Genomic DNA, 57,671 nt, shown 5'->3' on the forward strand with positions numbered 1-57,671 from the left:
CTCCTTTCGCTTTACAATTAGCTTGAACACCTTTATTGTATCGCGTTCGGAGTTTTTTTGGTATAACCTTCGACGCGCACCCGCATAGCGGGTGGTTTTTTGTCTCACACCTAACGGAGCGAGACGGACTAATAGTCACATAATAAAATAATCCCATCTAGCATGAGCTGGATGGGATTATGAGAAATTATGGGAGTAATCTCCTAAATCAACTGTTTTTGATTTACTTCTTTAACTACTTGATAAAAGTTATAGAAGTAGACCAAACTTGAGATGATGGTTACGACTAGGAATATTGGAAATTTCCATTGGATGGAGTTTCTTGATGGTCTTGATTTAAGACTGAAAAATCGTATAGTGTAGTCATTGATTGCTTTTCTCCTTCTGTTTGGTATTTTTAGGAGTCTTCTCCTCTTGTAGTGATAGAAATCCGTAGGTCAGGGTTCCAAAAATGCTGCCGATAATCAGGCCATACATCAGGAAAGGAACACTTTTGTCGAATTGCGTGAGTAACTTCACAAAATCTGAAAAGGACATCTGCTGAACGAAGACCTTATGAAAGAGGAGTAGGGTAAAGAGGACAATCTGAAGACCGATAAACACAACCCAGCTTCGAAATTTGATTTGGCCTTTGCTGTAGGTTTTGAGGATGATTTCTGACTTGTCATCTTTTTCCAGATGGAGTTCTTTGACGGCTCTTTGAGTTTTTAAAGTAATGAAAAAAATGAGTCCAGAGTAAACGTAGGGCATGGCATAGCGAACGGCCTCTATGAAGCGTCCAAATAACAGATAAAACAAGAAGAGGAAGAAGGAAGAATAAACGATTTGGACCATGGAACGGGCACAGGCTTTGTAGATAATTTCTTGCCGGCATTCATCAAAAGGGCCTTGGATATGAAAGAGATTTCGAAGTAGGCGAGTGGTTAAGTCATCTTTTTTCATACTAGTAACCTCCTAAATGAGCAGTTTTACTGATTTTCTTTTACGAATTGATAGAGATAATAAAGATAAGTGATAGAAGAAAGGATAGCGATAGTGAACAGTAAATAATATTTCCAACCGCTTGAGGCGAGCATCAGTTGTGGAAAAGATAGAATTATAAAGTATAGTGCTAAGTTAAGTGTGCGCGTTTTTGGGGAGTTAATCTTTAGATAAGTTAGTACTTTATTAAGTGCTGGAAAAAAGACTAGCACGAGGAATATCTCTCTGATTGGTAAGTCCCCTGAAATGATGATGAAGATGAGCAGAGAACTGAACAAAAGATGATAGGTCAGTAAAGTTAGTAATGATTTCATAAGGCACCTCCTAATCCTGGTCTTTTTTAGCTCTTGCAATACGAAGTGAGTCGACAATATGTATCATCACTCCGAAAAAGAAAGCTCCCAGTATAGTTTTAAAAATATGTTTTGTATTTAGAAGAGAACTGATAAAATTTGGATTTTCACTTGTTAGTGGAATTATAAAAAATATCACTGTTCCATAAATCGAACCTGCTTTCAGACCAGGATAACGTGACTGTTTCTTTTCTTTTTTCATGAGTTTTCTCCTAATCATTATCCTGATCTTTCTTGGCTTTTGCAATGCGACGGGAGATGATAATTTGTATAATCACTCCGAAGAAGAAAGACTGGAGAATACTTGAAAAAATATTTTCAAAAGCGAGAAGTGACTGAAGATAATCCTGACTCTCACCTAGCAGTATATGGAGAAGAGGGGTTGAAAAAAAACTCATTAATCCATAGAGTAGACCTGCTTTCATACCAGGGTAGTGTAGTTGCTTACTTTCTTTCTCGCTCAGCATATCTGGATCAATAGCTGTAATCCCTGTTTTTTTGGTTTGGGAGAGCACATAGAGAGCAGAAATCATCGAAATGCCGAATACCACAAGAGGATAGCCGATAGCGACAATTTGTGGGTATTTATAAGCGAGGACGACGGGGATGAGATTTCCAAATGTCATCAGATAAAAGAGGATGATAAAGACTTGATTACCAATACGATCAGCCTCGCGTCGTTTGTGTTCGTCAAGTGGTCCTGAAATGCCATAAATGCGTTTGATCAGTTTTTCCGTGAAGGTTTCTTTTTTCATAAGTTTGCTCCTTTTTTAAAAATTATCCTCCCAAAAGAGACTGTTGAGGTCAGTTTGGAGGCTGCGGGCGAGATTGAGACAGAGTTCCAGGGTTGGATTGTACTTGTCGTTCTCAATCATATTGATGGTCTGTCTCGAGACACCGATATCCTTGGCGAGTTCGAGCTGGGAAATACCCAATTCCTTGCGAAATTCTTTCACACGATTCATCTGGTCTCCTTTCTGATTTGTGTCGTATATATTTGACTATATTATATTCTTTTAAACATAAAGTGTCAAGTATTTTTGACATATTTTTTGAAGAAATAGTAGTCCTCTTGTATGATTTGTCTGACTAGTGCAAGCTTGTCGGATTTGTGGTAAAATAGATAAGATATGACAAAAGAATTTCATCATGTAACGGTCTTACTCCACGAAACGATTGATATGCTTGACGTAAAGCCCGACGGTATCTACGTTGATGCGACTTTGGGTGGAGCAGGCCATAGCGAGTATTTATTAAGTAAATTAAGTGAAAAAGGTCATCTCTATGCCTTTGACCAGGACCAGAATGCCATTGACAATGCGCAAAAACGCTTGGCACCTTACATTGAAAAGGGAATGGTGACCTTTATCAAGGATAATTTCCGTCATTTACAGGCACGTTTGCGCGAAGCTGGTGTTCAGGAAATTGATGGAATTTGTTATGACTTGGGAGTGTCTAGTCCTCAATTGGACCAGCGTGAGCGTGGTTTTTCTTATAAAAAGGATGCGCCACTGGACATGCGCATGAATCAGGATGCTAGTCTGACAGCCTATGAAGTGGTTAACAGTTATGACTATCATGACTTGGTTCGTATTTTCTTCAAGTATGGAGAGGACAAATTCTCTAAACAGATTGCGCGTAAGATTGAACAAACTCGGGAAGTCAAGCCAATCGAGACAACGACTGAGCTGGCAGAAATTATCAAGTCGGCCAAACCTGCCAAGGAGCTCAAGAAGAAGGGCCATCCTGCCAAGCAGATTTTCCAGGCTATTCGAATTGAAGTCAATGATGAACTGGGAGCGGCAGATGAGTCCGTCCAGCAGGCTATGGATATGTTGGCTCTGGATGGTAGAATTTCAGTGATTACCTTTCATTCCTTAGAAGACCGCTTGACCAAGCAATTGTTCAAGGAAGCTTCAACGGTTGAAGTTCCCAAAGGTTTGCCCTTCATCCCAGATGATCTCAAGCCTAAGATGGAATTGGTGTCCCGTAAGCCAATCTTGCCAAGTGCAGAAGAATTAGAAGCCAATAACCGCTCGCACTCAGCCAAGTTGCGCGTGGCCAGAAAAATTCACAAGTAAGAGGAAAAAAGATGGCAGAAAGAATGGAAAAAACAGGTCAAATACTACAGATGCAACTTAAACGGTTTTCGCGTGTGGAAAAAGCTTTTTACTTTTCCATTGCTGTAACCACTCTTATTGTAGCCATTAGTATTATTTTTATGCAGACCAAGCTCTTGCAAGTGCAGAATGATTTGACAAAAATCAATGCGCAGATAGAGGAAAAGAAGACCGAATTGGACGATGCCAAGCAAGAGGTCAATGAACTATTACGTGCAGAACGTTTGAAAGAGATTGCCAATTCACACGATTTGCAATTAAACAATGAAAATATTCGAATAGCGGAGTAAGATATGAAGTGGACAAAAAGAGTAATCCGTTATGCGACGAAAAATCGGAAATCGCCGGCTGAAAACAGACGCAGAGTTGGAAAAAGTCTGAGTTTATTATCTGTCTTTGTTTTTGCCGTTTTTTTAGTCAATTTTGCGGTCATTATTGGGACGGGCACTCGCTTTGGAACAGATTTAGCGAAGGAAGCTAAGAAGGTTCATCAAACCACCCGTACAGTTCCTGCCAAACGTGGGACTATTTATGACCGAAATGGAGTCCCAATTGCTGAGGATGCAACCTCCTATAATGTCTATGCGGTTATTGATGAGAACTATAAGTCAGCAACGGGTAAGATTCTTTACGTAGAAAAAACACAATTTAACAAAGTTGCAGAGGTCTTTCATAAGTATCTGGACATGGAAGAATCCTATGTAAGAGAGCAACTCTCGCAACCTAATCTCAAGCAAGTTTCCTTTGGTTCGAAGGGCAATGGAATTACCTATGCCAATATGATGTCTATCAAAAAAGAGTTGGAAACTGCAGAGGTCAAGGGGATTGATTTTACAACCAGTCCTAATCGTAGTTACCCAAACGGACAATTTGCTTCTAGTTTTATCGGTCTAGCTCAGCTCCATGAAAATGAAGATGGCAGCAAGAGCTTGCTGGGAACTTCTGGAATGGAGAGTTCCTTGAACAGTATTCTTGCAGGGACAGACGGCATTATTACCTATGAAAAGGATCGTCTGGGCAATATTGTACCCGGAACAGAACTGGTATCGCAACAAACTGTGGATGGCAAGGATGTTTATACAACATTGTCTAGTCCGCTACAATCTTTCATGGAAACTCAGATGGATGCCTTTCTAGAAAAAGTAAAAGGTAAGTATATGACCGCGACCTTGGTCAGTGCAAAGACCGGTGAAATTCTCGCTACCACCCAACGACCTACCTTTAATGCGGATACTAAAGAAGGAATCACTGAGGACTTTGTTTGGCGTGATATTCTTTATCAAAGTAACTATGAACCAGGATCAACCATGAAGGTTATGACGTTAGCTTCTTCTATTGATAATAATACCTTCCCAAGTGGAGAATACTTCAATAGCAGTGAATTAAAAATAGCGGATGTGACGATTCGAGATTGGGATGTTAATGATGGTTTGACTACTGGTAGGATGATGACTTTCTTACAAGGTTTCGCTCTCTCCAGTAATGTTGGAATGAGTCTTCTTGAACAAAAAATGGGAGATACTACTTGGTTGGATTATCTAAACCGCTTTAAATTTGGGGTTCCAACTCGTTTTGGTTTGACAGATGAATATGCAGGCCAACTTCCAGCTGACAATATTGTTAATATTGCTCAGAGTTCATTTGGACAAGGGATTTCAGTAACTCAGACGCAAATGATTCGTGCCTTTACGGCTATTGCCAACGATGGAGTCATGTTAGAACCTAAATTTATCAGTGCCTTGTATGACCCAAATGACCAATCTGTTCGGAAATCTCAAAAAGAGATTGTAGGAAATCCTGTTTCTAAAGATGCAGCGAGCTTGACGCGAACGCATATGGTTTTAGTCGGTACCGATCCAGTATATGGAACTATGTATAATCATAAGACAGGGAAACCAACTGTAACTGTTCCTGGGCAAAATGTAGCCCTCAAGTCTGGTACGGCTGAGATTGCTGACGAGAAAAATGGTGGTTATCTAGTCGGGTTAACCAACTATATTTTCTCAGCTGTATCGATGAATCCAGCTGAAAATCCTGATTTTATCTTGTATGTGACGGTCCAACAACCTGAACATTATTCAGGTATTCAGTTGGGAGAATTTGCCAATCCTATCTTGGAGCGGGCTTCAGCTATGAAAGACTCTCTCAATCTTCAAACAGCAGCTAAAGCTTTGGAGCAAGTAAGTCAACAAAGTCCTTATCCTATGCCTAGTGTCAAGGATATTTCACCTGGTGATTTAGCAGAAGAATTGCGTCGCAATCTTGTACAACCTATTGTTGTGGGAACAGGAACGAAGATTAAAAACAGTTCTGCTGAAGAAGGGAAGAATCTTTCTCCGAACCAGCAAGTCCTGATCTTATCTGATAAAGCAGAGGAAGTTCCAGATATGTATGGTTGGACAAAAGAGACTGCTGAGACCTTTGCTAAGTGGCTCAATATAGAACTTGAATTTGAAGGTTCGGGCTCTACTGTGCAGAAGCAAGATGTTCGTGCTAACACAGCTATCAAGGACATTAAAAAAATTACATTAACTTTAGGAGACTAATATGTTTATTTCCATCAGTGCTGGAATTGTGACATTTTTACTAACTTTAGTAGGAATTCCGGCCTTTATCAAATTTTATAGAAAGGCGCAAATTACAGGCCAGCAGATGCATGAGGATGTCAAACAGCATCAGGCAAAAGCTGGGACTCCTACAATGGGAGGTTTGGTTTTCTTAATTGCTTCTGTCTTGGTTGCTTTCTTTTTTGCCCTATTTAGTAGCCAATTCAGCAATAATGTGGGAATGATTTTGTTCATCTTGGTCCTTTATGGACTTGTCGGATTTTTAGATGACTTTCTCAAGGTCTTCCGTAAGATCAATGAGGGGCTTAATCCCAAGCAAAAATTAGCTCTTCAGCTTCTAGGTGGAGTTATCTTCTATCTTTTCTATGAGCGTGGAGGGGATATCCTGTCTGTATTTGGTTATCCAGTTCATTTGGGATTTTTCTATATTTTCTTTGCTCTTTTCTGGCTAGTCGGTTTTTCAAATGCAGTCAACTTGACAGACGGTATTGACGGTCTGGCTAGTATTTCAGTGGCGATTAGTTTGTCTGCCTATGGAGTTATTGCCTATGTGCAAGGCCAGATGGATATTCTCCTGGTGATTTTTGCCATGATTGGTGGTTTACTCGGTTTCTTCGTCTTTAACCATAAGCCTGCCAAGGTCTTTATGGGAGATGTGGGAAGTTTGGCCCTAGGTGGAATGTTGGCAGCTATTTCTATGGCCCTCCACCAAGAATGGACTCTCTTGATTATCGGAATTGTGTATGTTTTTGAAACAACTTCTGTTATGATGCAAGTAACTTATTTCAAACTGACAGGTGGTAAACGTATTTTCCGTATGACGCCTGTGCATCACCATTTTGAGCTTGGAGGATTGTCTGGTAAAGGAAATCCTTGGAGCGAGTGGAAGGTTGACTTCTTCTTTTGGGGAGTTGGGCTTCTAGCAAGTCTCCTGACCCTAGCAATTTTATATTTGATGTAAGAATGGCACCCTGACGTTTCAGGGTGTTTTTGCATTCTAAAAAACATTGGTCAGTCAAAGTCAAAGTTATTGACCTTTTCTGACCAATGTGGTATATTATAAACGTAAGGTAAATAAAAGCCTTACTAGAACATTTATGCTCAATGAAAATCAAGAGCAAACTAGGAAGCTAGCTTTAGTCAGCTCAAAACACGATTTTGAGGTTGTAGATAAGGCGAAGTTGATGTGGTTTGCAGAGATTTTAGAAGAGTGTAAAAAATATTGGTCAATTAAAGTCAAATCTCTTGACCTTTTCTGACCAATGTAGTATATTATGAACGTAAGGTAAATGAAAGCCTTACTAGAACGCTTATGCTCAATGAAAATCAAGAGCAAACTAGGAAGCTAGCTTTAGGCTGCTCAAACACGGTTTCGAGGTTGTAGATAAGGCGAAGCTGATGTAGTTTGAAGAGGTTTCCGAAGAGTTTAAAAAAATATTGGTCAGTCAAAGTCAAATCTCTTGACCTTTTCTGACTAATGTAGTATATTATGAACGTAAGGTAAATGAAAACCTTACTCGAACACTTATTTAAAGTAAAGTAGAAAGAGGTGTGTCTATGTTTAATCTAGAAATCTTCAGAAGTAAAGATAGTCTACTCCTGCTTGACAAAGAAAAACCTGAAATTATACGTAGAGTAGTAAATAGCTAGTCTAAATTTTTTGAAACAAAGGTCAGAGAAAGTCAAATTATTTTGACTAAGTAAATTTGAAAACAAACGAGGTATGAAATATGAATAACAACTTTAATAACTTTAACAACATGGATGATTTATTTAACCAATTGATGGGTGGTATGCGTGGATATAGTTCAGAAAACCGTCGTTACTTGATTAACGGCCGTGAAGTCACACCTGAGGAATTTGCTCACTATCGTGCAACGGGTCAATTGCCAGGAAATGTAGAAGTTGATGGCCAAATGCCACAACAGGCATCAGGTATGAAACAAGACGGTGTCCTTGCTAAACTAGGTCGAAACTTGACAGCAGAAGCTCGTGAAGGCAAGTTGGATCCTGTTATCGGCCGAAACAAGGAAATTCAAGAAGCATCTGAAATCCTCTCACGCCGTACTAAAAACAATCCTGTACTTGTCGGAGATGCAGGTGTTGGTAAGACAGCCGTTGTCGAAGGTTTAGCACAAGCTATTGTGAATGGTGATGTTCCTGCTGCTATCAAGAACAAGGAAATTATTTCCATTGACATCTCAGGTCTTGAGGCTGGGACTCAATATCGTGGTAGCTTTGAAGAAAATGTCCAAAACCTAGTCAATGAAGTGAAAGAAGCAGGGAATATCATTCTCTTCTTTGATGAAATTCACCAAATCCTCGGTGCAGGTAGTACGGGTGGAGACAGTGGTTCTAAAGGGCTTGCGGATATTCTCAAGCCAGCCCTCTCTCGTGGAGAATTGACAGTGATTGGGGCAACGACTCAAGATGAATACCGTAACACCATCTTGAAGAATGCAGCTCTTGCTCGTCGTTTCAACGAAGTCAAGGTTAATGCTCCTTCTGCAGAGGATACCTTTAAAATTCTTCAAGGAATTCGTGACCTCTATCAACAACACCACAATGTCATCTTGCCAGACGAAGTCTTGAAAGCAGCGGTGGATTATTCTGTTCAGTATATTCCTCAACGTAGCTTGCCAGATAAGGCTATCGACCTTGTCGATGTAACGGCGGCTCACTTGGCAGCTCAGCATCCTGTAACAGATGTGCATGCTGTTGAACGTGAAATTGAGGTAGAAAAAGACAAGCAAGAAAAAGCTGTTGAGTCAGAAGATTTTGAAGCAGCTCTAAACTATAAAACACGCATCGCAGAATTGGAAAAGAAAATCGAAAACCACACAGAAGATATGAAAGTGACTGCAAGTGTCAACGATGTGGCTGAATCTGTAGAACGAATGACCGGTATTCCAGTATCTCAAATGGGGGCTACGGACATCGAACGTTTGAAAGATATGGGTCATCGTTTGCAGACGAAAGTTATTGGTCAAGATAAGGCGGTAGAAGCAGTAGCAAAAGCCATCCGTCGTAACCGTGCTGGTTTTGATGAAGGCAATCGCCCAATCGGTAGCTTCCTATTTGTAGGTCCAACTGGAGTTGGTAAGACGGAGCTTGCTAAGCAATTGGCGCTCGATATGTTTGGAACGAAAGATGCTATCATCCGTTTGGACATGTCAGAATACAGCGACCGCACAGCCGTATCTAAATTGATTGGTACAACTGCAGGTTATGTTGGTTACGATGACAACAACAATACCTTGACAGAACGCGTCCGTCGCAATCCATACTCAATCGTCCTTCTCGACGAAATTGAAAAGGCTGACTCTCAAGTCATCACCCTTCTCCTTCAAGTTTTGGATGATGGTCGTTTGACAGATGGTCAAGGAAATACAGTAAACTTCAAGAACACTGTCATTATTGCGACATCAAATGCTGGATTTGGCTATGAAGCCAACTTGACAGAAGATGCGGACAAACCAGAATTGATGGACCGTTTGAAACCATTCTTCCGTCCAGAATTCCTCAACCGCTTTAACGCAGTCATCGAGTTCTCGCACTTGACTAAGGAAGACCTTTCTAAGATTGTAGACCTTATGTTGGTTGAAGTTAACAAGACGCTTTCTAAGAAAGACATTGACTTGGCAGTGAGCGAAGCTGCTAAAGAATACATGACTGAGGAAGGCTACGATGAAGTCATGGGTGTTCGTCCACTCCGTCGTGTGGTTGAACAACAAATCCGTGACAAAGTCACAGACTTCCACTTGGATAACCTTGATGCTAAACATCTGGAAGCAGATATGGAAGATGGTGGTTTGGTTATTCGTGAAAAAGCCTAATACTCTTCGAAAATCAAATTCAAACCACGTCAACGTCGCCTTGCCGTACTCAAGTACAGCCTGCGGCTAGTTTCCTAGTTTTCTCTTTGATTTTCATTGAGTATAAGACAAAATTTTGAGAATAAAAAAAGAAGGAGCCAGCTGAAAAAAACTGGTTCCTTTTATGTTTAAATCACATGACGCTCAAAGGCATCATCTGAAATCCCTTGTTCTAGGATGAGTTTTGCCCATTCTTTAGCAGAGAAGAGGCTGTGATCCTTGTAGTTTCCGCAAGATTCGATGGTTGTTCCAGGGACGTCTTCCCAAGTAGTAGTTTCAGCGATTTCCTTGAGCGAATCCTTGATAACAGCTGCGATTTCAGCACTGGTGTGACGCCCCCACATAATCATGTGGAAACCTGTGCGGCAACCAAATGGTGAACAGTCAATCATACCGTCAATGCGAGTACGTATGAGTTTAGCTAAGAGGTGCTCGATAGTGTGCAGACCAGCGGTAGGGATAGAGTCTTCATTTGGTTGCACCAAGCGAATATCATAATTGGAGATGACATCTCCCTTTGGCCCTGTTTCTTCCCCAATCAAGCGAACATAGGGTGCTTTAACAATGGTGTGGTCAAGTTCAAAACTTTCAACAATAACTTCTTTTGACATGGTAAATCCTTTCAGTTTTCTTCTTTCATTATAACATAAAGCCGGCTCCTGAGACAGAGAGAAAACCTCTCCGAGGCTGGAGAGGTTGAAATCTTTATTTACGATACAAGCGGTCGTATTGGTAGTAAGGGTCAAAGGTTACATTGATACCTAGTTTGCGAAGGACGTTCTTGTCTTCATCTGTCAAGATGATGGTTGAGTGAGCTTCACTTCCTTTGAGATTGCCAAGCTCTTCCATAGCACGAGCGGCATCAGGATTTTCTGTAGCTGTGATGGCAAGAGCAATCAGGATTTCATTTGAATGAAGGCGTGGATTGCGACTACCGAGATGATCAATTTTAAGACCTTGGATTGGCTTAACAACTTCAGGTTCGATTAGTTTCACTTCTTTAGCGATGTCAGCTGATTTCTTGATAGCGTTGATAAGAGCAGCGGCTGTAGGACCAAAGAGTTCTGAGTTCTTACCTGTGACAATTTCCCCAGTTGGCAATTCAAGGGCTAGGGCTGGTCCGCCAGTTTCTTCTGCCTTTTGACGGGCAACGACAGCAACCTTACGGTCTGCAGGTGTGATACTAAGGTCGTTCATAAGCAACTCAATTTTCTTGACAGCAGATTCGCCAACTTTTTCGGCTTTGAAATCAAGAACAGTCTGATAGTAGCGACGAATGATTTCTTGTTTAGAAGCTTCGACAGCAGCCTCATTGTCTGTAATAGCAAAACCAACCATGTTGACACCCATATCTGTTGGAGAAGCATATGGAGATTCACCAAGGATACGTTCCAACATGCGTTTGAGCACTGGGAAAATTTCAATATCACGGTTGTAGTTGACAGTGGTTTCTCCGTAGGTTTGGAGATGGAAGGGGTCAATCATGTTGACATCATCAAGGTCTGCTGTGGCAGCCTCGTAGGCCAAATTGACTGGGTGATGAAGGGGAAGATTCCAAACTGGGAAGGTTTCAAATTTAGCGTAGCCAGACTTGATACCATTGATTTGGTCGTGATACATATTGGACATACAGGTTGCCAATTTTCCAGAACCAGGTCCAGGAGCGGTTACGACGATTAAGTTGCGACTGGTTTTGATGTAGTCATTTTTCCCCATACCTTCTGGAGAAATGATGTGATCCATATCCGTCGGATATCCTTTGATTGGATAATGAAGATAAGAGTCAATTCCGTTTTTCTCAAGTTGGTTGCGGAAGGCATCTGCAGCGGGTTGGCCAGCGTATTGTGTAATGACCACTGAGCCAACAAAAATTCCTAATTCATTGAATTTGTCAATCAAACGAAGAACTTCTTGGTCATAAGAAATGCCCAAGTCACCACGTGCTTTGGAATGTTCGATGTTGCTAGCGTTAATGGCGATCACAACCTCAACTTGCTCTTTCAATTCTTGCAAGAGCTTGATTTTGTTGTCTGGCTCATAGCCAGGAAGAACACGAGCGGCGTGGAAATCTTCTAACATTTTGCCACCAAACTCCAAGTAGAGCTTGCCGTCAAATTGGTTAATGCGCTCCAAAATGTGGTCGCGCTGTAGATTCAAATATTGTTCAGAACTAAAAGCTTGTTTTTTCATTTTTTTACCTCTGACCTCTATTATAATAAAAAATTGGAAGTTAGGAAACTATGGAGTCAAAAAAGAAATTAAAAAGATTAGGCAAACGCTTGCACAAAATTCTAAAAAGCGCTATCATAGACTATAGATTATGAAAATAATGAGGTAAGAAGATGCAAGAAAAATGGTGGCACAATGCCGTAGTCTATCAAGTTTATCCAAAGAGTTTCATGGATAGCAACGGAGATGGAATTGGCGATTTGCCAGGAATTACTAGTAAGTTAGACTATCTAGCCAAGCTGGGGATTACAGCGATTTGGCTTTCTCCTGTTTATGACAGCCCCATGGATGATAATGGCTATGATATTGCCGATTATCAAGCGATTGCAGCTATTTTCGGAACCATGGAGGATATGGATGAGCTGATTGCGGAAGCCAAGAAGCGTGATATTCGTATTATCATGGACTTGGTGGTCAATCATACCTCAGATGAACATGCTTGGTTTGTCGAGGCCTGTGAAAATCCTGATAGCCCTGAGAGAGATTACTATATCTGGCGCGATGAGCCCAACGACCTAGACTCTATCTTTAGCGGATCTGCTTGGGAATACGATGAAAAGTCAGGTCAATACTATCTCCACTTTTTCAGTAAGAAACAGCCGGATCTCAACTGGGAAAATGAAAAACTTCGCCAGAAAATTTATGAGATGATGAATTTCTGGATTGATAAAGGGATTGGCGGTTTCCGTATGGATGTTATTGATATGATTGGGAAAATCCCTGACGAGAAGGTAGTCAATAATGGTCCTATGCTCCACCCCTATCTCAAGGAGATGAATCAGGCTACCTTTGGCGATAAGAATCTCTTAACAGTAGGGGAGACTTGGGGAGCAACGCCAGAGATTGCCAAGCTCTACTCTGATCCAAAGGGTCAAGAATTGTCTATGGTCTTCCAGTTTGAACATATCGGTCTTCAGTATCAGGAAGGGCAACCTAAATGGCATTATCAAAAAGAGCTGAATATCGCTAAGTTAAAAGAAATTTTTAACAAATGGCAGACAGAGTTAGGAGTTGAGGACGGTTGGAATTCCCTCTTCTGGAACAACCATGACCTTCCTCGCATCGTCTCAATCTGGGGAAATGACCAAGAATACCGCGAAAAATCTGCCAAAGCCTTTGCAATCTTGCTTCATCTTATGAGAGGAACTCCTTATATCTACCAAGGTGAGGAGATTGGGATGACCAACTATCCCTTTGAAACACTGGATCAAGTAGAAGATATTGAATCCCTTAACTATGCGCGTGAGGCTCTTGAAAAAGGTGTTCCGCTGGAAGAAATTATGGACAGTATCCGTGTCATTGGACGTGATAATGCCCGTACCCCTATGCAATGGGACGAAAGCAAAAACGCCGGTTTCTCAACAGGTCAACCTTGGTTGGCAGTCAATCCAAACTATCAAGCAATTAATGTTCAAGAAGCGCTGGCAAATCCAGATTCTATTTTCTATACTTATCAGAAGTTGGTCCAAATCCGTAAGGAGAACAGCTGGCTGATTCGAGCTGACTTTGAATTGCTTGATACGGCTGATAAGATCTTTGCCTACATCCGTAAAGATGGCGACCGTCGTTTCCTAGTTGTGGCTAACTTGTCCAATGAAGAACAAGACTTGGCAGTAGAAGGAAAAGTCAAATCGGTCTTGATTGAAAACACCCTAGCTCAAGAAGTCTTTGAAAAACAAATCTTGGCTCCATGGGATGCTTTCTGTGTGGAATTGACTGACTAAAATGAGAGAGATTGGGCAAAAACTCGACTTCAGGAGAAAATGAAGTAAATCTTTCCACAATAAAATGCATAGTACCAAGTTTTTTCAAGACCTGATATTATGCGTTTTTTGTTTTAAAGACTTTTTTCCCAGCCTCTTTTTGCTAAAAGTTGTGTAAAAACTCTTTTAAAAACATTTGTTAGAATTTTCTAACAAATTCTACAAGAAGTCTTGCATTTATAAAAAAATAGGGTATAATAGTGAAAATACTATTTTGAAGGAGATTATTTATGCAATCGAAAAAGTGGCTCTTAGGAGCAGGAGTGACCTTGAGCACAGCCATTCTTTTAACAGCTTGTGGGAAAAGTGAAAAGAATGCAGATGCTCCCAAAACATTCTCTTATGTTTATGCAGTTGATCCATCATCCTTGGATTATAGCCTTACAAGTAAAAGTTCAACTTCTGACGTAATAGGTAATGTCGTCGACGGTCTTTTAGAGAATGATAAATATGGGAATCTCATTCCTTCTCTAGCAGAGGATTGGTCAGTTTCTAAAGATGGCTTGACTTATACCTACAAACTTCGTAAAGGTGTGAAGTGGTATACTTCAGAAGGAGAAGAGTATGCGGAAGTTAAAGCTCAGGATTTTGTTACAGGTCTGAAACATGCAGCAGATGGAAAGTCTGATGGTCTTTCTTTGGTCGAGAAATCTATCAAAGGATTGGAGGCTTATGTTAGTGGTGAGACAAACGATTTCTCAACTGTAGGTGTGAAGGCTCTTGATGATTATACGGTAGAATATACCCTTAATCAACCAGAAAGTTTTTGGAACTCTAAAGTAACAACAGCAACCATGCTTCCTGTAAATGAAGAATTTTTGAATGCAACAGGCAAGGAGTACGGAGCGCCAACTCCATCAAGTATTCTTTACAATGGTCCATATTTTTTGAAATCTTTGATTTCTAAATCTGTGATTGAATATGAAAAAAATCCTAACTATTGGGATAAGGACAATGTCAAAATTGATAATGTTAAATTGACATTCTATGATGGTTCAGATCAAGAATCCTTAATTCGTAGCTTTACACAAGGTGCCTATACCACTGCACGTCTTTTTCCAGCAAGCTCAAACTTTGAGTCAACTAAGAAAGAGTACGGAGATAAGATTGTCTATAGTCCACAAGAGGCAACAAGCTACTACCTCACTGTGAACGTAAACCGCCAGTCTTACAATAAAACAGCTAAAACAGATGAGTCACAAAAAACATCAACAAAAGAAGCTCTTCTCAATAAGAACTTCCGTCAGGCTCTTAATTTTGCATTTAATCGCCACGCCTATACGGCCCAATTAAACGGTGAAGAGGGTGCAGATAAGATTATTCGTAATAGTCTAGTGCCAGATAATTACGTTCAAGTAGCTGGGAAGACCTTCGGACAGCTGGCTCAGGATGAACTACTGAAATATGGAGAACAGTGGAAAGATGTGACTCTCACAGATGGTAAGGATACAATTTACAATCCAACAAAGGCCAAGTCTGCATTTGAAAAAGCGAAGTCAGAATTGCAAGCTAAGGGAGTGAGTTTCCCGATTCATCTGGATGTGCCAGTAGAACAGACAGATGTAGTTGCGGTTCAACAAACCAATTCGCTAAAACAATCAATTGAAGAAACGCTTGGAACGGAGAATGTCATTGTAGATGTTCTTCAAATGACAGATAATGAGAAGGAAAGTATTACTTCTCAAGCTAAAGTTCCAACCCAAAAAGATTATGATTTGAACGGAACAGGTTGGGGACCAGATTACCAAGATCCAGCAACCTATCTCAATATTTTAGATGCTAAGAAGGGTTCTGCCTTGAAACATCTAGGTATAATAAAGGGCAAGGATCCTGAAGTTGTGGCGAAAGTTGGCTTGGATGAATACAAGAAGCTCTTGGATGATGCGGCTTCTGAGACAAGTAATCTTGATAAACGATACGAAAAGTATGCCAAAGCACAGGCTTGGGTTACTGATAGTTCACTTCTTATTCCAGTTGCTTCTTCAGGGGGCTCTCCTATGGTTAGTCGTACTGTTCCATTTACCAAAGCTTATTCACAGGTTGGTATTAAGGGGGATCCATTTATTTTTAAAGGAATGGAACTTCAAAATGATATTGTAACAACTAAAGAGTATGATGCGGCCTTCAAAAAGTGGCAAAAGGAAAAACTGGAATCGAATGCTCAGTATCAAAAGGATTTAGAAAAGAACATAAAATAATGTGAATGAGAATCTTGCTTTCGTTAGGTTATCAGTTAATTTATTGATATTTAAATGATAAATCGTATAAAAACAAGGGAGGACTGTATGAAAGACAGAAATCCTTTGTTTTTTTATGGCTAAGATTTATAAACTTTCATTCTCAAAATTCAATTAACTTTACAAATTCCCACTATTTTGGTAAAATAAACTTATGTTATAAAAACTAACATAAAGGAGAAAGAAGATGACTACAAAAAAGCGTGTCCTTAGTGCAGGCCTGACTGTTGCGGCTGCTTTGCTTTTAGCTGCTTGCGGACAATCAGGTTCAGATACAAAAACTTACTCATCAACCTTTAGTGGAAATCCAACTACATTTAACTATCTATTAGACTACTACGCTGATAATACGGCTATCATTACCAACCTAGTTGATGGTTTGCTTGAAAATGACAACCATGGAAACCTAGTTCCATCTTTGGCAGAAGACTGGTCTGTTTCGAGCGACGGTCTGACTTATACCTACAAATTGAGAAAAGATGCCAAATGGTTCACAGCTGACGGTGAAGAGTATGCCCCAGTCAAGGCACAAGATTTTGTGACAGGTATTAAGTATGCAGTGGATAATAAATCACAGGCCATTGACTTGGTTCAAAACTCGATCAAGGGCTTGAATGATTATATTACAGGAGCAGATTCTGACTTTTCTAAGGTTGGGGTGAAGGTCATTGACGACCAGACTGTTGAGTATACTTTGGCACGCCCAGAACCTTACTGGAACTCAAAAACAACCAATAGTATTCTTTTCCCAGTAAACGAAGAGTTTCTAAACTCAAAAGGCAAAGATTTTGGGACCCTATCTCCAGATAGCATTCTCTACAGCGGACCTTATTTGTTAAAAGATTTCACATCAAAATCATCGATCGAGTATGTGAAGAACCCGCATTACTATGATCATGACAAAGTATCAATTGAACATGTGAAATTGGCTTATTTTGATGGCTCAGACCAAGAATTGACCATCCGTAACTTTGAAAGTGGCGCTTATTCAATCGCTGGGGTTTATCCAAATAGTTCTAACTTCGCCAAGACCAAGGAGAAATATAAGGATAATATCGTCTATAGCTTGCAGGACAAGACTTCTTGGTATTTCAATTTCAACGTCAACCGTAAGGCCTACAATCACACTGCTAAAACGACAGATGAGCAGAAGAAGTCAACTGAGACAGCTGTCTTGAACAAGAAGTTCCGCCAAGCAGTGAACTTCGCCTTGGACCGCACAGCCTATTCTGCCCAGTCAAATGGGGAAGAGGCGGCTAGCAAGACCCTTCGTAACACCTTGGTTCCTCCTACATTTGTCCAAGTTGGAGACAAGACCTTTGGAGAAGTAGTCGCTTCTAAATTGGTCAACTATGGTACAGAATGGTCAGGTATTAACTTGGCAGATGCTCAGGATGCCTATTTCAACAAAGAAAAAGCCCAAGCAAAATTTGCGGAAGCTAAAAAAGAATTGACAAGTCAAGGTGTGGCCTTCCCAATTCACTTGGATGTGGCGGTTGATCAGACAAGTAAAAATGCCGTGACAGGTATGAACTCAGTTAAGCAGACCCTTGAGTCAGTTTTAGGTGCTGATAACATTGTCATTGATGTTCAGCAACTTTCAACAGATGATTTTAATAATATAGCCTTCTTAGCACCGACAGCAGCTGATCGTGACTACGATTTGAACTTTGATGGTTGGGTGGGTGACTATCAGGATCCATCAACTTATCTCAATCCTTTCAATGCAGAGGATGGATTCTACCTTAAGATTTTTGGACTAGATGCCAAGGAAGATAAGGAAAAAATCACTAGTCTAGGTCTTGATACCTACACTAAGATGCTCAAAGATGCAGATAGTGAAAATAAAGATGTAGCCAAACGCTATGAAAAATATGCTGAAGCACAGGCTTGGATGATTGACAATTCTCTGATTATGTCAGCTATGTCAAGTGGTGGAACAGCATCTGTAACCAAAGTAACGCCATTTACAAGAGGCTATTCATTGGTTGGTATCAAGGGTGATGGCAATAACTACAAGTACATGAAACTGCAAAAAGACACTGTGACGACCAAACAGTTTGAAGAAGCTAAGACTAAATGGGAGCAAGAAAGCAAAAAAGCTATCGAAAAAGCCCAAAAAGAAGCAGAAAATCATGTTAAATAATGGGAAATAGCTTTTTAAGGAGAATTATAAAGACAAACATCAGTTTTGGTGCTTGTCTTTTTAAATCACTCGGCTATTGAAAACTGAGAAATGATTTGTTTTGTGCTAAAATAGATTGAAACGAATACTCAATAAAAATCAAAGAGTAACTGGGAAGTTAGCTCAAAGTACAGCTTTGAGGTGGTAGATAGAACTGACGAAGTCAGCTCAAAATACTGTTTTGAGGTTGCAGATGGACGCTGACATGGTTTGAAGAGATTTTCGAAGAGTATAAGATTCTCTCTTTTACTATAGTTAAGGAGATGTAAAGATAAATGACAAGGAAGAGACTATGTACGATTATCTAATCGTTGGCGCTGGTTTGTCGGGAGCAATTTTTGCTTATGAGGCGACTAAGCGTGGAAAAAAAGTAAAAGTTATTGATAAACGTGACCACATTGGTGGGAATATCTATTGTGAGAGTGTAGAAGGGGTTAATGTTCATAAATATGGTGCCCATATCTTCCATACTTCTAATAAAAAAGTGTGGGATTATGTTAATCAATTTGCTGAATTTAACAACTACATCAACTCGCCTGTAGCTAATTACAAGGGTAGCCTTTATAATCTACCTTTCAATATGAATACTTTCTATGCTATGTGGGGGACAAAAACTCCTCAAGAAGTCAAAGATAAGATTGCTGAGCAAACGGCTCACATGAAGGACGTTGAACCTAAAAACTTGGAAGAACAGGCTATCAAGTTGATCGGTCCAGATATTTATGAAAAGTTGATTAAAGGATACACTGAAAAGCAATGGGGACGTTCTGCGACTGACCTTCCACCCTTTATCATCAAACGTCTACCAGTTCGTTTGACTTTTGATAATAACTACTTTAATGACCGTTACCAAGGGATTCCAATTGGGGGGTATAACGTTATCATCGAAAATATGCTCAAGGATGTAGAAATAGAACTTGGCCTTGACTTTTTTGCCAATCGTCAAGAACTAGAAGCTTCAGCTGAAAAGCTTGTCTTTACGGGGATGATTGACCAATACTTCGATTATAAACATGGTGAGTTAGAATACCGTAGTCTTCGTTTTGAGCATGAAGTTTTAGATGAAGAAAACTATCAAGGAAATGCTGTAGTGAACTACACAGAACGAGAAATTCCTTATACTCGCATTATTGAGCATAAACATTTTGAGTACGGAACACAAGCTAAAACGGTTATTACTCGTGAATACCCAGCTGATTGGAAACGAGGAGATGAGCCTTATTATCCAATCAATGATGAGAGAAACAATGTCCTGTTTGCTAAATATCAAGAAGAAGCAGCACAGAATGATAAGGTCATTTTCTGTGGACGTTTGGCTGATTATAAATACTATGACATGCATGTGGTCATCGAACGGGCTTTGGAAGTGGTCGAGGAAGAGTTGGGACAATAATGCAAGGATTCTGTCATTTTAGAATCTTTGCTACTTAAGATTTTTAGAAGTAAGGTCAACAAGATTCTTTTCTGTTTATCAGAAGAGAACCTATGTTGGCTTTTTTGGCCTAAATGAACAATTTTATTTTTCAGAATATATCAAATATAACAAATAACTCTTAAAATTCAGAAAATTCTATTGACAGGACTTGAAAAAGAGTCTATAATGAATAAAAAAACAAAGGAGAATACTATGAAAACAAGAAAAGTATTGGCTCTTGCGGGAGTAACCTTATTAGCAGCTGGTGTTTTAGCTGCTTGTTCTGGGGGTTCAGGCGCTCAAGGTGAAAAAACCTTTGCATTTACCTACGAGACACATCCGGATAATCTCAACTATTTGACAACTGGTAAGGCAGCAACTTCTGAGATTACTAGTAATGTGATTGATGGATTGCTTGAAAATGATAAATACGGGAACCTTGTTCCTTCATTGGCAGAAGACTGGTCTGTCTCTAAGGATGGCTTGACTTATACTTATAAGATTCGTCAGGATGCCAAGTGGTATACATCTGAGGGAGAAGAGTATGCTCCTGTTAAGGCTCAGGACTTTGTAACAGGACTTAAATATGCAACAGATAAGAAAGCAGAAGCCCTTTACTTGGTACAGGATTCAATCAAAGGTCTGGATGCCTATGCCAAAGGTGAAATCACAGACTTTGCTCAAGTCGGGATTAAAGCGCTTGACGACCAAACAATCCAATACACCTTGAACAAACCTGAAACTTTTTGGAACTCAAAAACAACCATGGGTGTGCTTGCGCCAGTCAATGAAGAGTTTTTGAACTCAAAAGGGGATGATTTTGCCAAAGCGACGGATCCAAGTAGTCTCTTGTATAACGGCCCTTATTTGTTGAAATCCATTGTGACCAAATCCTCTGTTGAATTTGCGAAAAATCCGAACTATTGGGATAAGGACAATGTGCATATTGACAAGGTCAAATTGTCATTCTGGGATGGGCAAGATACCAGCAAACCAGCAGAAAACTTTAAAGATGGTAGCCTTACAGCAGCTCGTCTTTATCCAACAAGTGCAAGTTTCGCAGAGCTTGAGAAGAGTATGAAAGACAATATCGTCTATACGCAACAAGACTCTACGACTTATCTAGTAGGAACAAATATTGACCGTCAATCTTATAAACACACATCTAAGACTAGCGAAGAACAAAAGACATCTACTAAAAAGGCGCTCTTAAACAAGGATTTCCGTCAGGCTATTGCCTTTGGATTTGACCGTACAGCTTATGCCTCTCAGTTGAATGGAGAAACTGGAGCAAGCAAAATCTTGCGTAATCTCTTTGTGCCACCAACATTTGTTCAAGCAGATGGGAAAAACTTTGGCGATATGGTCAAAGAAAAATTAGTAACCTATGGGGATGAATGGAAGGATGTTAATCTGGCCGATTCACAAGATGGTCTCTACAATCCAGAAAAAGCCAAGGCTGAATTTGCTAAAGCTAAATCAGCTTTACAAGCAGAAGGTGTGACTTTCCCAATTCATTTGGATATGCCAGTTGACCAGACAGCAACTACAAAAGTTCAACGTGTCCAATCTATGAAACAATCCTTGGAAGCAACTTTAGGAACTGATAATGTCATTATTGATATCCAACAATTGCAAAAAGATGAATTGCTTAATGTAACTCTATTTGCCGAAAATGCTGCTGGCGAAGACTGGGATTTATCAGATAATGTCGGTTGGGGTCCAGACTTTGCCGATCCATCAACCTACCTTGATATTATCAAACCATCTGTAGGAGAAAGCACTAAAACATATTTAGGATTTGACTCAGGGGAAGATAATGTAGCTGCTAAAAAAGTAGGTCTATATGACTACGAAAAATTGGTTACTGAGGCTGGTGATGAGACTATAGATGTTGCTAAACGATATGATAAATACGCTGCAGCCCAAGCTTGGTTGACCGACAGTGCTTTGATCATCCCAACAACTTCTAAAACTGGTCGTCCAATCTTGTCTAAGATGGTACCATTTACAATACCATTTGCATTGTCAGGAAATAAAGGTACAAGTGACCCAGTCTTGTATAAATACCTTGAACTTCAAGACAAGGCAGTCACAGCAGATGAATATCAAAAAGCTCAAGATAAATGGATGAAAGAAAAAGCAGAATCCAATAAAAAAGCGCAAGAAGAACTCGCAAAACATGTGAAATAAGATAAAAAGAGACTGAGCAAAAAGTCCTTAAAAGAAAAACGCATATTGTCAGGTGATGAAGCCTTGATAGTATGCGTTTTATTGTGAAATGAGGAATGGTAGACTATAGCTGGTTGACACTGAACCGGTACACTCTTGTTTCAAATATTACAGTGTATTGAATCGAGACCGGCATATTGTAGCTCATAAAATATTTTTAGAAATTGATACTCTTAGAAAATCTCTTCAAACCACGTCAGCGTCCATCTGCAATCTCAGAACAGTGTTTTGAGCAAGATGCAGCTAGCTTCCTAGTTTGCTTTTTGCTTTTCATTGAGTATGATTTGAATTTTCTAATCAATTTGCTTAGTTTTTATAGTAGATTGAAGCTAGATTAGTACATCTTGATTTCTAAAACATTGTTAGAAATTGATTTGACTATACTGATTGATTTGTCCTGTTTTTATTTCACTTCACTATATTTCAATCTACTTTACTTGATTTCTGTATTTTATTTTGAAAATGAAAAAATCCTGAGTTTAGAGTTCTCAGGATTTTCTTCATCTTACTGTTGTGGTTGTTGTTGGACTTGAGGAGTCTGTGGAGCTGGATTTTGATTGGCTCCTGGTGCATTTGGTGCTTGATTTTGACCATTAGTACTAGCATCAGGACTTGTTACTGGTGCTTGACTAGTAGAGCTTTCTGCACTTGTTGATGAGCTTTCGGTTGAAGATGATTGGGATGTCGTTTCAGTCCAAGTCGGTCTTGCTCCATTTTGGAAAACAAACTGCCCATTTCGATAGATGCCATCTGGCATATTCCAGTCCTCTGGATTGCTTCCTTCAGACAGGTAGGTCATCATAGAGCGGTAAACTTTAGCAGCGACCGTAAGGCCATCGCCTACAAGTGGTGTCAGACGGTTAGAATAGCCTGTCCATACAGCCATTGCATATTTGCGGGTATACCCTACAAACATTTCATCTGGAGCTACGTAACCAGTGTTCTTGATATACTTTTCAATTTCTTCGTCAGTATAGTTAGAAGTACCTGTTTTACCTGCTTGTGGAAGCCAAGGTAGGTAGGCTCCACGTCCGATTCCGTATACTAAGACAGTTTTCATCATGTCGGTCATCATATAGGCTGTCGTTTCCTTCATGGCACGAGTTCCGACATTAGAGAACTCTTTTTCACTCCCATCACTAAAGACGACTTTATGGATATACATTGGTTTATAGTAAGTTCCACCATTTGCAAAGGCAGCGTAAGCAGCAGCCATCTTTTCACTACTTGCTCCATATTTTTTGTCTGACTCGGTTGTGTTACTTGAAATGGCATTTGAGTAGTGAAGACTTGGGTAGTCGATTCCGAGACCATTTAGGAAAGTCTTGGCACGGTTGAGTCCGACCTTGTTTAGCGTTTCCACGGCTGGGACGTTTCGCGATTGTTGCAGGGCGTATTGCAAGGTGATATTGCCAAAGTAGCCCCTATCCCAGTTATAAACAGGGGTATCTGTCCCAGGATAGTTATAGGGCTCATCGTGAACGATAGTAGCAGTTGAATCGTAGACACCGTATTCCAAGGCAGGAGCATAGTCTGTGATCGGTTTCATAGTTGATCCCCAGTCGCGGTTTGTTTCCACTGCTTGGTTAATTCCGAAGGAAACATTACTTGACTGATGGCGTGCTCCTAGCTGGGCAATGACTTTACCGTTAGAAACATCAACAATGGTAGAAGCGACTTGCAATTCATCGTCTGGATAGGCAACGTATTCGTCTGTATTGTAAATATCCCACAGATGTTTTTGAGCTTCTTGGTCTACATTTGTGTAGACATCCATCCCAGTTGTGAGCAGGTTATATCCTGTTTCTTCTTCAACTTGATTGATGACTTCCTTGAGGTAATTATCCATGTAAGCAGGGTAATTACTTGCTGATTTGAGACTTTGTAGTCCATCAGTAATTGGTGTATTGACTGCTTTCTCATACTGTTCAGCAGAGATGTAACCTTGATTTTTCATTTCAGATAAGACCAAGTTTCGGCGGTCTTGGGCTGCTTCTGGATGTGAATAGGGGTCATATTGGTTTGGTGCCTGAGGCATTCCAGCCAGCAAGGCTAACTGAGGTAAACTTAAATTATTGAGGTCTTTACCATAGTAGTTTTGAGCTGCTGTCTGCATTCCATAGTTGCCATTAGACATGTAGACCTTATTTATATAGTAGGTCAAGATTTCTTGCTTGGTTGCTTTTTGTTCTAACTGAATCGCTAACCAAGCTTCCTGAGCCTTACGAGAAATAGTCTGGTCGGAAGTCGAGGTTGAAAAGTAAGTCAACTTAATCAACTGTTGGGTGAGAGTTGATCCACCTTGGAGGGAATTGCTTTGCAGATTGCGCAAGAAAGCTCCCAGGATACGGATGGTATCAATCCCCCTGTGGTCGAAGAAGCGATGGTCTTCGATAGAAACGATTGCCTTAACCAAATCTGTGGGAATATCATTAGCTTGGGCATTGACGCGGCGTTCAGAACCCAAGTCAGCAATGAGTTGATTTTTATTGTCGTAGATTTTACTAGAGGTTGTTGCAACTAGTTTACTCTCGGATAGGCTAGGAGCCTTGCTAACGTAGTAGAAAAAAACTCCTCCGCCTAAGACAATGGCTGCGATAACCAAGCTTAAGAAGCTAATGCTCAGATACTTGATTAGGCGCAGAATCGTTGGTTTGTTCATCTTGTTTTACCACCTAATAAATGTTCTTTGATAACATTGAGATAAGGAATTTGAGGGAAGGCACCAGCCTTGATTTCATATCCATATTCTCGAATATATCCAAGTGGCATTGATTTTTGTCCCTTATCTTGATGATAGAAGCGAATCAAATCGAATGCCGGCAATAAGTAGGTTTCTTGCTGAGAAGAAAAGTGAAGAAGGACAAAGCAGATTCCTTGTTGGGCAAGGACTTGTTCCATATGCTGAATCTGATGTGGATGAAAATTTTTCATCGGAATCGCACGTTTTTGTTTTGTTTCCTTGGCTTCAAAGTCGATGTAATATCCATTATAAACGCCAGAATAGTCCGTCGTTGAAGCTTGTCGAAAATAGGCTTCAACAATCTTGGCACGACTTCGTTGTGGATAGTCCACTCGTACGATTTGAATAGGGGTTGGTTTCTTGTGTATAACAGCCAAGCCCTGAGACAAATAGTAGTCGTTGGTAGCATTGATCATCTTTTCAAAAGACATTCCTCGATTTGCGAAATTTTTGGGTTGAGAAAGAGATGGTTGTCTTTTTTGTGATGAAAGTTTATGTGGATAGTTGACCATAATTCTCCTTATTGGTACAATAACATCACTCTATTATACCATAAATTTGCACAGAAAGGGTTAAAAATGGCTACAGCTTTGGTTTTGGGCTATTCTGCTTTTGATTTGGGTTTGTTTTCTGATAAGGATCCTCGTCTTAAATTGATAAAAAAAGCAATACGTAAAGATTTAGAGGCTATGGCAGCAGATGGGGTGTCTTGGCTTGTGTTTACAGGAAGTTTGGGTTTTGAATATTGGGTTTTAGAGGTTGCTCAGGAGATGAAAACCGAGTACGGTTTCCAGTTGGCCACCATTTTTGCTTTTGAAACCCATGGGGAAAATTGGAATGAAGGCAATCAGATGAAACTGAGTCGTTTTAAGCAGGTAGACTTTGTCAAATATGCTTATCCTCGCTATGAGCACAAGGGGCAGTTAAGAGATTACCAGCAGTTTTTGCTGGAAAACACGACTAGTTCCTATCTTTTTTATGATGAAGAAAATGAGACGAAACTAGCTTATTTTTACCAAAAGATGAAAAATCAAGAGGACTATTTTATAAAGAGATTAACATTTGATCAATTAAATGAACTTGCTGAAAATTTTTCCGAAAATTGAAGCTTTGACCTTGATTTTTGTTTGCCTTTTTTTATATAATAATACTAGCAAGCGAGAATGGAGAGAGACATGACAAGTATTATTTTTTCAGCAAAAGATATTTTTGAACAAGAGTTTGGACGTGAAGTTCGTGGGTATAGCAAGGTAGAAGTTGATGAGTTTTTAGACGATGTCATCAAGGACTATGAAACCTATGCTGCCTTGGTCAAGTCACTTCGTCAGGAGATTGCGGATTTGAAGGAAGAACTAACTCGTAAACCGCAAGTGAGTTCGGCTCCAAGTCCTAGTCACCCAGATCCAATTGATGTGGCAGCTTCATCTTCTATGACGAATTTTGATATTTTGAAACGCTTGAATCGTCTTGAAAAAGAAGTATTCGGTAAACAAATTTTAGACAATACTGATTTGTAATTCAGGTCTTGTTACATGCAATTTTTGGATAATCGCGTGAGGAGAATTGCTTCTCATGAGGAAAGTCCATGCTAGCACAGGCTGTGATGCCTGTAGTGTTTGTGCTAGGCGAAACCATAAGCCTAGGGACGAGAAATCGTTACGGCAGTTGAAATGGCTAAGTCCTTGGATAGGTCAGAGTAGGCTTGAAAGTGCCACAGTGACGGAGTCTTTCTGGAAACAGAGAGAGTGGAACGCGGTAAACCCCTCAAGCTAGCAACCCAAATTTTGGTCGGGGCATGGAGTACGCGGAAACGAACGTAGTATTCTGACTGCTATCAGCTGTAAGCTGTTAGTGGTAGACAGATGATTATCGAAGGAAGTGGTCCTAGTCACTTCTGGAACAAAACATGGCTTATAAAAAATTGCATATAGGTTGGGGCTGAGAAATTTTCTCAACCTCATTTTTTAAAGTGGACATATAGAAAGGTCTTGCAAGACTGTAACATGAAAAAAGAATTTAATTTAATTGCAACTGTGGCAGCAGGGCTTGAAGCTGTTGTAGGACGAGAAGTGCGAGAGCTGGGCTACGATTGTCAGGTTGAAAATGGACGTGTTCGTTTTCAAGAAGACGTGAGAGCCATTATCGAAACCAACCTCTGGCTTCGGGCAGCAGACCGTATCAAGATTATCGTAGGAACGTTCCCGGCTAAGACTTTTGAAGAGCTGTTTCAGGGAGTTTTCGCTTTAGATTGGGAAAATTATTTACCACTCGGAGCTCGGTTCCCGATTTCAAAAGCCAAATGTGTTAAATCTAAACTACATAATGAACCCAGTGTTCAGGCTATTTCTAAGAAAGCTGTTGTTAAGAAATTGCAGAAACACTATGCTCGCCCAGAAGGGGTTCCTCTGATGGAGAATGGCCCAGAGTTTAAGATTGAGGTCTCTATTCTCAAAGATGTGGCAACTGTCATGATTGATACGACAGGCTCCAGTCTCTTTAAACGTGGTTATCGTACCGAAAAAGGCGGCGCTCCTATCAAGGAAAACATGGCAGCAGCCATTTTGCAACTCTCTAACTGGTATCCAGACAAGCCTTTGATTGATCCGACCTGTGGTTCGGGGACTTTCTGTATCGAGGCAGTCATGATTGCTCGAAAGATGGCACCAGGACTTCGTCGCTCTTTTGCATTTGAGGAATGGAACTGGGTCAGCGACCGCTTGATTCAAGAAGTGCGTACAGAAGCGGCTAAAAAAGTAGACCGTGAGCTGGAACTGGATATTATGGGCTGTGATATCGATGCACGTATGGTAGAAATTGCTAAAGCTAATGCTCAGGCAGCTGGTGTTGCAGGAGACATTACTTTTAAACAGATGCGCGTGCAGGATTTGCGTTCCGATAAAATCAATGGCGTGATTATCTCCAATCCGCCTTATGGAGAACGTTTATCAGATGATGCAGGGGTGACCAAGCTTTATGCTGAGATGGGTCAAGTATTTGCACCACTGAAAACTTGGAGCAAATTTATCCTAACTAGTGATGAAGCCTTTGAAAGCAAGTATGGTAGCCAAGCAGATAAGAAGCGTAAGTTATACAACGGAACCTTGAAAGTGGATCTGTATCAATATTTTGGTCAGCGTGTTAAACGGCAAGAGGTAAAATAGAAAGGGATACTCATGAGTAAAAAAAGACGAAATCGTCATAAAAAAGAAGGTCAAGAACCGCAATTTGATTTTGATGAAGCAAAAGAGCTAACAGTTGGTCAAGCTATTCGTAAAAATGAAGAAGTGGAAGCAGGAGTCTTGCCTGAGGATTCCATTTTGGACAAGTATGTTAAACAACACAAAGATGAAATCGAAGCAGATAAGTTTGCGACTCGCCAATACAAAAAAGAGGAGTTAGTTGAAACTCAGAGTCTGGATGATTTAATTCAAGAGATGCGTGAAGCTGTAGAAGAGTCAGAAGCTTCTTCGGAGGAAGTTCCATCTTCTGAAGACATCTTACCTCCCTTACCTCTGGACGATGAGGAGCAAGGCTTGGATCCTCTATTGCTAGAGGATGAAAATCCAACAGAAATGACTGAAGAAGTGGAAGAGGAGCAAAACCTTTCTCGTCTGGAACAAGAAGACTCAGAAAAGAAAAGCAAAAAAGGCTTTATTTTGACTGTCTTAGCGCTTGTATCAGTAATTATCTGTGTCAGTGCTTATTATGTCTACCGTCAAGTGAATCGCTCGACCAAGGAAATTGAAACTTCTCAATCAACTACAGCCAATCAATCAGATGTGGATGATTTTAATACACTTTATGACGCTTTCTATACAGACAGCAATAAAACGGCTTTGAAAAATAGCCAGTTTGATAAACTGAGTCAACTCAAGACTTTACTTGATAAGCTGGAAGGGAGTCGTGAACATACGCTTGCCAAATCTAAATATGATAGTCTAGCAACGCAAATCAAGGCTATTCAAGATGTCAATGCACAATTTGAAAAACCAGCTATTGTTGATGGTGTTTTGGATACCAATGCTAAAGCCAAATCGGATGCTAAATTTACAGATATTAAAACTGGAAATACGGAGCTTGATAAAGTGCTAGATAAGGCTATCAGCCTTGGTAAGAGCCAGCAAACAAGTACTTCTAGCTCAAGTTCAAGTCAAACTAGTAGCTCAAGCTCTAGTCAAGCAAGCTCAAATACGACCAGTGAGACAAGCCCAAGTAGTTCAAATGCTACCTCAAATGAGACTAGAAGTAGTCGCAGTGAAGTCAATATGGGTCTCTCGAGTGCAGGGGTTGCTGTTCAAAGAAGTGCCAGTCGTGTTGCCTATAATCAGTCTGCTATTGATGATAGTAACAACTCTGCTTGGGATTTTGCGGATGGTGTCTTGGAACAAATTCTAGCGACTTCACGTTCACGTGGCTATATCACTGGAGACCAATATATCCTTGAACGTGTCAATATCGTTAACGGCAATGGTTATTATAATCTCTACAAGCCAGATGGAACCTATCTCTTTACCCTTAACTGTAAGACAGGCTACTTTGTCGGAAATGGCGCTGGTCATGCGGATGACTTGGACTTCTAAGTAGTCGTTACAAAATTCTTTCTTTTCAAAAGTAAAAATGATAAAATAAAACAAATCAAACAAGAGGAGTGTCAAATGACAAAAGCTAACTTTGGTGTCGTAGGTATGGCCGTAATGGGTCGTAACCTTGCCCTTAATATTGAATCTCGTGGTTACACAGTTGCTATCTACAACCGTAGTAAAGAAAAAACTGAAGATGTAATTGCTTGCCATCCTGAAAAGAACTTTGTACCAAGCTATGACGTTGAAAGTTTTGTAAACTCAATCGAAAAACCTCGTCGTATCATGCTCATGGTTCAAGCTGGACCTGGTACGGATGCTACTATCCAAGCCCTTCTTCCACACCTTGACAAGGGTGATATCTTGATTGACGGTGGAAACACTTTCTACAAAGATACAATCCGTCGTAATGAAGAATTGGCAAACTCAGGTATCAACTTTATCGGTACTGGGGTTTCTGGTGGTGAAAAAGGTGCCCTTGAAGGTCCTTCTATCATGCCTGGTGGACAAAAAGAGGCCTACGAATTGGTTGCGGATGTTCTTGAAGAAATCTCAGCTAAAGCACCAGAAGATGGCAAACCATGTGTGACTTACATCGGTCCTGATGGAGCTGGTCACTATGTGAAAATGGTTCACAACGGTATCGAGTACGGTGATATGCAATTGATCGCAGAAAGCTATGACTTGATGCAACACTTGTTAGGCCTTTCTGCAGAAGACATGGCTGAAATCTTTACTGAGTGGAACAAGGGTGAATTGGACAGCTACTTGATTGAAATCACAGCTGATATCTTGAGCCGTAAAGACGACGAAGGTCAAGATGGACCAATCGTAGACTACATCCTTGATGCCGCAGGTAACAAGGGAACTGGTAAATGGACTAGTCAATCATCACTTGACCTTGGTGTGCCATTGTCACTAATCACTGAGTCAGTATTTGCACGTTACATTTCTACTTACAAAGAAGAACGTGTACATGCTAGCAAGGTTCTTCCAAAACCAGCTGACTTCAAATTTGAAGGAGACAAGGCTGAGTTGATTGAAAAGATTCGTCAAGCCCTTTACTTCTCAAAAATCATTTCATACGCACAAGGTTTTGCTCAATTGCGTGTAGCTTCTAAAGAAAACAACTGGAACTTGCCATTTGCAGACATCGCATCTATCTGGCGTGATGGCTGTATCATCCGTTCTCGTTTCTTGCAAAAGATTACAGATGCTTACAACCGTGATGCAGACCTTGCCAACCTTCTTTTGGATGAGTACTTCTTGGATGTTACTGCTAAGTATCAACAAGCAGTGCGTGATATCGTAGCTCTTGCTGTTCAAGCTGGTGTACCAGTCCCAACTTTCTCAGCAGCTATTACTTACTTTGATAGCTACCGTTCAGCTGACCTTCCAGCTAACTTGATCCAAGCGCAACGTGACTACTTTGGTGCCCACACTTACCAACGTAAAGACAAAGAAGGAACCTTCCACTACTCTTGGTATGACGAAAAATAAGTAGGTCTGCCATGGGGAAACGGATTTTATTACTTGAGAAAGAACGAAATCTAGCTCATTTTTTAAGTTTGGAACTCCAAAAAGAGCAATACCGAGTTGATCAGGTTGAGGAGGGGCAAAAAGCCCTCTCCATGGCTCTTCAGACAGACTATGACTTGATTTTATTGAATGCTCGTCTGGGGGATATGACAGCCCAGGATTTTGCAGATAAGCTGAGTCAGACTAAGCCAGCTTCAGTCATCATGGTCTTGGACCATCGCGAAGAATTGCAAGATCAGATTGAGACAATCCAACGCTTTGCCGTTTCTTACATCTATAAGCCGGTTATTATTGACAATTTGGTAGCTCGTATTTCAGCGATTTTCCGAGGTCGGGACTTCATCGATCAACACTGTAGTCAGATGAAGGTTCCAACGTCTTACCGCAATCTGCGTATGGATGTAGAACATCATACCGTTTATCGTGGCGAGGAGATGATTGCTCTGACCCGTCGTGAGTATGACCTTTTGGCTACTCTCATGGGAAGCAAGAAAGTTCTGACTCGTGAGCAGTTGTTGGAAAGTGTCTGGAAGTATGAAAGTGCGACAGAGACCAATATCGTGGATGTCTATATCCGTTATCTACGTAGCAAGCTTGATGTAAAAGGTCAAAAAAGCTACATTAAAACAGTACGTGGTGTTGGTTACACCATGCAAGAATAGAAAAGCAGTTGCAGTTATGTAACTGCTTTTTTTGAAAGATTTCTATATATTGACATGCAGTCGGGTCTTTGCTACAATCAGTTATGGAGGATAGGTCTAATGAAAATAATAAAAAAATTGATGCCAATCGCATTAGCAGTCTTTTTCTTTGGTTTGCTAGCGACAAGTGCAGTATTGGCGGATACTACAGGTGGACAGTTTGTTGATAAGGATAATAGAAAATATTATATAAAAGATGACCATAAAGCAATCTATTGGCATAAAATAGACGGTAAAACCTACTATTTTGGTGATAGTGGAGAAATGGTAGTCGGTTGGCAATACTTAGAAATCCCTGGGACAGGTTATCGTGATGATTTATTTGATAATCGACCAGTTTTCGAAATTGCCCTTCAACCGAAGTGGTACTACTTTGGACAAGATGGGGTGCTACAAGAATTTGTTGGATGGAAACAATTAGAAGTTAAGGATTCGTTAAATGTTGGCAAAAAATATGGTGAAGGCTTTGAAGGCTCAGAAGTTCTTAAATTAGCAAATTATTACTTTGATCAAGACCATTCTTTAAAAACAGGTTGGCTTTATGATCAGTCTAACTGGTATTACTTAGCAAAAATAGGTTATTCAGGGAAAGACTACCTTGGGGGTGAAAGACGTGCAGGTTGGATCAATGATAATTCAACTTGGTACTATCTAAATCCAGAAACTGGTATCATGCAAACTGGATGGAAACAACTTGGCAATAAGTGGTACTACCTCCGTTCATCAGGAGCCATGGCAACTGGCTGGTATCAGGAAGGCTCAACTTGGTATTATTTAGAGCAGTCAAATGGTGATATGAAAACGGGCTGGCAAAATCTTGCTAACAAATGGTACTATCTCCGTTCATCAGGAGCCATGGCAACTGGTTGGTATCAAGATGGTTCAACTTGGTCCTACCTAAATGCAAGTAATGGAGATATGAAGACAGGTTGGTTCCAGGTTAATGGCAAATGGTACTACGCTTATAGCTCAGGTACTTTGGCAGTAAATACGACTGTAGATGGCTATTCTGTCAATTATAATGGTGAATGGGTTCGATAAATAATGATAGTATTTTGTAATTTGAGATAAATTTTAAGTAAGAGTGCAGCTTCACGAAGTGATACTGGATAAAAAGTTTTTAAAATCAGAAAACCGCATATTATCAGGCGTCAAAAAATTGGCAAAAACTTGATAATATGCGGTTTATTGTGGAAAGATTTACTTATTTACTTATTTTTAACAAAATTGAGTTTTTGCCCAGTTTTACATGACATGTTTTAGAAAAAGGTATATAATGTTAGTGTAATATCAAGTGTTTTTTTGAAAGCATCACAATAATTACAATTTTAGGCTTAAAAATCGAACCTTCTTTAAATACTTAAATATTTAAGGGGGGGGTGTAAGTACCCATTTGTAAAAAAGAAATGAGGATGAAAATGAACTTTAAGTCAAGAAAATGTGAAGAAAACGGGAAAAAAGTTTTACGCTATTCTATTAGAAAACATCATTTGGGAGTAGCCAGTGTGGCAGTGGCTTCCGTATTATTTTTTGTAACTGGTGTGGCGACTGTTCAAGCGGATGGACCAGGAGCAGACGAACCAGTATCAGGCACACCAGCCCCACCAAGTACACCAGGTTCAGCAAGTACAACAAGCACACTAGGCACTTCTGGTGCTAATACTGGTGACACAGAAATAGAAAATACAAATACAAATACAAATACAGCTGCATCAACTGAGAGTAATGGAAACTCTCTTCAAGGAGTACCTCGTGCAGCGGAAGTAAGAAATGGAAATGATGTGCCTAGTACAACGCTAGGTAGTGATAGAGCTGTACCAACAGATATTAAGCCAGAGGATAGCGATGGAGCAAGAAATAATGAGGAAAAACCTAGAGGGCTTGAAAGAGCAACAGAACCAGCAAATTATGATGGTAAAGTAAGTCTTATTGGTCAATGGACAAGTGAATCACACGAAAAAAAAGATACTGAAAATACATATAAGAATGCTACAGATAAATTAGGGAGTCCCTTATCTAATCCAGGTCTTTTCCGTGGCGCTGCAAAAACTTTTCTTGGTTGGTCTGATATGCCGCCAGTAAATAGGAAAATTGCAGATGGTGCAAGACTGTTCTCGGCAGAAGACACTATAGCTACAGCCTTTCCGAATGGCTTGTCAGCTGATTCTAAGCTATATGGTGTTTATGCCAGTCTAAATGACCAAGATACACCTTTCCCTGCTGATAAATTTTCTATGGGATTTGCGATTATAGGTGGAATGAATAAATTTGCCATTAATGATAATAAGGTTCATATTGATACGAATGTAGAATCAGAAGAAGTATTACCTAATACTAATTTAAATAAAGAAATAAAAGACAAAGAAAAAAATACCCGCCGTATCATTGATGAGTATAAACCGGACAATAATGATACTACAAAAGTGAATGAAGTGGTTTTAAAAGCTGAGTTTGAAATGGATAAAACTACAGCGATGACTGTGTATAGAAATCCTCATGTAGGATATGTTGGTCCGGTTTTATCCAACACATACAAGGATAATAATTTTAAATTAGATGAAAAGAAAAAAACTTACACCTATGTAGACTTAAATGTGAATTTAGACAAAGATTTAGTTGTTCCGGAAAAATTATATGCAGAGTTTAATGGTTACTCATGGAGACCATTGTATGCTCTTGGAATTAAGGAAGATGGAACGAAGGAAATCCTAAATGTGTATTCAAAAGAAGGGACAGCCTTAGGAAATACAAAAGATAGCTTTAATTCAATCGTTAGTAATACGGACCCTAGAGTCACATTTGGTGTTGAAACTAAAGGTAACCATAATATAACATTTAGAATGATTCTTAGATCTTTAAACGGATATGATAGTAATAGATCGGAAAATGAACGAAATGAGCGTATAGCTGAGAGTGTAGTAAAACCGGATGAAGGTAAGTCTATTGCTGAAACAATTCTGCGAAATATGACACTTCGATCTCTTACATCAACAGAACTTAAAGCTTTATTCCCTAATAAGAGTGATGAAGAAATCAATCAGATGGTTGTTCGTATTAATCAAGATAAAGCCAAAGAGTTAGCAGATACAAATGGAAATACAGTACTAAAAGTAACAGGTTCTGTTGAGGGTAATGTTCATCCAAGTGCAGGTAGAATCGGTAGTGGCTGGTTAAGCCTGGATTCAGCTACAAATTTACCTATTAACAAAGTAGAAGCTAACGTTTTAGAACTAGGTTATGTTACATTTTATAATGTATCCTACCGATTCCAAAGTGGAACAGAGGGAAAAGTATTACCAGCAGTAATCGAAAACTATAAGCCAAAAGATACAGCTACTTACGAAAATGAAGCGAATGTAACACCAACACAACCGACAACTACAGAGTATATAGATGCAGAAAACGATGGAAAATGGGTCTTCAAAGGTTATGATGAAGCTAAAAAACAAGTAAACAAAGCAGATGTGGAGTTCATTGGAACATGGGTATTCGAAGCTAATAAATACGGTGTAACATACAAATTCGTTAGTGGAACAGAAGGTAAAGCATTACCAGCAGCAATAGAAGGCTATAAACCAACAGACCAAAACCGTTATGTAGATAAAGCAAATGTAGTTGCGATTAAACCAACTACAACAGAGTACAAAGTTGAAGCAGAGGATGGTAAATGGGTATTTAAAGGCTACGATAAAGATATTAAAGCAGTAAATGAAACAGATATAGAGTTTATAGGAACATGGGTATTCGAAGCTAATAAATACGGTGTAACATACAAATTTGAAAGTGGGACACCAGGTAAGACATTGCCAGCAGCAATAGAAGGCTATAAACCAACAGACCAAAACCGTTATGTAGATAAATCAAATGTAACAACAATTCAGCCAACAAAAACAGAGTATGTTGATACAGAAAATGATGGAAAATGGGTATTTAAAAAATACGATGCAGAAAGTAAAGCAGTAAATAAAGCAGATGTAGAATTTATAGGAACATGGGTATTTACAGCTAACGCACCGAAGCCGGAACCTAAGCCAGAGCCTAAGCCTGAACCGAAACCAGAGCCTAAGCCAGAACCAAAACCGGAGCCTAAGCCAGAACCAAAACCGGAGCCTAAGCCGGAGCCAAAACCAGAGCTTAAGCCAGAACCTAAGCCAGAACCGCAACCAACCCCAACTCCAACTCCTTCAGAGAATTGGAATCAAGGAAGTACTGAAGTGCATAAGCGGGATGAACTACCTCAGACAGGTAGTCAACAAGATGAATGGTTGGTAGCTCTAGGTGGTTTATCTATCCTAGGTGCTTTGACGGTATTTCCTAAAAAACGAGAAGAATAGGATATGCTAGAAATCGTTTAAATAATGAAATGATGGAAATATATCCCTATAATGGGAAAAGCGATTGTGAATGGAAACAATCGCTTTTTTTGTGAAAATATAATAAAATAGATAGGAAAGAATAAACACTTGTATGAAAAAATGAGACGGCTTTTTCGTCTAGTAAAAGGATAACATGACAAAAAAGGTTGGTGTCGGTCAGGCACATAGTAAGATTATTTTAATAGGGGAGCATGCGGTCGTTTACGGTTATCCGGCCATTTCCCTGCCTCTTTTGGAGGTGGAGGTGACTTGTAAGGTAGTTCCTGCAGCGAGTCCTTGGCGTCTCTATGAGGAAGATACCTTGTCTATGGCAGTTTATGCTTCTCTGGAGTATTTGGATATCAAGGAAGCCTGCATTCGCTGTGAGATTGACTCGGCTATCCCTGAGAAGCGGGGAATGGGTTCGTCGGCTGCTATCAGCATAGCGGCCATTCGTGCGGTATTTGACTACTATGAGGCTGATCTGCCTCATGATGTATTGGAAATCTTGGTCAATAGGGCGGAGATGATTGCCCATATGAATCCTAGTGGTTTGGATGCCAAGACCTGTCTCAGTGACCAGCCTATTCGTTTTATTAAGAATGTAGGATTTACAGAGCTTGAGATGGATTTATCCGCCTATTTGGTGATTGCAGATACAGGCGTTTATGGTCACACTCGTGAAGCCATCCAAGTGGTTCAAAGTAAGGGAAAGGATGCCCTACCGTTTTTGCATGCTTTGGGAGAATTGACCCAGCAGGCAGAAGAAGCGATTACAAGAAAAGATGCTGAAGGACTGGGGCAAATCCTCAGTAAAGCACACTTGCATTTAAAAGCAATTGGTGTTAGTAGCCCAGAGGCGGATTCTCTAGTTGAAACGGCTCTTAGTCATGGTGCTCTGGGTGCTAAGATGAGCGGTGGTGGGCTTGGAGGCTGTATCATAGCCTTGGCAATCAATTTGACACACGCACAAGAACTAGCAGAAAGATTAGAAGAGAAAGGAGCTGTTAAGACATGGATAGAGAGCCTGTAACAGTACGTTCCTACGCAAATATTGCTATTATCAAATATTGGGGAAAGAAAAAAGAAAAAGAAATGGTGCCTGCTACTAGCAGTATTTCTTTGACTTTAGAAAATATGTACACGGAGACGACTTTGTCATCTCTATCGACGGATGCGACAGCTGATGCATTTTATATCAATGGTCAGCTACAAAATGAAGCGGAGCATGCCAAGATGAGTAAGATTATCGACCGTTACCGTCCAGAAGGTGAGGACTTTGTCCGTATCGATACTCAAAACAATATGCCTACCGCAGCGGGCCTGTCCTCAAGTTCTAGTGGTTTGTCCGCCTTGGTCAAGGCTTGCAACGCTTATTTCAAGCTTGGTTTGAATCGGAGTCAGTTGGCGCAGGAGGCTAAGTTTGCCTCAGGCTCTTCTTCTCGGAGTTTTTATGGACCGCTAGGTGCCTGGGACAAGGATAGCGGAGAGATTTACCCTGTAGAGACAGACCTGAAACTAGCTATGATTATGTTGGTGCTAGAAGACAAGAAAAAACCAATCTCTAGCCGTGACGGGATGAAACTTTGTGTGGAAACCTCGACGACTTTTGACGACTGGGTTCGTCAGTCTGAGAAGGATTATCAGGATATGCTGATTTATCTCAAGGAAAATGATTTTGCCAAGATTGGAGAATTAACGGAGAAAAATGCCCTGGCTATGCATGCTACGACAAAGACTGCTAGTCCAGCCTTTTCTTATCTGACGGATGCCTCTTATGAGGCTATGGACTTTGTTCGCCAGCTTCGTGAGCAAGGAGAGGCCTGCTACTTTACCATGGATGCTGGTCCCAATGTTAAGGTCCTCTGTCAGGAGAAAGACTTGGAGCATTTATCAGAAATCTTCGGTCAACGTTATCGCTTGATTGTGTCAAAAACAAAGGATTTGAGCCAAGATGATTGCTGTTAAAACTTGCGGAAAGCTCTATTGGGCAGGTGAATATGCTATTTTAGAGCCAGGGCAGTTGGCCTTGATAAAGGCTATCTCCATCTATATGAAGGGCGAGATTGCTTTTTCAGATAGTTATCGTATCTATTCGGATATGTTTGATTTCGCAGTGGATTTGACGCCAAATCCTGACTATAGCTTGATTCAAGAAACGATTGCTTTAGTGGAAGATTTCCTTGTTTATCGTGGGCAAACCTTGCGACCTTTTTCTCTAGAAATTCGTGGAAAAATGGAACGAGAAGGGAAAAAGTTTGGTCTAGGTTCTAGCGGTAGCATCGTTGTCTTGGTTATCAAGGCTCTGCTTGCTCTATATGATCTTTCGGTTAATCAAGATCTCTTGTTTAAGCTGGCTAGTGCTGTCTTGCTCAAGCGAGGAGACAATGGTTCCATGGGCGACCTTGCCTGTATTGTAGCAGAGGATTTGGTTCTCTACCAGTCATTTAATCGCCAGAAGGTGGCTGCTTGGTTGGAAGAAGAAAACTTGACGACAGTTTTGGAGCGTGAGTGGGGCTTTTCCATCTTACAAGTGAAACCTGCCCTAGAATGTGATTTCCTAGTGGGATGGACCAAGGAAGTAGCTGTGTCTAGTAACATGGTTCAGCAAATCAAGCAAAATATCAATCAGAATTTTTTAAGTTCCTCAAAAGAAACGGTGGCTTCTTTGGTAGAAGCCTTGGAGCAAGGGAATGCAGAAAAAATCATTGAGCAGGTGGAAACAGCCAGTCAGCTTTTAGAAGGTTTGAGTACAGATATTTACACGCCTTCGCTTAGACAGTTGAAAGAAGCCAGTCAAGATTTGCAGGCTGTTGCTAAGAGTAGCGGCGCTGGTGGTGGTGATTGTGGTATTGCCTTGAGTTTTGATGAGCAATCAACTGAAACCCTAAAAAACCGTTGGGCCGATCTGGGGATTGAGCTTTTATACCAAGAAAGGATAGGACATGACGACAAATCGTAAGGATGAGCACATCCGCTATGCCCTTGAGCAGAAAAGTTCCTATAATAGCTTTGATGAGGTGGAGTTGATTCATTCTTCCTTGCCTCTTTACGACCTGGATGAAGTCAATCTGTCGACAGAGTTCGCTGGTCGAAAGTGGGCTTTTCCTTTTTATATCAATGCCATGACAGGTGGGAGTGAAAAAGGTAAAGAAATCAATCAAAAACTAGCTCAGGTGGCGGAAGCCTGTGGTATTTTATTTGTGACAGGCTCTTATAGTGCGGCTCTCAAAGATCCATCAGATGCCTCTTTTTCTGTCAAGTCTAGTCATCCAAATCTCCTTCTTGGAACCAATATTGGATTAGACAAGCCTGTCGAGTTAGGACTTCAGACGGTAGAAGAAATGAATCCTCTTCTCCTACAAGTGCATGTCAATGTCATGCAGGAATTACTCATGCCTGAGGGAGAAAGGAAGTTCAGAAGCTGGCAATCGAATCTAGCAGACTATAGCAAGCAAATCCCTGTTCCGATTGCCCTCAAGGAAGTGGGCTTTGGAATGGATGCCAAGACCATCGAAAGAGCCTATGAACTAGGCGTTCGAACTGTTGATCTATCAGGTCGTGGTGGCACCAGCTTTGCTTATATCGAAAACCGTCGCAGTGGTCAGCGTGATTATCTTAATCAATGGGGCCAGTCCACCATGCAGGCCCTTCTCAATGCCCAAGAATGGAAAGACAAGGTCGAACTCTTAGTTAGTGGAGGGGTTCGGAATCCGCTGGATATGATTAAGTGCTTGGTCTTTGGTGCTAAGGCTGTAGGACTGTCTCGAACAGTTCTAGAATTGGTTGAAAGCTACACAGTCGAAGAAGTGATTGGCATTGTCCAAGGCTGGAAAGCAGATCTACGCTTGATTATGTGTGCTCTTAATTGTGCCACCATAGCAGATCTGCAAAAAGTAGACTATCTTCTTTATGGAAAATTAAAAGAAGCAAAGGATCAGATGAAAAAGGCGTAACCACCGCCTTTTTTCCATCTTTAGACTGAGGTGACTTTTTTGAATTGTGATAAAATAGAAAGCAGAGGATGAACTTATGAGAAAATTTAAAATCTTTTTATTTATCGAAACCTGTCTTTTGACAGGAGCTCTGATTTTGATGGTTTCAGAGCATTTTTCGCGTTTTCTGCTGATTTTATTCCTCTTTTTGCTTTTGATTCGTTATTACACTGGTAAAGAGGGCAATAATCTTCTTTTAGTGGTGGCAACCATTCTTTTCTTTTTCATCGTCATGCTCAATCCTTTTGTGATTTTAGCTATTTTTGTTGCGGTCATCTACAGCCTCTTTCTTCTTTATCCGATGATGAACCAGGAAAAAGAGCAGACCAATTTGGTTTTTGAAGAGGTGGTAACGGTTAAGAAGGAGAAAAATCGTTGGTTTGGAAATCTCCATCATTTTTCAAGCTACCAGACTTGCCAGTTTGATGATATCAATCTCTTTCGCCTCATGGGCAAGGACACTATTCATCTGGAGAGGGTCATCCTAACCAATCATGACAATGTCATTATCCTCAGAAAGATGGTAGGAACGACCAAAATCATTGTACCTGTAGATGTGGAAGTCAGCCTTAGCGTTAACTGTCTCTATGGTGATTTGACTTTTTTCAACCAGCCCAAGCGAGCCCTCCGCAATGAACACTATCATCAAGAAACAAGAGACTATCTCAAGAGTAACAAGAGTGTCAAGATTTTCTTGACTACTATGATTGGGGATGTGGAGGTGGTCAGAGGATGAAAAAACAAGCTTATGTAATCATTGTCCTCACCTCCTTCCTGTTTGTCTTATTTCTGTCCCACAGCTTGCTGGAAATCCTTGACTTTGACTGGTCTATCTTTCTGCACGATGTCGAAAAAACAGAAAAATTTATCTTTTTGTTGTTGGTATTCAGCATGTCCATGACCTGTCTCTTAGCCCTGTTTTGGAGAGGTATCGAAGAGCTTTCTCTAAGAAAAATGCAGACTAATCTCAAGCGTTTATTGGCAGGGCAAGAAGTGGTTCAGGTTGCAGATCCAGATTTGGATGCCAGTTTCAAGTCCTTGTCAGGTAAACTTAACCTTTTGACAGAGGCTCTTCAAAAAGCTGAAAATCATAGCCTTGCTCAGGAAGAGGAAATCATCGAGAAGGAACGGAAGCGAATTGCTCGGGATTTGCACGATACAGTCAGTCAGGAGTTGTTTGCGGCCCACATGATTTTATCGGGTATCAGTCAGCAGGCTTTGAAATTGGATAGAGAAAAGATGCAGCCCCAGTTGCAGAGTGTCACAGCTATTTTAGAAACAGCCCAGAAGGATTTGCGGGTCTTGCTCTTGCATTTGCGACCAGTTGAGCTGGAGCAGAAGAATCTGGTTGAGGGAATCCAAATCCTCTTAAAAGAGCTTGAGGACAAGAGTGATCTCAAGGTTGGTTTCAAGCATAATGTAACGAAATTGCCCAAGAAAATTGAGGAGCATATTTTCCGTATCCTGCAAGAGTTGATCAGCAATACCCTTCGCCATGCCCAGGCCTCTTGTTTAGATGTCTATCTCTATCAGACAGATGTTGAATTGCAACTGAAGGTGGTGGACAATGGAATTGGTTTTCAGTTAGGGAGTTTAGACGACTTGAGTTATGGACTGCGAAATATCAAGGAGCGGGTTGAAGATATGGCAGGGACGGTTCAGTTATTAACAGCTCCCAAGCAAGGGATGGCAATTGATATTCGTATTCCCCTGCTAGATAAGGAATGATAAAGGAGTAAAGATGAAAATTTTACTAGTAGATGACCATGAAATGGTCCGCTTGGGCTTGAAAAGCTACTTTGACCTCCAAGATGATGTAGAAGTTGTGGGCGAGGCGTCCAACGGGTCTCAAGGAATTGACTTGGCCTTGGAACTGCGTCCAGATGTCATTGTCATGGATATTGTCATGCCTGAGATGAATGGAATTGACGCGACCTTGGCTATCCTCAAAGAATGGCCTGAAGCCAAGATTTTGATTGTGACTTCTTACTTGGACAATGAAAAAATCATGCCTGTCTTAAATGCAGGTGCTAGGGGCTATATGCTCAAGACTTCTAGTGCTGACGAACTTCTCCATGCCGTCCGTAAGGTGGCTGCTGGTGAGCTGGCCATTGAGCAAGAGGTCAGCAAGAAGGTTGAATACCACCGCAATCACATGGAACTACATGAGGATTTGACTGCGCGTGAGCGAGATGTTCTCCAACTGATTGCCAAGGGCTACGAAAATCAGCGTATCGCAGACGAACTTTTTATCTCTCTCAAGACGGTCAAGACCCATGTGTCCAATATCCTTGCCAAACTTGAAGTCAGTGATCGTACCCAGGCGGCAGTCTATGCCTTTCAGCATCGTTTGGTAGGGCGTGAGGAGTTTTAGTAGTTATATAAAATAATATCGGAGAAATGACTTAATTTAGTATCAAAGAAGCGAGCAAGTACCTCTAGCATCATTGAAAAGCGCATTCGTTACTTGAAAAAAGTCGCTCATTTATGTTATAATAGACTGTATTTAAAAAATTTTAAGGAGAAATGACAGAATGTCTGTATCATTTGAAAACAAAGAAACAAACCGTGGTGTCTTGACTTTCACTATCTCTCAAGACCAAATCAAACCAGAATTGGACCGTGTCTTCAACTCAGTGAAGAAATCTCTTAATGTTCCAGGTTTCCGTAAAGGTCACCTTCCACGTCCTATCTTCGACAAAAAGTTTGGTGAAGAATCACTTTACCAAGACGTTATGAACGCTCTTTTGCCAAACGCTTATGAAGCAGCTGTAAAAGAAGCTGGTCTTGAAGTGGTTGCTCAACCAAAAATTGACGTGACTTCAATGGAAAAAGGTCAAGACTGGGTTATCACAGCTGAAGTCGTGACAAAACCTGAAGTTAAATTGGGTGACTACAAAAACCTTGAAGTATCAGTAGATGTAGAAAAAGAAGTAACTGACGCTGACGTTGAAGAGCGTATCGAACGCGAACGCAACAACTTGGCTGAATTGGTTATCAAAGAAGCTGCTGCTGAAAACGGTGACACTGTTGTCATCGACTTCGTTGGTTCTATCGACGGTGTTGAATTTGATGGTGGAAAAGGTGAAAACTTCTCACTTGGACTTGGTTCAGGTCAATTCATCCCTGGCTTTGAAGACCAATTGGTAGGTCACTCAGCTGGCGAAACTGTTGATGTTATCGTAACATTCCCAGAAGACTATCAAGCAGAAGACCTTGCAGGTAAAGAAGCTAAATTCGTGACAACTATCCACGAAGTTAAAGCTAAAGAAGTTCCAGCTCTTGATGATGAACTTGCAAAAGACATCGACGAAGAAGTTGAAACACTTGCTGAATTGAAAGAAAAATACCGCAACGAATTGGCTGCTGCTAAAGAAGAAGCTTACAAAGATGCAGTTGAAGGTGCAGCAATTGATAAAGCTGTAGAAAACGCTGAAATCGTAGAACTTCCAGAAGAAATGATTCACGAAGAAGTTCACCGCTCAGTAAACGAATTCCTTGGGAACTTGCAACGTCAAGGTATCAACCCTGACATGTACTTCCAAATCACTGGAACTACTCAAGAAGACCTTCACAACCAATACCAAGCAGAAGCTGAGTCACGTACTAGAACTAACCTTGTTATCGAAGCAGTTGCCAAAGCTGAAGGATTTGACGCTTCAGAAGAAGAAATCCAAAAAGAAGTTGAGCAATTGGCAGCAGACTACAACATGGAAGTTGCTCAAGTACAAAGCTTGCTTTCAGCTGATATGTTGAAACACGATATCACAATCAAAAAAGCTGTTGAGTTGATCACAAGCACAGCAACAGTAAAATAATCTTAATAAACAAAAAGCCCACCTGAATTGGTGGGTTTTCTTATACACTATTTTCCAAAAATCTCTTTGAGGTCTGCGTCTGTAATCCCAATCATGGCTGGGATGCTGTCCCAGTTTTCTTCGGTTAGGATGTAGGATTGTTCAGAGATACTTGATGTTACTGTTTCAGAGACCGCTTGTTGCTTTTCTTCAACATTCTCCAATAAATCACTGAAGCGTTCAATCAGATAGGTTTTTCGGGCAGTTCCGATATGTTGAGTAGCATAATCGAAGGCCTGTAATTCTCCTAGTAAGATAAGCTTGCTTTTGGCGCGAGTAATGGCTGTGTAGATGAGATTGCGCTCCAGCATACGCCTACTAGCACTAGTGATAGGCAGGATGACAACAGGGAACTCACTTCCCTGTGACTTATGGATACTCATAGCATAGGCCAGGCGAATCTTGTACCATTCGTTACGTGGGTAAGAGACCTCGTTGCCATCAAAATCAATGACAATCTCATCTTGTTTCGACTCGGTGTATTTGCCAGGAATCAGGTCTGTGATGACTCCTAAATCTCCATTAAAGACATTGATTTCAGCATCGTTGACCAAGTGAATGACCTTGTCGCCCTTACGATAGTGACACTGGGGAGCTTCAAAACTGAGTTGGTCTTTTTGTGGTGGATTCAGGAGGTCTTGCATGAGCTGGTTGATGGCATCAATCCCTGCCGTCCCTCGGTACATGGGAGCTAGAACCTGAATATCACGAGCAGGGATACCACTTCTGAGGGCAGCGCCTAAGATTTTCTCAATAGTAGCAGGAATATGGCCACTAGCAATTTCAAAGTAGGAACGGTCTGCTTTTTTCTGGGTGAAATCAGCTGGCAAGATGCCCTGTCGAATCTGACTTGCTAAGGTTACTATGGTTGATTCTTCGCTTTGTCGATAAATTTTTTCCAAACGAGTCTGAGGAATCAAGGGAATATGGAGTAGATCCGCTAGAACCTGTCCAGGGCTGACAGACGGTAGCTGGTCGCTGTCACCCACGATGAGGATTTTACTGTTAGAAGAGATGTTGGAGAAGAGTTGATTGGCCAGCCAAGTATCCACCATGGAGAATTCATCTACGATGATAAAGTCGGCATCCAGATAATCTTCCAGATGACTGGTATCATCGTCACCTGTCATTCCTAAATGACGGTGTATGGTCGCGCTAGGCAAGCCTGTCAATTCATTCATACGTCGAGCGGCTCGTCCAGTTGGAGCAGCAAGAAGAATCGGCAGATTGCTTTTTTTCCTGAGGTTAAGTCCTTCTAAGAGGGCATAAACAGCGATAATCCCATTGATCACAGTTGTCTTACCAGTACCAGGTCCACCTGTTAGGATAAAGACCTTGTTCTGGATAGCATCACAGATAGCTTGTTTTTGAATGCTATCATACTCAATCCCCAGCTCTTCCTCGACAGTAGCGATATGTTTTTGAATGGTTTCTAAATCATGACTCTTCTGTTTTCCTTTTTCAAGAATACGAACCAAGTGACTGCGGATGCCTTCCTCAGCGAAAAAGAGGCTGTTGTCAAAAATTTTGGTATCAACCTGCTGGACCTTGTCTTCTTCAATCAGGTAGGAGAGTTCTTGGGCCACTTGGCTGGGATCCAGTTCCACTGGGCGAGAAGATTCAAGGAGAGTAAGGGTTTGTTCTAGCAAATCCCGAGCTTCAACATAGGTGTCCCCTGTTTCCATACAGGCCTGAAAAAGACTGTGAACTAGACCGGCGCGGAAGCGTTCAGGAGCCTGACTTTCGATGCCTAGCTCCTCCGCTAATTGGTCAGCAATGGTAAATCCCAAGCCCTTGATATCCTCAACCAATTGGTAGGGATAATTTTCAACCACATCAAGGGTTTCTTCCTTGTAAAAGTCTTGAATTTGAAATGCTAGTTTATTGGGAATGCCGTAGTTGGCTAGTTTGGCCAAGACCATCTCGGTTCCGTAGTTGAGACGGAGAGTGGAGACGAAAGCCTCACGATTTTTGGCAGAGAGCCCTGAGATGCCTTCTAGCTTTTCTGGGTGTTGCAGAATTTCGTCAATGGTATTGTCGCCATAGGTGTCGACGATTTTCTGAGCAGTCTTGAGACCAATCCCCTTGAAATGGCTACTTGAAAAGTACTTGACCAAGCCCTTGCTAGTTGGTTTTGCGCGTTCATATCGGCTGATTTGCAGTTGTTCCCCATACTTGGAGTGCTGGACAATTTGTCCCCAAAAAGTATAGTCTTCTCCCTCAATCACATCAGCCATGGTGCCCGTGACAATGATTTCAAAATCATCAAAGCTTTCTGCGTCTGTATCGTCGATTTCTAGGAGGAGGATACGATAAAAATTGCTGGGATTTTCAAAAATAATCCGTTCAATGGTTCCTGAAAAATAAACTTCCATAAAATTCCTTTGCATGAATAGGTGAGAGTTGGGATTGTTTTTATTTTATACTCAATGAAAATCAAAGAGCAAACCAGAAAGCTAGCCGCAGGTTGCTCAAAACAGTGTTTTGAGGTTGCAGATGGAAGCTGACGTGTTTTGAAGAGTATTAGTCAATAAACAATCACTTCTCACGATAGAAGAAGAGGCTGAGATTCTTGACTCTCGGCCTCTTAGATCTCTTAAAATGTTCCGATACGGGTGATTGGCCAGAAGCGGAATTTAGCTTCCCCTGTGATATCTTTTGCTTTAAAGGTACCTACGTGGCGGCTGTCGCTCGAAACCAGGCGGTCGTCTCCGAGGAGAAGGTATTCTCCTTCTGGGACAGTAAAGCTAAAGTTGGTGTTATAGTTGACATCAACTGTGAAGGCTTGGGCTTTTTGAGCGATACTTCTAAAGAAAGTGCCTTTATTTCCTTCAAATCCCTTGCCGGAGTAAGTGCTTTGGAGTTTGTCATCCTTGAAGCGTTTGATGTAGTCAGCTAGGTAAGGCTCATCCGTCTCTTTGTCATTGATGTAAAGTTTATCGTTTTCGTAACGGATAGTGTCGCCAGGCATTCCAATCACGCGCTTGACAATGTCCTTATTACCGTCTTCCTCATGGGCTACCACGATATCAAAACGGTCAATAGGGAGGTGTTTGACAACAAAGAGAATTTCGCCATCCGCTAGGGTAGGATCCATGGAGTGTCCTTCTACGCGGACATTACTCCAAAAAAAGATACGGCTTAAAGCTAATAATGACAGAATCAGGAGGAACAATCCCCACTCTTTTAAGAAATTTTTAAATGAATTCATAATTTACCTTTCTAAGCGTTTTTTCGCTTTTTCAGTATTTTTAAAGTGCAGTTTGGCGCAGAAGTTAAGTCCCTGCATACCATAGGCTTGTAAAATCTGGCTAGCCACCTTGTCAGAAGCCGTTCCAGCCCCACTTGGGAGTTGATAACTCAGTTCTCGTCCCAGATTTTCAAGATTTTCCAGAAAGAGATCACGCGCAATGATAGAAGAAACTGCGACAGCCAAGTATTTGCCCTCAGCCTTTTCTTCTAAGTTGATAGGATTGCTGAAACGATTGGCCTCTTGTGCCAAGTACTTGTCATAATTTTTAGCACTGGTAAAGGCATCAATCACAATTTTCTCAGGCTGAACGCCTTTTTGAAGGAGGAGATAGATAGCCTGATTATGGAGGGCAACCTTAACCGAAACAGCATTGTAGCGGTCTCCGATGACTTCGTTGTACTTGCTTGGTGAGAGAAGCAGTGCCTGATGCTGGATTTTTTCCTTGAGAATAGGAGCAATAAGCCGAATCTTTTGGTCGGTCAGAGTCTTGGAATCCCCCACACCGAGTTTTCGCAAGAAGTCATGCTGGTCAGGTGTGACAAAAGAAGCCACAACTGCAAGTCCACCAAAGTAGGAACCATTTCCCACCTCATCTGTCCCAATCAAAGGGAGATTTTGTCCGCTGGTTTCCTCTAAAACCTGATAGCCAAAGAAACGAGCATATTTCTCAGCCCCTTCACCCTGAAGTAAGATCTTTCCAGAAGTATAGATAGAAACCGTTGCTTGAGGTAGTCGCAAAAAGTAGCGAATATAGGGATTCTTGCTGGGAGCCAGACTGGTCTGATAGTGTTCAAGAAAAGCCTGAATCTCCTTTTCGCTTGGTGTGAGTGTTATACTTGCCATAGTTTCTATTGTACCATAAAAGCAGGCAAATTTGTAAAAACTGACAAAATTAGCGAATTTTGGTATAATATCGTGAGGTGAATTTTATGGCAAATCTAAATCGATTCAAATTTACATTCGGGAAAAAATCATTAACCTTGACAAGCGAACATGATAACCTTTTTATGGAGGAAATCGCCAAGGTTGCGACAGAAAAATACCAAGCAATTAAAGAACAAATGCCTAGCGCAGATGATGAAACAATCGCTCTTTTGTTGGCAGTCAACTGTTTATCAACTCAGCTCAGCCGTGAGATTGAATTTGATGATAAGGAGCAAGAATTAGAAGAACTCCGTCACAAGCTTGTGACTTGCAAGCAAGAACAGAGCAAGATTGAGGATTCCTTATGATTTCACTCCTTCTTCTATTGGTCTTGGCTTGGGGATTTTATATCGGCTATCGGAGAGGTCTGCTCTTACAGATTTATTACCTGATTTCAGCCCTGGCATCGGCTTTTGTGGCTGGCCAGTTTTACAAGGGGCTTGGAGAACAATTCCATTTATTACTCCCTTATGCAAATCCGCAGGAAGGTCAGGGAACTTTCTTTTTCCCATCGGATCAACTCTTTCAGTTGGATAAGGTCTTTTACGCAGGGATCGGCTACTTGTTGGTTTTCGGGGTTGTCTATAGCATAGGTCGTTTGCTTGGTCTCCTCTTACACTTGATTCCTAGTAAAAAACTGGGTGGTAAGTTGTTCCAAGTTTCAGCAGGGATCTTGTCCATGTTGGTGACCTTATTTGTCTTGCAAATGGCCTTGACCATACTAGCAACCATTCCCATGGCAGCTATACAAAATCCTCTTGAAAAGAGTATCGTCGCAAAACACATCATCCAGAGCATACCGGTAACAACCAGTTGGCTCAAACAAATCTGGGTGACAAATTTAATCGGATAAAAAGGGCAGGAGTTTTCCTAGCCCTTTGTTTACAGATTTGATTCGAATCTATCAGAATATAAAAAGCTACCACACCTAGACATTCAAAGATAAGGAAATAAAGATGAATAAGAAAATATTAGAAACATTAGAGTTCAATAAGGTCAAGGCCTTGTTTGAACCCCATTTGTTGACCGAGCAGGGCTTGGAGCAATTGAGACAGCTAGCTCCGACTGCCAAAGCAGATAAAATCAAACAGGCTTTTGCTGAGATGAAGGAAATGCAGGCTCTTTTTGTTGAGCAACCGCATTTTACCATTCTCGCAACCAAGGAAATTGCAGGAGTCTGCAAGCGGTTGGAGATGGGGGCGGACCTCAATATCGAGGAGTTCCTACTCTTGAAGCGCGTGCTTCTTGCCAGCCGAGAACTGCAAAGTTTTTACGCCAATCTGGAAAATGTCAGTTTGGAAGAATTAGCCCTTTGGTTTGAGAAATTACATGATTTTCCGCAATTACAAGGAAATCTCCAAGCCTTTAATGATGCAGGTTTCATTGAAAATTTTGCCAGTGAAGAATTGGCGCGCATCCGTAGAAAAATCCATGATAGCGAGAGTCAGGTACGCGATGTCTTGCAAGACTTGCTCAAGCAAAAAGCGCAGATGTTGACAGAAGGGATTGTTGCCAGCAGAAATGGCCGTCAGGTTTTACCAGTCAAAAACACCTACCGCAATAAAATTGCAGGTGTCGTTCATGATATTTCTGCTAGTGGAAATACCGTCTATATCGAACCTCGTGAGGTGGTCAAACTGAGCGAAGAAATCGCTAGTCTGCGAGCAGATGAGCGCTATGAAATGCTTCGCATTCTCCAAGAAATCTCGGAGCGTGTCCGTCCTCATGCGGCTGAGATTGCTAATGATGCTTGGATTATCGGCCATCTGGACTTGATTCGTGCCAAGGTCCGCTTTATCCAAGAAAGGCAAGCAGTCGTTCCTCAGCTGTCAGAAAATCAGGAAATTCAATTGCTCCATGTCTGCCATCCTTTGGTCAAAAATGCCGTCGCAAATGATGTCCATTTTGGTCAAGATTTAACAGCCATTGTTATTACAGGTCCCAATACAGGTGGGAAGACCATCATGCTTAAAACTCTGGGCTTGACGCAGGTTATGGCTCAGTCTGGTTTGCCGATTTTAGCAGATAAGGGAAGTCGTGTTGGTATTTTTGAAGAAATTTTTGCTGATATTGGCGATGAGCAGTCTATTGAGCAGAGCTTGTCTACCTTCTCTAGCCATATGACCAATATTGTGGATATTCTTGGTAAGGTCAATCAACATTCACTCTTACTCTTGGATGAGTTGGGGGCTGGTACGGATCCTCAAGAAGGAGCTGCCCTTGCTATGGCTATTCTGGAGGACCTTCGCCTGCGTCAAGTTAAGACTATGGCGACCACCCACTATCCGGAACTCAAGGCCTATGGTATTGAGACATCCTTTGTGCAAAATGCCAGCATGGAGTTTGATACTGCAACTCTTCGCCCGACCTATCGCTTTATGCAGGGTGTTCCTGGCCGAAGCAATGCCTTTGAAATTGCCAAACGTCTAGGTCTATCTGAGGTTATCGTAGGGGATGCCAGTCAGCAGGTTGATCAGGACAATGATGTCAACCGGATTATTGAGCAATTGGAAGAGCAGACGCTAGAGAGTCGCAAACGCTTGGACAATATCCGTGAGGTGGAGCAAGAAAATCTCAAGATGAACCGTGCTCTTAAAAAACTTTACAACGAGCTCAATCGTGAAAAGGAAACTGAGCTTAACAAAGCGCGTGAACAAGCTGCTGAGATTGTGGACATGGCCCTAAGTGAAAGTGACCAGATTCTCAAAAATCTTCACAGTAAATCTCAACTCAAACCCCATGAAATCATTGAAGCCAAGGCCAAGCTGAAAAAATTGGCTCCTGAAAAAGTGGACTTGTCTAAAAACAAGGTTCTTCAAAAGGCCAAGAAAAAACGAGCTCCAAAGGTGGGAGATGATATCGTGGTTCTCAGTTATGGCCAGCGTGGTACCTTGACCAGTCAACTCAAGGACGGCCGCTGGGAAGCCCAAGTTGGCTTGATTAAGATGACCTTGGAAGAGAAAGAATTTGACCTTGTTCAAGCCCAGCAAGAAAAGCAAGTCAAGAAGAAACAAGTCAATGTTGTGAAACGAACTTCTGGTCGTGGTCCACAAGCCAGACTGGACCTTCGAGGCAAGCGCTATGAAGAGGCTATGAATGAGCTAGATGCCTTTATCGATCAAGCCCTGCTTAACAATATGGCGCAAGTCGATATCATCCATGGTATCGGAACAGGTGTCATCCGTGAAGGAGTTACCAAATACCTAAAAAGAAACAAACATGTCAAGAGTTTCGGCTATGCCCCACAAAATGCTGGAGGCAGCGGTGCAACTATTGTGACTTTTAAAGGATAACAGTATTCTGGACTTTATAAAGTAAAAACTGTTGAACTAATTTTTACTAATAAACACATTGACAAAAGCCAACATTTTTTGTAAAATAAGAATCAATTAAATACCAACACCGAATGAAGTTTAATAGAAGTGGAGAATCGTTTGATTTTCCATGACTGTAAATGGACGGAACTCTGGAGAGACCGTAAAGGCACCGAAGGGGCAAGGCAGGTAACTGCTCAAACTCTCAGGTAAAAGGACAGAGCTAGGATAGACCGCTTTTTAGCATTTATCTAAGCATTCCAGAGTACATGTATCTTGCATGTGCTCTTTCTTTTGGGGTTGAAAAGATAGGAGAAGGAAATGTTAGAATTGCTTAAATCAATCGATGCTTTTGCTTGGGGACCGCCCCTCTTGATTTTATTGGTCGGAACAGGGATTTACCTAACTATTCGGCTAGGGCTCTTGCAGGTTTTGCGTCTGCCCAAGGCCTTTCAGCTTATTTTTATCCAGGATAAGGGACATGGTGATGTATCCAGTTTTGCAGCTCTGTGTACAGCCTTGGCATCAACCGTTGGAACAGGGAATATTATAGGAGTTGCGACGGCTATCAAGGTTGGTGGACCAGGAGCCCTCTTTTGGATGTGGATGGCGGCTTTCTTTGGAATGGCTACCAAGTATGCGGAAGGACTCTTGGCCATCAAATACCGCACCAAGGACGACCATGGTGAAGTAGCGGGAGGTCCCATGCACTATATTCTTCTAGGAATGGGAGAAAAGTGGCGACCACTTGCTGTTTTGTTTGCAGTAGCAGGAGTATTGGTTGCTCTCTTGGGAATCGGAACCTTCACCCAAGTCAACTCGATTACAGAATCCATCCAAAATACAACGGCTATTTCGCCAGCCATCACAGCTCTCGTCTTGTCTGTCTTTGTAGCGATTGCAGTCTTTGGTGGACTCAAGTCTATTTCTAAGGTCTCTACTACCGTAGTTCCTTTTATGGCGATCATTTATATTGTGGGAACCCTTACAGTTATTTTCTTTAATATTGGGAAAATCCCTGCCACAATCGCTTTAGTCTTTACCTCAGCTTTTAGTCCCCTTGCTGCGGTAGGTGGTTTTGCTGGTGCTAGCATTCGAATGGCTATTCAAAATGGTGTGGCGCGTGGTGTGTTCTCAAACGAATCTGGTCTGGGTTCTGCTCCCATTGCAGCTGCTGCGGCTAAGACAAATGAACCGGTAGAGCAAGGTTTGATTTCCATGACAGGAACCTTTATTGACACCCTCATTATCTGTACTCTGACTGGTTTGACCATCTTGGTAACTGGTGTTTGGAGTGGTGATTTGAATGGGGTTGCCTTGACTCAGTCAGCCTTCTCAACAGTCTTTTCACACTTTGGACCTGCCCTCTTAACCATCTTCCTTGTTCTCTTTGCCTTTACAACGATTCTAGGTTGGAACTACTATGGAGAACGCTGTTTTGAGTTTCTCTTTGGTGTTCGTTTGATCTGGCTCTACCGTGTGGTCTTTGTACTCATGGTCTTATTGGGAGGATTTATCGAGTTGGATATGGTCTGGATTATTGCAGATATTGTCAATGCCTTGATGGCTCTGCCAAACTTGATTGCCCTCTTGGTTTTATCACCAGTCGTCATTTCTGAGACTAAAAAGTATTTTGATAAATAATGAAATCACACAGTTCGTGTGATTTTTTTGCCTATAAATGATTTTTATCAAGCTGATATATAATATATATTATGCAAATGATTGGAAGTGTGATAAACTAATACTCAATGAAAATCAAAGAGCAAACTAGGAAGCTAGCCGCAAGCTGTACTTGAGTACGGTAAGGCGACGCTGACGCGGTTTGAATTTGATTTTCGAAGAGTATAATATACAACGAAAATCTTATGAGAGAATAAAGCTTTATCCTAAATAAACTTAGGAATCAGGATTTTATAAGATTTTCCAATAATATTAGTGTTAATAACAAGAAAAGAGGTATCTTATGACAACATTTACAATCCATACAGTAGAATCAGCACCAGCAGAAGTGAAAGAGGTTCTTGAAACAGTAGAAAAAGACAACAATGGCTATATTCCCAACCTAATCGGTCTCTTGGCCAATGCACCGACTGCTTTAGAAGCCTACCGAACTGTCGCATCTATCAACCGTCGCAACAGTCTGACACCTGTTGAGCGTGAAGTGGTGCAAATCACGGCAGCCGTGACCAATGGTTGTGCCTTCTGTGTCGCAGGTCACACAGCCTTTTCCATCAAACAAATCCAGATGAATGATGACTTGATTCAAGCTCTTCGCAATCGTACTCCAATTGAAACAGATCCTAAATTAGACACTCTAGCTAAGTTTACCTTGGCAGTTATCAATACCAAGGGTCGTGTAGGAGATGAAGCCTTAGCTGAGTTTTTAGAAGCTGGCTACACGCAACAAAATGCCTTGGATGTGGTTCTGGGTGTCAGCCTAGCAAGCCTCTGTAACTATGCCAACAACCTAGCCAATACCCCAATTAATCCAGAATTGCAACCTTATGCTTAATTCATATCTGAGCAAAAAATGAAGTCTGAAATAATCGGACTTCGTTTTTTATCCCCTCATTTAAGCGCTTTTATGATATACTGAAACTAACATGATTATTGGAGGTTAGGATGAAAAAACTCCCCTTAGTATTTTCAGGTTGTTTGCTAGGTTTGGCAGGAGCTGGAAATCTTATTTTAGATACGTTGCCGGTTCTGTCCCATCTGTTGAGTCTGACAGGTTTGATTTTGTGGATTTACTTTCTGATTCTGCATCTCTTTAATTGGAAGGAAACCAAGCAAGAATTGACCAAGCCTCCTCTTTTGTCAGGGATGGCCACTTTTCCTATGGCTGGGATGATTTTATCGACCTATGTCTTTCGTGTGTTTCCTCATCTTCCTTTAGTAGCGCAAGGGCTCTGGTGGTTTTCATTTCTCTTGGATTTGGCCTTGATTGCTGGTTTTACCATCAAGTTTGCTTGTCCTGGTCGGAGGGTTCATGCTACTCCAAGCTGGACGGTTCTCTATGTGGGGATAGCAGTGGCAGCCTTGACCTATCCTCTTGTAGGCATCATCGAAATTGCCTATGCGACCTTGAGTTTTGGGTTTCTCCTAACCTTCTATCTCTATCCCCTTATTTATAGCGATTTAAAGAAACATCCACTCCCACTAGCCTTGCTTGGACAAGAAGGAATCTACTGTGCTCCTTTCTCTCTGCTCTTGGCTTCTCTAGTTCGAGTTGGAGGAGCCAGCCTACCAACTTGGCTCTTAATCGTTATGATTTTGGCTTCTCAATCCTTCTTTTTCTTTGTTTTGACTCGCCTACCCAATATTTTAAAACAAGGTTTTCAACCAGCCTTCTCAGCCCTCACCTTCCCGACTATTATCACAGCTACTTCGCTTAAGATGACTCAGGGAATCTTGAAACTTCCATTTCTGGATTATCTGGTACTGGCTGAAACCGCTATTTGCTTAATTATTTTAGTCTTTGTATTAGGCGCTTATCTGATTTGGTTACGAAAAAAGGTCTAGCTAGAAATAGCTAAACCTTATTTTTTATGGTTTGATGACTTCAGCTCCACCCATGTATGGACGAAGAACTTCTGGGATGGTCACAGAACCATCTTCATTTTGGTAGTTTTCAAGAATAGCAGCCACTGTACGTCCAACTGCAAGTCCAGAACCGTTCAAGGTATGAAGGAGTTTCACCTTGCCATCTGCTTCATCACGGTAACGGATTTGGGCACGACGGGCTTGGAAATCTTCTGTGTTTGAACAGCTTGAAATTTCACGGTAAGTATTTTGGGCTGGAATCCACACTTCCAAGTCGTAAGTTTTAGCAGCTGAGAAGCCCATATCTCCTGTAGAGAGAGCAACGACACGGTATGGAAGGTTGAGTTTTTGAAGAATGTTTTCAGCGTTGGCTGTCATTTTTTCCAATTCTTCGTAAGATTCTTCTGGCTTGGCAAATTTAACCATTTCAACCTTGTGGAATTGGTGCAAACGAATCAAGCCACGAGTATCACGACCAGCTGAACCAGCCTCAGAACGGAATGATGGACTCATAGCAGTGAAGTAGATTGGCAGGTCTTTACCATCCAGGATTTCATCACGGTAGTAGTTTGTTAGAGGAACCTCAGCTGTAGGAATAAGGACATAATTGCTATCGCTGAGTTCAAAAGTATCTTCCTTGAATTTTGGATATTGACCAGTCCCAAACATAGAATCATGGTTAACCATGTAAGGCGTGATGACTTCCGTATAGCCTTCTTTTCCATGTTCATCCAACATAAAGTTGTAGATGGCACGTTCCAAACGAGCACCGAGGCCTTTATAGAAGAGGAAGCGAGCGCCTGTTACCTTACCACCGCGTTCCCAGTCAAGGATACCAAGCTCTTCACCAAGATCCCAGTGAGCTTTTGGCTCGAAGTCAAACTCGCGTGGAGTCCCCCAACGGCGAACTTCCACATTGTCGTCTTCGTCAGCCCCAACAGGAACGCTATCAGCTGGAATATTTGGAAGAGTAGTAGTAAATTCTGTCAATTTAGCATCGATTTCTGCCAATTCAGCATCCAAGGCTTTGACCTCAGCAGATAGAGTTTGCATGGCAGCAATCTTGTCATCTGCATTTTCCTTGTTGCGCTTAGCTTGGGCAATCTCAGCTGAAACTGTGTTACGTTCAGCCTTGAGAGTTTCAACCTTGACTAAAATGTCACGACGTTTAGCATCGATTTCTTTCATCTCATTCAAGACAGCAGCATCTACACCACGTGTAGCCAATTTTTCTGCGACAGCATCAAAGTCTGTACGAATACGTTTGATATCTAACATAAGAACTCCTTTATGAAAAAAGCACACCTGACAAAGCGTTGGAGTGGCAGGGCCACGGTTCCATCCAACTTCACAGGTGTGCACTTGATTGTGTATGCAATTGTTACTAACGGTAGAATTTCACCTATCCCTCCTATCTGCTCGCAGCACCCGCAGACTTTCTGAAAGAAGAAGATAACCTACTTATCCGTTGCTATGATTATACTAAAGTTTCTACTTTTTTGCAAATAGATTTTTAAATTTTTGACCAATGGTCTGAATCAGGGTTGGAAGTTTGACGACCTTGTCGTTACCCAGTTTTTCGCGAGCAATTTTGAGAATAGCACCTGAGTCTTTTGATGCAAAGAGGAATTTTCCTCTGTCTGTGAAGACCTCGAAGTGGCGACTAATTTTCCGACCAGTGACATTGGCTCCAATCTGGTTGATATGGTCCCAAGGAATCTGGATAAATTGTTCGACATTGACATCTGGGTAAAATTCCAAAGCCTGATCTCCGATCAGGAATTTCCCAACTTTCCCAGCGATAGAGAGGTAGGAAGTGCCTGTCGTGCTGAGAAGCACTGTTTTATTAAGCGATTGGGCCATGCTTAGTCTTCCTTACTTTCGCCGAAAAAGGCATTGTAGAGGGCTTTGATTGCTGCTTTCTCTTGGTCTTTATTGACAACAAACATGATAGAAACTTCACTAGAACCTTGAGACATCATCTGGATGTTAATCTTGTTTTCAGATAGAGCACGTGTCGCAGTAGCAGTCACTCCGATATGGCTCTTCATCTTTTCTCCAACAATCATAATGATTGAAAGGTCATGTTCGATTTCTGCATGGTCTACTTCAGCCTTTTGAACCAACTGACGAAGGATTTCTTCTTCCTTGATAGGAGTTAGTTCGCGAGAACGGAGGATAATCGAAAGATCGTCGATACCTGTTGGCATATGTTCCCAACCGATGTTAAGGTCTTCAAGGATTTGCAGAACCTTGCGGCCGAATCCAACCTCGCGGTTCATGAGGTATTTCGACATGTTAATGCTGACAAAGCCTGAGTCACCAGCAATTCCCACAACTGGAAATTCATCACTACTGTGTTTTAGAACGATACGAGTACCTGGATGGTCAGGGTTGTTGGTATTTTTGATAACCAGAGGGATTTTTCCACGGTAGGCAGGAAGAAGGGCTTCGTCATGAAGGACTGAGAAGCCTGCATAGGCCAACTCACGCATTTCACGGTAGGTCAACTCAGGAATCGAGTGTGGTTGGTGGATAATGCCTGGGTGGGCTGCAAAGATACCATCAACGTCCGTAAAGTTTTCATAGAGATCAGCTTTAACCCCTGCAGCAATGATAGAACCTGTAATGTCTGATCCTCCACGTGAGAAGGTACAGATTTGATTTTCCTTGGTAACTCCAAAGAAACCAGGAATGACAAGGACTTCATTTGCATTTGTCAATTCTTCAATCTTGTCATAACTTGATGGAATGATGCGAGCGTGACCAGGTTCACTTGTGACCACAATACCAGCTTCTCTAGGGTGCACATAGCGTGCATCGATCCCGTTTTGATTAAAGTAGGCAGCAATCAATTTAGCATTGTTATTTTCACCAGCTGCTAGGAAAGTATCGTAGAGAAATTCAT

Annotated in this window: 47 protein-coding genes, 1 other RNA gene and 1 riboswitch (1 of these 49 running past the window's edge); of the genes, 33 read left to right on the plus strand and 15 right to left on the minus strand. The window is 41.2% G+C overall.

The features are described from left to right. Positions 1–363: 363 nt before the first annotated feature. The 5 genes from HT728_RS01655 to HT728_RS01670 are packed head-to-tail and all read right to left on the minus strand — an operon-like array spanning position 364 to position 2,299. Positions 364–942, minus strand: a complete 579-nt coding sequence (locus tag HT728_RS01655; RefSeq protein ID WP_050971690.1) for a DUF3278 domain-containing protein — start codon at positions 940–942, stop codon at positions 364–366. Between the two features lie 26 nt (positions 943–968). Then, positions 969–1,295, minus strand: coding sequence for a hypothetical protein (locus HT728_RS10560; protein ID WP_000838779.1), 327 nt, complete (start codon positions 1,293–1,295; stop codon positions 969–971). Positions 1,296–1,305: 10 nt separating this feature from the next. Further along, on the minus strand, positions 1,306–1,536 hold the full coding sequence (locus HT728_RS01660) for a hypothetical protein (RefSeq protein WP_050216135.1): 231 nt from the start codon (positions 1,534–1,536) through the stop codon (positions 1,306–1,308). Positions 1,537–1,546: 10 nt separating this feature from the next. Continuing rightward, complete coding sequence (locus HT728_RS01665) at positions 1,547–2,089, minus strand: DUF3278 domain-containing protein (protein WP_173233428.1); 543 nt, start codon at positions 2,087–2,089, stop codon at positions 1,547–1,549. A gap of 15 nt (positions 2,090–2,104) precedes the next feature. Next, positions 2,105–2,299, minus strand: a complete 195-nt coding sequence (locus tag HT728_RS01670; RefSeq protein ID WP_001082471.1) for a helix-turn-helix transcriptional regulator — start codon at positions 2,297–2,299, stop codon at positions 2,105–2,107. 165 nt (positions 2,300–2,464) lie between these two features. Here HT728_RS01670 and rsmH point away from each other — a divergent pair, with 165 nt between their 5' ends. The 5 genes from rsmH to HT728_RS01695 all read left to right on the plus strand — a co-directional run bounded on the left by rsmH (position 2,465) and on the right by HT728_RS01695 (position 9,857). Beyond that, complete coding sequence (gene rsmH / locus HT728_RS01675; RefSeq protein ID WP_050105838.1) at positions 2,465–3,415, plus strand: 16S rRNA (cytosine(1402)-N(4))-methyltransferase RsmH; 951 nt, start codon at positions 2,465–2,467, stop codon at positions 3,413–3,415. A gap of 11 nt (positions 3,416–3,426) precedes the next feature. Further along, entirely contained in the window at positions 3,427–3,744 is a 318-nt protein-coding gene (gene ftsL, locus HT728_RS01680; RefSeq protein WP_000840840.1) for a cell division protein FtsL, read from the plus strand. A 3-nt stretch (positions 3,745–3,747) separates the two neighbouring features. Continuing rightward, on the plus strand, positions 3,748–6,000 hold the full coding sequence (gene pbp2X, locus HT728_RS01685; protein WP_173233430.1) for a penicillin-binding protein 2X: 2,253 nt from the start codon (positions 3,748–3,750) through the stop codon (positions 5,998–6,000). Between the two features lies 1 nt (position 6,001). Continuing rightward, positions 6,002–6,982 (plus strand): phospho-N-acetylmuramoyl-pentapeptide-transferase, encoded by a 981-nt coding sequence (gene mraY, locus HT728_RS01690; protein WP_173233432.1) that lies wholly within the window; start codon positions 6,002–6,004, stop codon positions 6,980–6,982. Positions 6,983–7,751: 769 nt separating this feature from the next. Further along, positions 7,752–9,857, plus strand: coding sequence for an ATP-dependent Clp protease ATP-binding subunit (locus HT728_RS01695; RefSeq protein ID WP_173233434.1), 2,106 nt, complete (start codon positions 7,752–7,754; stop codon positions 9,855–9,857). A 167-nt stretch (positions 9,858–10,024) separates the two neighbouring features. Here HT728_RS01695 and HT728_RS01700 read toward each other — a convergent pair whose 3' ends face one another. Together HT728_RS01700 and HT728_RS01705 are read right to left on the minus strand one after the other, a co-directional pair. Further along, complete coding sequence (locus HT728_RS01700; RefSeq protein WP_000032562.1) at positions 10,025–10,507, minus strand: S-ribosylhomocysteine lyase; 483 nt, start codon at positions 10,505–10,507, stop codon at positions 10,025–10,027. A gap of 94 nt (positions 10,508–10,601) precedes the next feature. Continuing rightward, the gene (locus HT728_RS01705) at positions 10,602–12,086 is read right to left on the minus strand and encodes a DUF1846 domain-containing protein (protein ID WP_173233437.1); all 1,485 of its coding nucleotides are present in this window, start codon (positions 12,084–12,086) and stop codon (positions 10,602–10,604) included. Positions 12,087–12,238: 152 nt separating this feature from the next. Between HT728_RS01705 and HT728_RS01710 the strand changes: the two genes are divergently transcribed. From HT728_RS01710 to HT728_RS01730, 5 genes are all read left to right on the plus strand, one after another. Continuing rightward, complete coding sequence (locus HT728_RS01710; protein WP_173233439.1) at positions 12,239–13,849, plus strand: alpha-glucosidase; 1,611 nt, start codon at positions 12,239–12,241, stop codon at positions 13,847–13,849. 269 nt (positions 13,850–14,118) lie between these two features. After that, positions 14,119–16,086 (plus strand): peptide ABC transporter substrate-binding protein, encoded by a 1,968-nt coding sequence (locus HT728_RS01715; protein ID WP_173233441.1) that lies wholly within the window; start codon positions 14,119–14,121, stop codon positions 16,084–16,086. 226 nt (positions 16,087–16,312) lie between these two features. Beyond that, positions 16,313–18,271, plus strand: a complete 1,959-nt coding sequence (locus HT728_RS01720) for a peptide ABC transporter substrate-binding protein (RefSeq protein WP_173233443.1) — start codon at positions 16,313–16,315, stop codon at positions 18,269–18,271. 331 nt (positions 18,272–18,602) lie between these two features. Then, positions 18,603–19,703 carry a UDP-galactopyranose mutase gene (gene glf / locus HT728_RS01725; RefSeq protein WP_173233445.1) on the plus strand — a complete coding sequence of 367 codons (1,101 nt, stop codon included), beginning with the start codon at positions 18,603–18,605 and terminating at the stop codon, positions 19,701–19,703. Positions 19,704–19,937: 234 nt separating this feature from the next. Beyond that, on the plus strand, positions 19,938–21,917 hold the full coding sequence (locus tag HT728_RS01730; protein WP_173233446.1) for a peptide ABC transporter substrate-binding protein: 1,980 nt from the start codon (positions 19,938–19,940) through the stop codon (positions 21,915–21,917). Between the two features lie 544 nt (positions 21,918–22,461). Here the strand turns inward: HT728_RS01730 and pbp1a are convergent. Then, the gene (pbp1a, locus tag HT728_RS01735; protein WP_001040008.1) at positions 22,462–24,618 is read right to left on the minus strand and encodes a penicillin-binding protein PBP1A; all 2,157 of its coding nucleotides are present in this window, start codon (positions 24,616–24,618) and stop codon (positions 22,462–22,464) included. Continuing rightward, complete coding sequence (gene recU, locus HT728_RS01740; RefSeq protein ID WP_000248774.1) at positions 24,615–25,211, minus strand: Holliday junction resolvase RecU; 597 nt, start codon at positions 25,209–25,211, stop codon at positions 24,615–24,617. The genes pbp1a and recU overlap by 4 nt, the downstream gene beginning before the upstream one ends. 66 nt (positions 25,212–25,277) lie before the next feature. On the opposite strand from recU, the gene HT728_RS01745 reads away from it, so the two are divergent. The 17 genes from HT728_RS01745 to tig all read left to right on the plus strand — a co-directional run bounded on the left by HT728_RS01745 (position 25,278) and on the right by tig (position 43,687). Then, positions 25,278–25,805 (plus strand): DUF1273 domain-containing protein, encoded by a 528-nt coding sequence (locus tag HT728_RS01745; RefSeq protein ID WP_000179549.1) that lies wholly within the window; start codon positions 25,278–25,280, stop codon positions 25,803–25,805. Positions 25,806–25,874: 69 nt separating this feature from the next. After that, complete coding sequence (gene gpsB, locus HT728_RS01750; protein ID WP_000200644.1) at positions 25,875–26,216, plus strand: cell division regulator GpsB; 342 nt, start codon at positions 25,875–25,877, stop codon at positions 26,214–26,216. A 20-nt stretch (positions 26,217–26,236) separates the two neighbouring features. Further along, an RNA gene (gene rnpB / locus HT728_RS01755) (RNase P RNA component class B) lies at positions 26,237–26,618 on the plus strand. 84 nt (positions 26,619–26,702) lie between these two features. Next, positions 26,703–27,860 (plus strand): class I SAM-dependent RNA methyltransferase, encoded by a 1,158-nt coding sequence (locus HT728_RS01760; RefSeq protein WP_173233448.1) that lies wholly within the window; start codon positions 26,703–26,705, stop codon positions 27,858–27,860. 12 nt (positions 27,861–27,872) lie between these two features. After that, positions 27,873–29,279 carry a mid-cell-anchored protein MapZ gene (gene mapZ / locus HT728_RS01765; RefSeq protein ID WP_173233450.1) on the plus strand — a complete coding sequence of 469 codons (1,407 nt, stop codon included), beginning with the start codon at positions 27,873–27,875 and terminating at the stop codon, positions 29,277–29,279. Between the two features lie 75 nt (positions 29,280–29,354). Then, on the plus strand, positions 29,355–30,779 hold the full coding sequence (gndA, locus tag HT728_RS01770; RefSeq protein ID WP_000158785.1) for an NADP-dependent phosphogluconate dehydrogenase: 1,425 nt from the start codon (positions 29,355–29,357) through the stop codon (positions 30,777–30,779). 11 nt (positions 30,780–30,790) lie between these two features. Continuing rightward, complete coding sequence (locus tag HT728_RS01775) at positions 30,791–31,480, plus strand: response regulator transcription factor (RefSeq protein ID WP_173233452.1); 690 nt, start codon at positions 30,791–30,793, stop codon at positions 31,478–31,480. 99 nt (positions 31,481–31,579) lie between these two features. Continuing rightward, the gene (locus HT728_RS01780) at positions 31,580–32,560 is read left to right on the plus strand and encodes an N-acetylmuramoyl-L-alanine amidase family protein (protein ID WP_173233453.1); all 981 of its coding nucleotides are present in this window, start codon (positions 31,580–31,582) and stop codon (positions 32,558–32,560) included. A gap of 377 nt (positions 32,561–32,937) precedes the next feature. Further along, the gene (locus HT728_RS01785; protein ID WP_173233455.1) at positions 32,938–35,853 is read left to right on the plus strand and encodes an SHIRT domain-containing protein; all 2,916 of its coding nucleotides are present in this window, start codon (positions 32,938–32,940) and stop codon (positions 35,851–35,853) included. A 175-nt stretch (positions 35,854–36,028) separates the two neighbouring features. Further along, the gene (mvk, locus tag HT728_RS01790) at positions 36,029–36,907 is read left to right on the plus strand and encodes a mevalonate kinase (protein ID WP_173233457.1); all 879 of its coding nucleotides are present in this window, start codon (positions 36,029–36,031) and stop codon (positions 36,905–36,907) included. Next, on the plus strand, positions 36,889–37,842 hold the full coding sequence (gene mvaD, locus HT728_RS01795) for a diphosphomevalonate decarboxylase (RefSeq protein ID WP_173233459.1): 954 nt from the start codon (positions 36,889–36,891) through the stop codon (positions 37,840–37,842). The genes mvk and mvaD overlap by 19 nt, the downstream gene beginning before the upstream one ends. Next, entirely contained in the window at positions 37,829–38,836 is a 1,008-nt protein-coding gene (locus HT728_RS01800) for a phosphomevalonate kinase (protein ID WP_112444366.1), read from the plus strand. Before mvaD ends, HT728_RS01800 begins: the two co-directional genes overlap by 14 nt. Further along, positions 38,820–39,830, plus strand: a complete 1,011-nt coding sequence (fni, locus tag HT728_RS01805; protein ID WP_050141812.1) for a type 2 isopentenyl-diphosphate Delta-isomerase — start codon at positions 38,820–38,822, stop codon at positions 39,828–39,830. Before HT728_RS01800 ends, fni begins: the two co-directional genes overlap by 17 nt. A 76-nt stretch (positions 39,831–39,906) precedes the next feature. Continuing rightward, positions 39,907–40,605, plus strand: a complete 699-nt coding sequence (liaF, locus tag HT728_RS01810) for a cell wall-active antibiotics response protein LiaF (protein WP_084929911.1) — start codon at positions 39,907–39,909, stop codon at positions 40,603–40,605. Continuing rightward, positions 40,602–41,597: a sensor histidine kinase gene (locus HT728_RS01815; protein WP_112444368.1), complete on the plus strand. Its 996-nt coding sequence runs from the start codon at positions 40,602–40,604 to the stop codon at positions 41,595–41,597. Before liaF ends, HT728_RS01815 begins: the two co-directional genes overlap by 4 nt. A gap of 13 nt (positions 41,598–41,610) precedes the next feature. Continuing rightward, positions 41,611–42,243, plus strand: coding sequence for a response regulator transcription factor (locus HT728_RS01820; protein ID WP_112444370.1), 633 nt, complete (start codon positions 41,611–41,613; stop codon positions 42,241–42,243). Between the two features lie 160 nt (positions 42,244–42,403). Beyond that, positions 42,404–43,687 (plus strand): trigger factor, encoded by a 1,284-nt coding sequence (gene tig, locus HT728_RS01825; protein ID WP_173233461.1) that lies wholly within the window; start codon positions 42,404–42,406, stop codon positions 43,685–43,687. 47 nt (positions 43,688–43,734) lie between these two features. Here the strand turns inward: tig and HT728_RS01830 are convergent, their stop codons facing one another. From HT728_RS01830 to rnhC, 3 genes are all read right to left on the minus strand, one after another. After that, entirely contained in the window at positions 43,735–46,101 is a 2,367-nt protein-coding gene (locus HT728_RS01830) for an ATP-dependent RecD-like DNA helicase (RefSeq protein WP_164226782.1), read from the minus strand. Between the two features lie 221 nt (positions 46,102–46,322). Continuing rightward, complete coding sequence (gene lepB / locus HT728_RS01835) at positions 46,323–46,937, minus strand: signal peptidase I (protein ID WP_001083986.1); 615 nt, start codon at positions 46,935–46,937, stop codon at positions 46,323–46,325. A 3-nt stretch (positions 46,938–46,940) separates the two neighbouring features. Next, positions 46,941–47,822, minus strand: a complete 882-nt coding sequence (gene rnhC / locus HT728_RS01840; protein WP_173233463.1) for a ribonuclease HIII — start codon at positions 47,820–47,822, stop codon at positions 46,941–46,943. A gap of 86 nt (positions 47,823–47,908) precedes the next feature. Here rnhC and zapA point away from each other — a divergent pair, with 86 nt between their 5' ends. The 6 genes from zapA to HT728_RS01870 all read left to right on the plus strand — a co-directional run bounded on the left by zapA (position 47,909) and on the right by HT728_RS01870 (position 54,742). After that, entirely contained in the window at positions 47,909–48,211 is a 303-nt protein-coding gene (gene zapA, locus HT728_RS01845; RefSeq protein WP_000002019.1) for a cell division protein ZapA, read from the plus strand. Next, complete coding sequence (locus tag HT728_RS01850) at positions 48,208–48,756, plus strand: CvpA family protein (RefSeq protein ID WP_173233465.1); 549 nt, start codon at positions 48,208–48,210, stop codon at positions 48,754–48,756. Before zapA ends, HT728_RS01850 begins: the two co-directional genes overlap by 4 nt. A 103-nt stretch (positions 48,757–48,859) precedes the next feature. Next, on the plus strand, positions 48,860–51,196 hold the full coding sequence (locus tag HT728_RS01855; protein ID WP_173233467.1) for an endonuclease MutS2: 2,337 nt from the start codon (positions 48,860–48,862) through the stop codon (positions 51,194–51,196). A 163-nt stretch (positions 51,197–51,359) separates the two neighbouring features. Next, a riboswitch (glycine riboswitch) is annotated at positions 51,360–51,448 on the plus strand. 90 nt (positions 51,449–51,538) lie between these two features. Further along, positions 51,539–52,861: a sodium:alanine symporter family protein gene (locus HT728_RS01860; protein WP_173233469.1), complete on the plus strand. Its 1,323-nt coding sequence runs from the start codon at positions 51,539–51,541 to the stop codon at positions 52,859–52,861. A 322-nt stretch (positions 52,862–53,183) separates the two neighbouring features. After that, the gene (locus tag HT728_RS01865; RefSeq protein ID WP_050223066.1) at positions 53,184–53,732 is read left to right on the plus strand and encodes a carboxymuconolactone decarboxylase family protein; all 549 of its coding nucleotides are present in this window, start codon (positions 53,184–53,186) and stop codon (positions 53,730–53,732) included. A 110-nt stretch (positions 53,733–53,842) separates the two neighbouring features. Beyond that, a complete protein-coding gene (locus tag HT728_RS01870) occupies positions 53,843–54,742 on the plus strand; it encodes a TDT family transporter (RefSeq protein ID WP_173233472.1) in 900 nt (299 codons plus the stop codon). Between the two features lie 24 nt (positions 54,743–54,766). Here HT728_RS01870 and serS read toward each other — a convergent pair whose 3' ends face one another. The 3 genes from serS to HT728_RS01885 form a co-directional block, all read right to left on the minus strand. Beyond that, positions 54,767–56,041, minus strand: coding sequence for a serine--tRNA ligase (serS, locus tag HT728_RS01875; protein ID WP_173233474.1), 1,275 nt, complete (start codon positions 56,039–56,041; stop codon positions 54,767–54,769). A 213-nt stretch (positions 56,042–56,254) separates the two neighbouring features. Further along, positions 56,255–56,626 carry a DUF956 family protein gene (locus HT728_RS01880; RefSeq protein ID WP_173233476.1) on the minus strand — a complete coding sequence of 124 codons (372 nt, stop codon included), beginning with the start codon at positions 56,624–56,626 and terminating at the stop codon, positions 56,255–56,257. Between the two features lie 2 nt (positions 56,627–56,628). Next, positions 56,629–57,671: the 3' portion of an aspartate kinase gene (locus tag HT728_RS01885; RefSeq protein ID WP_173233479.1), read on the minus strand. It continues 322 nt past the right edge of the window; only the last 1,043 of its 1,365 coding nucleotides appear in the window; its start codon lies beyond the right edge, outside the window; it ends in the stop codon at positions 56,629–56,631.

Origin of the sequence: Streptococcus sp. 544 (assembly GCF_013277385.1) — a bacterium.
Taxonomy (GTDB): domain Bacteria; phylum Bacillota; class Bacilli; order Lactobacillales; family Streptococcaceae; genus Streptococcus; species Streptococcus mitis_BA.

Coding starts and splice junctions, on each gene's coding strand:
- HT728_RS01655 (WP_050971690.1), bottom strand. CDS start 942: ATGAAAAAAGATGACTTAACCACTCGCCTACTTCGAAATCTCTTTCAT.
- HT728_RS10560 (WP_000838779.1), bottom strand. CDS start 1,295: ATGAAATCATTACTAACTTTACTGACCTATCATCTTTTGTTCAGTTCT.
- HT728_RS01660 (WP_050216135.1), bottom strand. CDS start 1,536: ATGAAAAAAGAAAAGAAACAGTCACGTTATCCTGGTCTGAAAGCAGGT.
- HT728_RS01665 (WP_173233428.1), bottom strand. CDS start 2,089: ATGAAAAAAGAAACCTTCACGGAAAAACTGATCAAACGCATTTATGGC.
- HT728_RS01670 (WP_001082471.1), bottom strand. CDS start 2,299: ATGAATCGTGTGAAAGAATTTCGCAAGGAATTGGGTATTTCCCAGCTC.
- rsmH (WP_050105838.1), top strand. CDS start 2,465: ATGACAAAAGAATTTCATCATGTAACGGTCTTACTCCACGAAACGATT.
- ftsL (WP_000840840.1), top strand. CDS start 3,427: ATGGCAGAAAGAATGGAAAAAACAGGTCAAATACTACAGATGCAACTT.
- pbp2X (WP_173233430.1), top strand. CDS start 3,748: ATGAAGTGGACAAAAAGAGTAATCCGTTATGCGACGAAAAATCGGAAA.
- mraY (WP_173233432.1), top strand. CDS start 6,002: ATGTTTATTTCCATCAGTGCTGGAATTGTGACATTTTTACTAACTTTA.
- HT728_RS01695 (WP_173233434.1), top strand. CDS start 7,752: ATGAATAACAACTTTAATAACTTTAACAACATGGATGATTTATTTAAC.
- HT728_RS01700 (WP_000032562.1), bottom strand. CDS start 10,507: ATGTCAAAAGAAGTTATTGTTGAAAGTTTTGAACTTGACCACACCATT.
- HT728_RS01705 (WP_173233437.1), bottom strand. CDS start 12,086: ATGAAAAAACAAGCTTTTAGTTCTGAACAATATTTGAATCTACAGCGC.
- HT728_RS01710 (WP_173233439.1), top strand. CDS start 12,239: ATGCAAGAAAAATGGTGGCACAATGCCGTAGTCTATCAAGTTTATCCA.
- HT728_RS01715 (WP_173233441.1), top strand. CDS start 14,119: ATGCAATCGAAAAAGTGGCTCTTAGGAGCAGGAGTGACCTTGAGCACA.
- HT728_RS01720 (WP_173233443.1), top strand. CDS start 16,313: ATGACTACAAAAAAGCGTGTCCTTAGTGCAGGCCTGACTGTTGCGGCT.
- glf (WP_173233445.1), top strand. CDS start 18,603: ATGTACGATTATCTAATCGTTGGCGCTGGTTTGTCGGGAGCAATTTTT.
- HT728_RS01730 (WP_173233446.1), top strand. CDS start 19,938: ATGAAAACAAGAAAAGTATTGGCTCTTGCGGGAGTAACCTTATTAGCA.
- pbp1a (WP_001040008.1), bottom strand. CDS start 24,618: ATGAACAAACCAACGATTCTGCGCCTAATCAAGTATCTGAGCATTAGC.
- recU (WP_000248774.1), bottom strand. CDS start 25,211: ATGGTCAACTATCCACATAAACTTTCATCACAAAAAAGACAACCATCT.
- HT728_RS01745 (WP_000179549.1), top strand. CDS start 25,278: ATGGCTACAGCTTTGGTTTTGGGCTATTCTGCTTTTGATTTGGGTTTG.
- gpsB (WP_000200644.1), top strand. CDS start 25,875: ATGACAAGTATTATTTTTTCAGCAAAAGATATTTTTGAACAAGAGTTT.
- HT728_RS01760 (WP_173233448.1), top strand. CDS start 26,703: ATGAAAAAAGAATTTAATTTAATTGCAACTGTGGCAGCAGGGCTTGAA.
- mapZ (WP_173233450.1), top strand. CDS start 27,873: ATGAGTAAAAAAAGACGAAATCGTCATAAAAAAGAAGGTCAAGAACCG.
- gndA (WP_000158785.1), top strand. CDS start 29,355: ATGACAAAAGCTAACTTTGGTGTCGTAGGTATGGCCGTAATGGGTCGT.
- HT728_RS01775 (WP_173233452.1), top strand. CDS start 30,791: ATGGGGAAACGGATTTTATTACTTGAGAAAGAACGAAATCTAGCTCAT.
- HT728_RS01780 (WP_173233453.1), top strand. CDS start 31,580: ATGAAAATAATAAAAAAATTGATGCCAATCGCATTAGCAGTCTTTTTC.
- HT728_RS01785 (WP_173233455.1), top strand. CDS start 32,938: ATGAACTTTAAGTCAAGAAAATGTGAAGAAAACGGGAAAAAAGTTTTA.
- mvk (WP_173233457.1), top strand. CDS start 36,029: ATGACAAAAAAGGTTGGTGTCGGTCAGGCACATAGTAAGATTATTTTA.
- mvaD (WP_173233459.1), top strand. CDS start 36,889: ATGGATAGAGAGCCTGTAACAGTACGTTCCTACGCAAATATTGCTATT.
- HT728_RS01800 (WP_112444366.1), top strand. CDS start 37,829: ATGATTGCTGTTAAAACTTGCGGAAAGCTCTATTGGGCAGGTGAATAT.
- fni (WP_050141812.1), top strand. CDS start 38,820: ATGACGACAAATCGTAAGGATGAGCACATCCGCTATGCCCTTGAGCAG.
- liaF (WP_084929911.1), top strand. CDS start 39,907: ATGAGAAAATTTAAAATCTTTTTATTTATCGAAACCTGTCTTTTGACA.
- HT728_RS01815 (WP_112444368.1), top strand. CDS start 40,602: ATGAAAAAACAAGCTTATGTAATCATTGTCCTCACCTCCTTCCTGTTT.
- HT728_RS01820 (WP_112444370.1), top strand. CDS start 41,611: ATGAAAATTTTACTAGTAGATGACCATGAAATGGTCCGCTTGGGCTTG.
- tig (WP_173233461.1), top strand. CDS start 42,404: ATGTCTGTATCATTTGAAAACAAAGAAACAAACCGTGGTGTCTTGACT.
- HT728_RS01830 (WP_164226782.1), bottom strand. CDS start 46,101: ATGGAAGTTTATTTTTCAGGAACCATTGAACGGATTATTTTTGAAAAT.
- lepB (WP_001083986.1), bottom strand. CDS start 46,937: ATGAATTCATTTAAAAATTTCTTAAAAGAGTGGGGATTGTTCCTCCTG.
- rnhC (WP_173233463.1), bottom strand. CDS start 47,822: ATGGCAAGTATAACACTCACACCAAGCGAAAAGGAGATTCAGGCTTTT.
- zapA (WP_000002019.1), top strand. CDS start 47,909: ATGGCAAATCTAAATCGATTCAAATTTACATTCGGGAAAAAATCATTA.
- HT728_RS01850 (WP_173233465.1), top strand. CDS start 48,208: ATGATTTCACTCCTTCTTCTATTGGTCTTGGCTTGGGGATTTTATATC.
- HT728_RS01855 (WP_173233467.1), top strand. CDS start 48,860: ATGAATAAGAAAATATTAGAAACATTAGAGTTCAATAAGGTCAAGGCC.
- HT728_RS01860 (WP_173233469.1), top strand. CDS start 51,539: ATGTTAGAATTGCTTAAATCAATCGATGCTTTTGCTTGGGGACCGCCC.
- HT728_RS01865 (WP_050223066.1), top strand. CDS start 53,184: ATGACAACATTTACAATCCATACAGTAGAATCAGCACCAGCAGAAGTG.
- HT728_RS01870 (WP_173233472.1), top strand. CDS start 53,843: ATGAAAAAACTCCCCTTAGTATTTTCAGGTTGTTTGCTAGGTTTGGCA.
- serS (WP_173233474.1), bottom strand. CDS start 56,041: ATGTTAGATATCAAACGTATTCGTACAGACTTTGATGCTGTCGCAGAA.
- HT728_RS01880 (WP_173233476.1), bottom strand. CDS start 56,626: ATGGCCCAATCGCTTAATAAAACAGTGCTTCTCAGCACGACAGGCACT.